The sequence below is a fragment of the Phycisphaerae bacterium genome (assembly GCA_018003015.1).
In the GTDB taxonomy this organism is placed as follows: domain Bacteria; phylum Planctomycetota; class Phycisphaerae; order UBA1845; family PWPN01; genus JAGNEZ01.
On sequence record JAGNEZ010000007.1, the window covers coordinates 115,344 to 166,694 of the forward strand.

General features: G+C 63.7%; 42 protein-coding genes and 1 pseudogene (1 of these 43 cut by a window edge). 22 read left to right on the forward strand and 21 right to left on the reverse strand.

Going from position 1 to position 51,351, the window contains the following annotated elements; translation table 11 throughout:
- Both KA354_05145 and KA354_05150 read left to right on the forward strand, forming a co-directional pair.
- Positions 1–895, forward strand: the 3' portion of a protein-coding gene (locus KA354_05145) for a rod shape-determining protein (protein MBP7934018.1). It extends 155 nt beyond the left edge of the window; 895 of the gene's 1,050 nt are visible here — the last part of the coding sequence; its start codon lies off the left edge, out of view; its stop codon occupies positions 893–895.
- Positions 896–1,033: 138 nt separating this feature from the next.
- Complete coding sequence (locus KA354_05150; protein ID MBP7934019.1) at positions 1,034–1,954, forward strand: rod shape-determining protein MreC; 921 nt, start codon at positions 1,034–1,036, stop codon at positions 1,952–1,954.
- Between the two features lie 15 nt (positions 1,955–1,969).
- Here KA354_05150 and KA354_05155 read toward each other — a convergent pair whose 3' ends face one another.
- Positions 1,970–3,202: an LL-diaminopimelate aminotransferase gene (locus KA354_05155; protein ID MBP7934020.1), complete on the reverse strand. Its 1,233-nt coding sequence runs from the start codon at positions 3,200–3,202 to the stop codon at positions 1,970–1,972.
- Positions 3,203–3,595: 393 nt separating this feature from the next.
- Here KA354_05155 and argB point away from each other — a divergent pair, with 393 nt between their 5' ends.
- The 3 genes from argB (at position 3,596) to KA354_05170 (ending at position 8,229) form a co-directional block, all read left to right on the forward strand.
- Positions 3,596–4,474, forward strand: coding sequence for an acetylglutamate kinase (gene argB, locus KA354_05160; protein MBP7934021.1), 879 nt, complete (start codon positions 3,596–3,598; stop codon positions 4,472–4,474).
- Positions 4,475–4,943: 469 nt separating this feature from the next.
- On the forward strand, positions 4,944–5,996 hold the full coding sequence (locus KA354_05165; GenBank protein ID MBP7934022.1) for a metallophosphoesterase family protein: 1,053 nt from the start codon (positions 4,944–4,946) through the stop codon (positions 5,994–5,996).
- A 1,042-nt stretch (positions 5,997–7,038) separates the two neighbouring features.
- Positions 7,039–8,229, forward strand: coding sequence for a cytochrome C (locus tag KA354_05170; GenBank protein ID MBP7934023.1), 1,191 nt, complete (start codon positions 7,039–7,041; stop codon positions 8,227–8,229).
- Between the two features lie 366 nt (positions 8,230–8,595).
- On the opposite strand, the gene KA354_05175 is transcribed toward KA354_05170, so the two are convergent.
- The 3 genes from KA354_05175 to mfd form a co-directional block, all read right to left on the reverse strand.
- Positions 8,596–10,002: an aldo/keto reductase gene (locus KA354_05175; protein MBP7934024.1), complete on the reverse strand. Its 1,407-nt coding sequence runs from the start codon at positions 10,000–10,002 to the stop codon at positions 8,596–8,598.
- Between the two features lie 112 nt (positions 10,003–10,114).
- Complete coding sequence (locus KA354_05180) at positions 10,115–11,434, reverse strand: peptidyl-prolyl cis-trans isomerase (protein MBP7934025.1); 1,320 nt, start codon at positions 11,432–11,434, stop codon at positions 10,115–10,117.
- Positions 11,435–11,442: 8 nt separating this feature from the next.
- Positions 11,443–14,859, reverse strand: coding sequence for a transcription-repair coupling factor (mfd, locus tag KA354_05185; protein MBP7934026.1), 3,417 nt, complete (start codon positions 14,857–14,859; stop codon positions 11,443–11,445).
- A 606-nt stretch (positions 14,860–15,465) separates the two neighbouring features.
- Between mfd and KA354_05190 the strand changes: the two genes are divergently transcribed.
- The 4 genes from KA354_05190 (at position 15,466) to KA354_05205 (ending at position 19,582) form a co-directional block, all read left to right on the forward strand.
- Positions 15,466–16,410: a prepilin-type N-terminal cleavage/methylation domain-containing protein gene (locus tag KA354_05190; GenBank protein MBP7934027.1), complete on the forward strand. Its 945-nt coding sequence runs from the start codon at positions 15,466–15,468 to the stop codon at positions 16,408–16,410.
- A gap of 486 nt (positions 16,411–16,896) precedes the next feature.
- Positions 16,897–17,829, forward strand: a complete 933-nt coding sequence (locus KA354_05195) for a prepilin-type N-terminal cleavage/methylation domain-containing protein (GenBank protein ID MBP7934028.1) — start codon at positions 16,897–16,899, stop codon at positions 17,827–17,829.
- Between the two features lie 297 nt (positions 17,830–18,126).
- On the forward strand, positions 18,127–18,375 hold the full coding sequence (xseB, locus tag KA354_05200) for an exodeoxyribonuclease VII small subunit (protein MBP7934029.1): 249 nt from the start codon (positions 18,127–18,129) through the stop codon (positions 18,373–18,375).
- A gap of 55 nt (positions 18,376–18,430) precedes the next feature.
- Positions 18,431–19,582, forward strand: coding sequence for an aminotransferase class V-fold PLP-dependent enzyme (locus tag KA354_05205; GenBank protein MBP7934030.1), 1,152 nt, complete (start codon positions 18,431–18,433; stop codon positions 19,580–19,582).
- 33 nt (positions 19,583–19,615) lie between these two features.
- Here the strand turns inward: KA354_05205 and KA354_05210 are convergent, their stop codons facing one another.
- From KA354_05210 to KA354_05280, 15 genes are all read right to left on the reverse strand, one after another.
- Positions 19,616–20,692: an MCE family protein gene (locus KA354_05210; protein MBP7934031.1), complete on the reverse strand. Its 1,077-nt coding sequence runs from the start codon at positions 20,690–20,692 to the stop codon at positions 19,616–19,618.
- The gene (locus KA354_05215; protein MBP7934032.1) at positions 20,689–21,492 is read right to left on the reverse strand and encodes an ABC transporter ATP-binding protein; all 804 of its coding nucleotides are present in this window, start codon (positions 21,490–21,492) and stop codon (positions 20,689–20,691) included. Before KA354_05215 ends, KA354_05210 begins: the two co-directional genes overlap by 4 nt.
- 51 nt (positions 21,493–21,543) lie before the next feature.
- Positions 21,544–22,362 carry an ABC transporter permease gene (locus tag KA354_05220; GenBank protein MBP7934033.1) on the reverse strand — a complete coding sequence of 273 codons (819 nt, stop codon included), beginning with the start codon at positions 22,360–22,362 and terminating at the stop codon, positions 21,544–21,546.
- Between the two features lie 226 nt (positions 22,363–22,588).
- On the reverse strand, positions 22,589–22,984 hold the full coding sequence (atpC, locus tag KA354_05225; protein ID MBP7934034.1) for an ATP synthase F1 subunit epsilon: 396 nt from the start codon (positions 22,982–22,984) through the stop codon (positions 22,589–22,591).
- A 12-nt stretch (positions 22,985–22,996) separates the two neighbouring features.
- Positions 22,997–24,463, reverse strand: a complete 1,467-nt coding sequence (gene atpD, locus KA354_05230; GenBank protein ID MBP7934035.1) for a F0F1 ATP synthase subunit beta — start codon at positions 24,461–24,463, stop codon at positions 22,997–22,999.
- Between the two features lie 93 nt (positions 24,464–24,556).
- Entirely contained in the window at positions 24,557–25,288 is a 732-nt protein-coding gene (locus tag KA354_05235) for an SGNH/GDSL hydrolase family protein (protein MBP7934036.1), read from the reverse strand.
- A gap of 54 nt (positions 25,289–25,342) precedes the next feature.
- A complete protein-coding gene (gene atpG, locus KA354_05240) occupies positions 25,343–26,263 on the reverse strand; it encodes an ATP synthase F1 subunit gamma (protein MBP7934037.1) in 921 nt (306 codons plus the stop codon).
- Positions 26,264–26,273: 10 nt separating this feature from the next.
- Positions 26,274–27,935 carry a F0F1 ATP synthase subunit alpha gene (gene atpA / locus KA354_05245; GenBank protein ID MBP7934038.1) on the reverse strand — a complete coding sequence of 554 codons (1,662 nt, stop codon included), beginning with the start codon at positions 27,933–27,935 and terminating at the stop codon, positions 26,274–26,276.
- A gap of 10 nt (positions 27,936–27,945) precedes the next feature.
- Positions 27,946–28,551: an ATP synthase F1 subunit delta gene (gene atpH / locus KA354_05250; protein MBP7934039.1), complete on the reverse strand. Its 606-nt coding sequence runs from the start codon at positions 28,549–28,551 to the stop codon at positions 27,946–27,948.
- A 24-nt stretch (positions 28,552–28,575) separates the two neighbouring features.
- A complete protein-coding gene (gene atpF, locus KA354_05255) occupies positions 28,576–29,175 on the reverse strand; it encodes a F0F1 ATP synthase subunit B (protein ID MBP7934040.1) in 600 nt (199 codons plus the stop codon).
- 14 nt (positions 29,176–29,189) lie between these two features.
- Entirely contained in the window at positions 29,190–29,447 is a 258-nt protein-coding gene (atpE, locus tag KA354_05260; protein MBP7934041.1) for an ATP synthase F0 subunit C, read from the reverse strand.
- A 53-nt stretch (positions 29,448–29,500) separates the two neighbouring features.
- Positions 29,501–30,364, reverse strand: a complete 864-nt coding sequence (locus KA354_05265) for a F0F1 ATP synthase subunit A (GenBank protein ID MBP7934042.1) — start codon at positions 30,362–30,364, stop codon at positions 29,501–29,503.
- Positions 30,361–30,762, reverse strand: a complete 402-nt coding sequence (locus KA354_05270; GenBank protein ID MBP7934043.1) for a hypothetical protein — start codon at positions 30,760–30,762, stop codon at positions 30,361–30,363. Before KA354_05270 ends, KA354_05265 begins: the two co-directional genes overlap by 4 nt.
- Positions 30,759–31,040, reverse strand: coding sequence for an AtpZ/AtpI family protein (locus KA354_05275; protein MBP7934044.1), 282 nt, complete (start codon positions 31,038–31,040; stop codon positions 30,759–30,761). Before KA354_05275 ends, KA354_05270 begins: the two co-directional genes overlap by 4 nt.
- A gap of 284 nt (positions 31,041–31,324) precedes the next feature.
- Positions 31,325–32,053 carry a cobalamin-dependent protein gene (locus KA354_05280; GenBank protein ID MBP7934045.1) on the reverse strand — a complete coding sequence of 243 codons (729 nt, stop codon included), beginning with the start codon at positions 32,051–32,053 and terminating at the stop codon, positions 31,325–31,327.
- 725 nt (positions 32,054–32,778) lie between these two features.
- Here KA354_05280 and KA354_05285 point away from each other — a divergent pair.
- The 10 genes and pseudogenes from KA354_05285 (at position 32,779) to KA354_05330 (ending at position 45,353) form a co-directional block, all read left to right on the forward strand.
- On the forward strand, positions 32,779–34,479 hold the full coding sequence (locus KA354_05285) for a hypothetical protein (GenBank protein ID MBP7934046.1): 1,701 nt from the start codon (positions 32,779–32,781) through the stop codon (positions 34,477–34,479).
- Positions 34,480–34,636: 157 nt separating this feature from the next.
- Positions 34,637–35,758 (forward strand): DUF362 domain-containing protein, encoded by a 1,122-nt coding sequence (locus KA354_05290; GenBank protein MBP7934047.1) that lies wholly within the window; start codon positions 34,637–34,639, stop codon positions 35,756–35,758.
- A gap of 168 nt (positions 35,759–35,926) precedes the next feature.
- Positions 35,927–37,267 (forward strand): annotated as a pseudogene (locus KA354_05295) (4Fe-4S binding protein).
- A gap of 763 nt (positions 37,268–38,030) precedes the next feature.
- On the forward strand, positions 38,031–39,806 hold the full coding sequence (locus KA354_05300) for a hypothetical protein (GenBank protein ID MBP7934048.1): 1,776 nt from the start codon (positions 38,031–38,033) through the stop codon (positions 39,804–39,806).
- A gap of 98 nt (positions 39,807–39,904) precedes the next feature.
- Positions 39,905–40,894 (forward strand): 2-dehydropantoate 2-reductase, encoded by a 990-nt coding sequence (locus tag KA354_05305; GenBank protein MBP7934049.1) that lies wholly within the window; start codon positions 39,905–39,907, stop codon positions 40,892–40,894.
- A complete protein-coding gene (gene truD, locus KA354_05310; protein ID MBP7934050.1) occupies positions 40,891–42,222 on the forward strand; it encodes a tRNA pseudouridine(13) synthase TruD in 1,332 nt (443 codons plus the stop codon). The genes KA354_05305 and truD overlap by 4 nt, the downstream gene beginning before the upstream one ends.
- A 113-nt stretch (positions 42,223–42,335) precedes the next feature.
- Complete coding sequence (locus KA354_05315; protein MBP7934051.1) at positions 42,336–42,845, forward strand: hypothetical protein; 510 nt, start codon at positions 42,336–42,338, stop codon at positions 42,843–42,845.
- Between the two features lie 114 nt (positions 42,846–42,959).
- A complete protein-coding gene (locus KA354_05320) occupies positions 42,960–43,628 on the forward strand; it encodes an HAD-IA family hydrolase (protein MBP7934052.1) in 669 nt (222 codons plus the stop codon).
- Positions 43,629–43,967: 339 nt separating this feature from the next.
- Entirely contained in the window at positions 43,968–44,693 is a 726-nt protein-coding gene (locus KA354_05325) for a hypothetical protein (GenBank protein MBP7934053.1), read from the forward strand.
- 72 nt (positions 44,694–44,765) lie between these two features.
- Positions 44,766–45,353 (forward strand): hypothetical protein, encoded by a 588-nt coding sequence (locus tag KA354_05330; protein ID MBP7934054.1) that lies wholly within the window; start codon positions 44,766–44,768, stop codon positions 45,351–45,353.
- A gap of 176 nt (positions 45,354–45,529) precedes the next feature.
- Here KA354_05330 and KA354_05335 read toward each other — a convergent pair whose 3' ends face one another.
- A complete protein-coding gene (locus KA354_05335) occupies positions 45,530–46,423 on the reverse strand; it encodes a hypothetical protein (GenBank protein MBP7934055.1) in 894 nt (297 codons plus the stop codon).
- Positions 46,424–46,693: 270 nt separating this feature from the next.
- A complete protein-coding gene (locus KA354_05340; protein MBP7934056.1) occupies positions 46,694–47,287 on the reverse strand; it encodes a hypothetical protein in 594 nt (197 codons plus the stop codon).
- A 304-nt stretch (positions 47,288–47,591) separates the two neighbouring features.
- Between KA354_05340 and KA354_05345 the strand changes: the two genes are divergently transcribed.
- From KA354_05345 to KA354_05355, 3 genes are all read left to right on the forward strand, one after another.
- On the forward strand, positions 47,592–48,197 hold the full coding sequence (locus KA354_05345) for a sigma-70 family RNA polymerase sigma factor (protein MBP7934057.1): 606 nt from the start codon (positions 47,592–47,594) through the stop codon (positions 48,195–48,197).
- A gap of 65 nt (positions 48,198–48,262) precedes the next feature.
- A complete protein-coding gene (locus KA354_05350; GenBank protein ID MBP7934058.1) occupies positions 48,263–49,120 on the forward strand; it encodes a zf-HC2 domain-containing protein in 858 nt (285 codons plus the stop codon).
- A gap of 505 nt (positions 49,121–49,625) precedes the next feature.
- Positions 49,626–51,176: a hypothetical protein gene (locus KA354_05355; GenBank protein MBP7934059.1), complete on the forward strand. Its 1,551-nt coding sequence runs from the start codon at positions 49,626–49,628 to the stop codon at positions 51,174–51,176.
- The last annotated feature ends 175 nt before the right edge of the window (positions 51,177–51,351 follow it).

Here is a 51,351-nt window from a genome sequence, read left to right on the forward strand (position 1 = left end):
CAATGCGGTGGGTCTGGTAGCCAAGGAGATGATTGGGAAGACTCCGGGCACGATCACGGCGATCCGGCCCTTGCAGGACGGAGTCATTGCCGACTTCGACATTACCGAGGCGATGCTGGGCTACTTCATCCGCAAGGTTCACGGCCGGCGTTCGTTCGTGATGCCGCGGGTGGTGATTGCGGTTCCATCGGGAATCACGGCGGTGGAGAAGCGAGCCGTTTACAACTCGGCCGAGCGGGCGGGCGCCCGTCGGGTCTACCTGGTGCCCGAACCCATGGCGGCGGCCATTGGCGCGGGGCTTCCGGTGGCCGAGCCGCGGGCGTCGATGATTGTCGATATCGGCGGTGGGACGACCGAGGTAGCGATCCTGTCGCTGGCGGACATCAGCACCTGCGAATCGATCCGGGTAGCCGGCGACGACATGGACGAGGCGATCATCAACTACATGCGGCGGACGTACAACCTGGCGATCGGCCCGCAGACGTCAGAGCGGATCAAGCTGGAGATCGGCTCGGTGGCCGAGCTGGAGAAGGAACTGACCATGCAGGTCAGCGGTCGCGACCTGATCAGCGGGTTGCCTCGGGAGACGACGATCACCAGCGAGGAGGTCCGTGAAGCCCTCAAGGAGCCGATCGGGCTGATCGTCGAGGCGGTTGTTCGGACGCTGGAGAAGGCCGAGCCGGAGTTGGCTGCCGACCTGATCACGGACGGCATCTGCCTGGCGGGTGGCGGCTCGCTGATTCGCGGTCTGGACTCGGTGCTCAATCAGACGACAGGCCTCAAGGTTCGCCTGGCGGAGGATCCTCTCGCCTGCGTGGCCCGGGGCACGAGTGTTTTCCTCGAGAATCTGAACGAATGGAAAGACACCATGGAGTCGACCGAGAACGACGTGTAGGTTGGACAGAAGCGGCCAGGGGTGCCCAGCGAGGGATGAGTTCGTTGTGGGACGCCTTGGTGAGGCGTGGTTTTTCCAGAGCGAGCATTTCACGTGCAGTACAGGCGGTTGAGGACACCTTCGAAGCCGACGATCTTCATGCTGCTGATGCTTCTCTCGGGTGTCAGTGTGTTTCTGCCCGCCGACGTTTTCGGGCCGGCGAGGGTTCTAACGCAGCTGGTCGCGGTTCCGCAATGGGCGGCGCAGCGGGCGACGCAGCATGTGGCCGAGCCCATCCAGGCCCTGGCCGCCAAACCGATGGCCGCGGAGGAACTGGTTCGTCTGCAGCGTCAGGATTTGGCGCTGGAGAACGAGAACGCGGTTCTGCGACAGCAGGTCTACGAGCTGCGGCTCACCGTTCAGGAGCTGACCGTGCTCCGCAAGCAGAGCCTGCAGCGTGAGGGTATCATTTTGCCCGCGCCGGTCGTAGCCCTGGATGCGGCTCCGGGGCGGGACTCGATGGTGCTGGGCAAAGGCAAGGTTCAGGGTGCCAAGCGAGAGGACTGGGTGGCCTCGCGGCTGCTCGTCCAGGTGGGGCAGCAGGATGGCGTGCAGGGCGAGGAGGCGGTGCTGGCCCGGGAGACGCTGATTGGCCGGATCGAGGAGACGAGTCCGCTGACCTCGCGGGTGGTGCTGCTGAGCGACCCGTACACCAACCGGGCCATGAAAGTGCGGATCATGCATTTCGACCACTCGTCGCAGCGTTACCTGCAGGTCACTTCGGGCGGGCGGATCGCCGAGTTCGTGCTCCGCGGGGCCGGCGCGGGCAGGATGGTGGTGCCCGACATCCGCAAAGACTTCACTGACGCCGGCGTAGTGGCGGTCGGCGACCTGGTGACCTCGGATCCGCAGGACCCCAAGCTGCCCCTTGGCATGGTGATCGGGGAGATCACCGAGCTACGGCACAACAAGGACAATCCGCTGCTGCATGATGCGATCGTGCAGCACCGTTACGATCCGAAGAACCTCAGTCAGGTCTATATCGTGGATCTCTCGCGCGGGTCGAAGGCATCGCGATGATCGAGCCGGTCCCACTCACCAGACGAACCGGTCACCCGCGAGGCGTTGCCTGAGAGCGGCCATCAGGGCGTCTTCGTCCGCTTCGGTCGGGGCCTGATAGGTGACCGAGAAGCGCAGGCAGGCCCCGGCATCGTCCCACGGAACGGTGCATATGGACCGCTCGCGGATCAGGAACTGGGACACGTCCTCGGCCGTCTTGAAGACTTGGCCGCCGTCTATACCTCTTGGTGCCTTCGTATAAAGGAAGTAGGTGCCTCCGGGCATATGGGCGTCGAAGCCGAGCTCCCGGAGCGTTGCGACGAGTTTGTTCAGCCGCCGCTCGTAGCGGGCCCGGACACGTTGCGGAATCGAGTCGTCGGCCAAGGCCGCGACGCCGGCTTTCTGGATGGCCATGAACTGTCCGCTGTCACAGTTGTCCTTGACATCGGCAAAGGCCCGGACGATCCGTTCGTTCCCGGCCACGAAGCCCAGTCGCCAGCCGATCATATCGAAGCCCTTGCTCATCGAGTGGACCTCGACGCCGACTTCCGTTGCTCCCTGGACGGCCAGGAAGCTGAGCGGCTTGCGGCCGTAGGTGAGCATGACGTGGGCGGCATCGTTGACGACCACGAGCTGGTAACGGTGGGCGAAGTCGATGACCTTGCGGAAGAAGGTCTCGTCGGCCAGGCCGCCGGTGGGGCTGTTGGGGTAGTTGAGGACCAGCATCTTGGCCCGGCGGAGGATATCGGCGGGAATGATGTCCAGGTCGGGCAGGAAGCTGTTTTCCGCCAGAAGCGGCAGGCTGAAAACGGCGCCGCCGTAGTAGCGGGTGTGGGTGCCGGCGATCGGGTAGCCAGGCACGGTCATCAGGGCAATGTCACCGGGATTGATGAAGACCGCGGGGAGCATGGCCAGGGCGGTCTTGCTGCCGATGCAGTGGTTGACCTCGGTGGCCGGATCGAGGGTCACGCCGAAGGCTCGTTTCATCCAGCCGGCGGCGGCGTCCTTGTACTGCTGGATGCCGTTGTCGGCATAGCCGCGGTTTTCGAGTTTGCCGGCCTCTTCGGCCAGGACCTGGCGGACGGATGGATCGGCCATCTGGTCGTTCTCGCCGATGCCGAAATCGAGCAGGGGGCGGTTGGGGAAGTCCTTGATGGCGGCCCGCTTGGCCCGCTTGATCTTCTCGAACTTGTAGATGGCCGTGCCTTTGCCGTACTGGGCGCCGCCGATACGATCCGCGAACAAGGCCTGGAAATACGGGTCGGTCATGATCTCCTCATTCCGATGAAACAGTAGCCCTTCCCAAGGCGAGTATGGTAACGAATTCAGCCGGCCGGTCCACACCTGGTGGACGGTGTTGTTCTTCCCCGGTGGGTGACAACCCGGGCATATCCTGCGGCGAAGAGTCTCCTCGGGGGGAGCTCGGACGACACAAGGGGGAGAGGGGCGGATCGCGATGGCGCTGTCGTCAGCGACCGGCCGATGGGTCCGCCCCCGGCGGCAGCCGATGCCGAAGCAGCCTCAGGGTGTGTCTGGTTCTCCTTCACCGCACCTCCGTCAGGTTCACCGGAGGGGGTCACGGACTGGTTGGTGGGGTCCCTTGACTTGCCGGGCGGGTGTTTCTACCTTCATCGCCCTGGATTGGCATCGAGGACACGAGACATGCAAGAAGCAATCGGGAAAGCATCGGTCCTGGTCGAGGCCCTGCCCTACATTCAGGGCTACCTGGACAAGATCATCGTGGTCAAGCTCGGCGGCTCGGTTATGGACGATCTGACCGCGGAACGGGAGTTACTGCGCGACGTGGTTTTCCTGCGTAGTGTCGGGATGCAGCCGATCATCGTCCACGGCGGCGGGAAGGAGATATCCAAGGCCATGGACGACGCAGGCCTCGAGCCCACCTTTGTTCAAGGTCTCCGCTACACGGACGACCGCACGCTGGCCATTGCTGAGCAGGTGCTCTGCGCCCGGATCAACAAGCGCTTGGTGGATGCCTTGATCAAGATGGGCGTGGACGCGATTGGCCTGCACAGCCTGACCACGTGCGTTCTGTTCGCCGAGCAGTTGTTCTTGCAGGGTGAGGAGAACCGCCGGATTGACGTGGGCTATGTCGGCAAGGTCGAGCAGGTCAACGCGAAGGTGCTCCGGCTTTTATGCCAAGCGGGTACCGTACCGGTCATCGCTCCGATTGCCCGGGATTTCGCGGGGGGCAAGCTCAACGTCAACGCGGACACGGCCGCCGGGCATGTGGCCGCCGCGGTCAAAGCCGAGAAGCTGGTCATGGTGTCGGACACCCACGGCATCCGGCGTGAGAAGGACAACCCCGACTCGTTCTGCCACTCGCTCAACAAGGCCGAGATCGGCGAACTGATGGCGGAGAAGATCATTGACAAAGGCATGATCCCGAAGGTCGAAGCGTGCCTGCGGGCGCTTGAGGCGGGGACGCGCAAAGCCCACATCATCGACGGGCGGATCCCTCACTCGCTGCTGCTGGAGATCTTCACCGACAAGGGCATCGGCACGCAAATCCTACAGTCGTGATATGTACGAGCGGGTCTTTGGGTGATCGTTCGCCGCTTCGCGTGGCGTTGTCCTGACGGGGTGGCTTAGCCGACCGCATCGAGGAGGGAGGGCTCAGGGTCCGGGGTGTGGGGCTGGGGGTGAGGGGGTGAGGGTCTGCGAGTCGTGAGCCCATTGCTCCGGACAGAGCCAGATGGCGTGGTAGGTTCGGGGTGGTCGACGATCCAGAAAACCGCGGTGGCGTGCGACTCCGATGGAAAGGGCGCCGTCGTACCGATCGAGGGTCAAGCGAGTTGGCCTGGCGGTTCATCAGCGAAAGGACAGGACAAAGATGCACGTAGATATCATCGTTAGGCCCACGCGAACGCTTCGATTGGCGCTCTCGACGGCCCTAACCGCCGTTCTCGGGTTTCCCCTCGTAGCCGTCGGGCAGTCGCCGGTCGGGCCCCCGGGGCCGCAGCCCGTTGCTCTTGGCCCGTATGTGCAGAACGTGGGCACCAGCAACGCGGTCATCTGCTGGGCCACCCTGAGCGGGGAAGTGATCCTCACACCGCCGGCGAAGAACGACACTTGCTTTCGGGAATACCAGGTGCACTCCGTCGTGCTGCGTGGTCTCACACCGGGAACCAGCTATTCCTACCGTGTGCCCGGAGATGCCGGAGCCGCCGGCGATTGCAGGTTTGCGACCGTCCCCAAGGGAGAGCACCCGTTCAGCTTCTGCGTGATCAGTGATACCCAGAATCGCGACAACAAAGCGCACCGGTCGATTGTCGAGCGTCTTCTTGCCGACAAACCTGACATGCTGTTCAACGTGGGTGATCTGGTGTCCGACGGCCGGAGCTTCGGCGATTGGGAGGAGTTCTTCCGAATACAGGGCCCTCTCCTGCGCAGCGTGCCCTGCTACGCCGTACTGGGCAATCACGAGCGCGACTCCTCCCTGTACTTCCAGTTTTTCGCTCTACCCGGCATTGAGCGGTACTACTCGTTCAACCGCGGGGCGGCGCACTTTGTCGTGCTGGACAGTCCCGGCGGGCGCATGCCGGACGACAACCAATCGGTCACCAAGGCCGATCAAGACCGCTTCAAGGAGCGCGGCAAACGGTACTGGCGGCAACAGATGGAGTGGTTCAAGAATGACCTGGCCGGGCACGGAGACGCGAAGTACGTTTTTGTTTTTCTTCACTACCCGATCTACAGCCTGATGGCTTCGCGAAAGGCATCGACCGATGAGTTGCGCGAGCGATTCGGCACGGTGTTCCAGGACCACTGTGTCACTGCGGTCTTCAGCGGTCACGATCACCACTATCACCGTGAGGTTGCAGGAGGCGTGCATTTCATGGACGGTGGGGCAGGAGGCGGGTCGGCGCGTCCCGTCGATGCTCCGATTCGGCCCGAGACCGTTAGGTATGCAGCCGTCGAGTCATTCACCCGGGTTGAGATCGGCCCTGATCGCGCGAAGGTCCGCGTCACCGATGTTGCGGGCCAGGTCGTGGACGAGTTCTCCTTATCACCCCGGCCGCATTCAGCGACCAAGCCGGAGTGAGGGTGGTTGGGACTTGGCACGATGATGCGACGATGAAGAGAGTATCCTTGATTCGCCGTGAGCGCGCTTCGCGGACTTCGGTTGATCTCAGAAGGCCGCAAAGGGCGGGCAGGACTGATGGTGATGAACCAAAGGAGATGCGGTAGTTGGGGGATCATTGGGATTCTCATCGCGTTGATTAGGGATTACGCCGACTTGGGCTTCTGAACCTGGGCGGGGCAGCCCGCAACCTACCACTCGAAGCATGAGCCCGGTTCACGGGCAGTGAGCCAGGGTCACAGATTGGAGGGATGGCGGGTCGACTGTCCTGTCGGTGGTGAGCCGCATTCGCCCCGCACGCGGCGGGTGCACACGGGCCGTTTGAGGCGGTGTGAGGAGTCGCATTCAGCGGTCAGCCTTCAGCAAGAAAATGAGGAACACCGCCAAGAAGTATTAGAATGGATAAAGAGTATGGAGCGGGGTCGCCGCGCCGCTGCATATCGAACCTGGTCCGTTATCCGTGCTCCTGACCCACCGACCACCGGACGGTGAACAACGACATGCCGGCGTTCGAAATAAATGGACCCATCCCGTTATCCGAGCCCGGACAGGTTTGCCGCCCTCAATCCGCGCCCCAGCCATGCGGCGCCTGATAGGCCGGGGGAGACACCTACTCTTGGACGACAAACGAGAAACCTGACGCAGTTCAGGCACTGACGGCTTGGTTTGGCCCTTCCCAGAGCGGGAAATACCTTGAAATGGGCTGAGTCGCTGGGGTAACATAGTGGCGCTGCTCGCGGAGGACACGCCTCTGGTTCTGCCGGCGTCTCCGTCGAGCGCAATCATATCCAGACGGCGCGCTTGTCCCGTACGAACCATGCACCCCTCGGGCAGCGTGAACGTCTACTTTTCGGCAGCGGCGATCCGTTCAGTGCACGCCCGGCGCAGGGCTGTCTCACGGACCGCTGGAAGGAGGTGGTCGCACATCCGTAGCAGCAAGACAACGTCCTGAGCCCAAGAGGTGTGGTCTGTTTCAGAAAGCACATTCTTCGGAGGAGCAAACATGTCTCGAAAAGGGGTTAGATATTGGGCGACCGCTGTTATTCTTGGGGTGACGGCGACGGCGGCCGTCGCGGGAGGAGACCCGCCTCCCGATGATCAGCTGGCACCGCTTGGCAAACTGCTGTTCTTCGACAAGAACCTCTCGACCCCGCCGGGGCAATCCTGCGCTGCATGCCATGCGCCCGAAGTCGGCTTTACCGGACCGGATTCGGACATCAACTTCAAGACGGCGGTGTACCCCGGTGCGGTGCACACACGGTTTGGGAACCGCAAGCCGCCCTCGGCCGCATATGGTGGGCCCAGCCCGGTGATGTACTACGATGAGCCCGAAGGCCTGTGGATTGGCGGCATGTTCTGGGATGGCCGGGCCACGGGCTGGACGCTCGGCGACCCGCTGGCGGAACAGGCTCAGGGGCCGTTCCTGAATGCCCTGGAGCAGAATAATCCAAATGCGAGACTGGTGTGCTCCAAAGTCGCCAAGTCAGCTTATGCGGGATTGTTCAAGAAAGTCTGGGGAGCCGGGTCCCTGGACTGGAAGAAGGACGTCGACGGCACGTACGAGCGGATTGCCAGATCGATCGCGGCTTACGAGCGGTCTGCGGAGGTAAGTCCCTTCAGTTCCAAGTATGACTATTACCTCGCGGGACAAGCCAAACTCACGGATCAGGAAGCGTGGGGCCTGGAGCTCTTCGAGGGCAAGGGCATGTGCTCGGCCTGCCACATCAGCCAGCCCGGCTCGAACGGCGAGCCCCCCTTGTTTACCGATTTCACCTACGACAATTTGGGCATTCCCAAGAACCCGGACAACCCCTTCTATCAGATGCCCCGCAAGTGGAACCCTGACGGCAAAAAGTGGGTCGATCCCGGCTTGGGCGGTTTCCTGAAGAGCGCGGGCTACGAGCCGGAGGTCTATCAACCCGAATGGGGCAAACACAAGGTCCCGACCCTTCGCAATGTAGACCTGAGGCCTTATCCGGAATTCGTCAAGGCCTTCGGGCACAACGGCTACTTCAAGTCCCTCGAGGAGATCACCCACTTCTACAACACGAGGGATGTGGAACCGTGGCCGGCCCCCGAAGTACCAGACACCATCAACAAGGATGAACTGGGCAACCTGGGCCTGAGTGCCGAGGAGGAAGCGGCGATTGTAGCGTTCATGAAGACACTGTCGGACGGGTATGTTGTTCCGTAGCAGCAGCGATGCTGCAGCATGTCCAGGCGGGGGGTGCAGGTCGGTATTGCACAGGCCTGCACCCCTCCTGCTTTGACGGAATCCGTTCTCGCTCCTCTTTGCCAGCGCGGTCAACCGGTCGGTACGCAGGCGGTATTGACGCGAGGCGAAGCGGTGTTTCTGACCCCTCTGGTGATGTGGAGAAGCGGTCAGAGGTAAGTGGTCAGTGTTCAGCATTCAGCAAGACAATGGGGAATACCGTAAAGAAGCAATAGTATATACAAAGAGTATAAAGGGGGTAGCCGCGCCGCTGCATATCGAACCTGGTCCGTTATCCGTCCCCGAAATAAACGGACCCGTCCCGTTATCTGCGCCGTTATCTGCGATCTACGCGCGCACGCCGGTCATGTCTGCGGACAGCTCGTGCAGGAGTTCGACGATTCGCACGTCCGACGGGCAGACTTCGGCGCACCGTCCGCAGTTGCGGCACACCCTGGCCGGGTCGTAGCCCGCCCGGGCATACAGCTCGCGAGCCAGCTGCTGCTCGCTGTACTGGTGGGTGTAGGCGTGATAGCGGATCATGTTCGTCACGGCGATGTGCTCGGGACACACCGTCGTGCAGTCGCCGCACAAGTGGCAGGCCCCGGCCATCTCGTACTTGACGAGGGTCCGCAGTTCGCGTTGGGCGTCGGCGGTCAGCTTCAAGGAAGCCAGAGGGAGGTCCTTCTCCATCTCCTCGTTGCTCTTGATCTGCATGATGACCGCATCGATGAGCCCGTCGGTCAGATTCAGCATCCAGAGCTTGGCTCGCTCCCACTCGTTGTAGCTCTTGCCGCCGACGAGGCTCTCGAACTTCTTCTCCCGCCCATCCACCGGGCGGTTCTTGATGCCTGAGGTTTTCATCGCGATGAGGCCGACGTCCTGCTTCTTGAGAGAAGTGAGTTCGGGCTTGAGGGCATCGAAACTCTCGGGATTGACTCCGGGCATGATCACGTCGATCTTCCAGGGTCCCTTGGCATTGGCCTCGACCGCCGCGGCCAGCACCTCTTTCTGATGATTGTGGGTGCTGAAGCCAAAGTGCTTCGCCTTCCCGGCCTTGTGGGCGTTCTCGTAGGCTTCCCACACTTCCAGGCAGTCGAAGATCCAGGGGATCTCGATACCGTGCATGAAATAGGCATCGACGTCTTTCACGCCCAGGCGGCCGAGTGAATCATCGAGCTGCTCGCGGTAGAGCTTAGCCATGCGTTTGCCCGCCGGGCGCAGATCCGGCTTGTCGCCCCCCTGTTTCTGCTTCTCGACGGCTTTCTTGTGCAGGGCGAGCAGGTCGCCCTCGCCGTTGCCCAGATAGTCTTTCATTGCAGCGCGGTACAACTTGGCCACTTCGTCATCAATCTTAGAGTAACCCGCCACGTCAGTCGCCTTGCTGGTCAGCCAGAGCTTGTCGCGCTGCTTCTGCAGGAACGGCTTGAGTTCCAGCTCGAAGTTGCCGTACCCTCGGGCAGCATCGATGTAATTGACGCCTCGGGCGAGGAGTCGCCGCCAGAGGGTCTCGTTGCCGCCCCAGCCCTGCACGATGCGACTGACCATGAAGTTGGTCCGACCCATGCGCGCGTAGGCCATGTCGACGTTCCTGCCGCGCCAGATCAGGTCTTTGGCGTCGACCTGGACCTCGGGAGCCCCCTGCTTCTGGTCGGCACCGAGGACGGCGGGCCCGGCCACTGCGGCCGCGCCCACGCTTACCGCAGTGCTCTTGAGGAAATGACGGCGATCCAGCCTGTTCTGATCATGGGACATGCTTGAGTTCCTTAATTGGTGCCTCGGGCTGCGCTGACCACAGCGTGCTACATAACGGGGGAGTATAGGAATTCTCCGGCCGTCCGTCCAAGAGCGGGCCCGGCGGTCCGACCTAGCGGGTCCTGGAGAGTGAGGACGGGCGAGGGACGGCGGCCAGGACGGCCTGGAAGAACTCGGGGCGTTTGCGGATCGTTGCCCGGCTGAGCAGTTGCTGGATGTAAGCCTGCTCGCGGCGGTTGTACTCCTCGTCCAGGAGTCGCTGGATGATCTGTTCCTGGGCCTGCTCGAAGGGTCGGCGGGCCGCGGGGGTCATCTGGCCGCACTTGACGATGAAGAAGCCGTCCTCGATCTCGACGATGTCGCTCACCTGCTGGTTCTGGAGGCCGAAGAGCACATCGAGCAGTTTGGCCTTTGAGCTGGCGAATGCTCCGGGACTGACCTCGCCCCATCCCCCGCCGAGCTTGCCTCGGGGGCCCTTACAGTACTTCTTGGCGACGGTCTCGAACTGGACGCCGTTGTTCAGTTCCTGGCGGGCCTGTTGGATGTGGGCCCGGGCGCGTTGGCGGGCGGTGGCTAGTTCCTCCGGCCTGGCGGAAGTGATCGGCTTGTCGAGCATCTCGGCGACGGGGACCTCGATGAGGAACAGTTCCGCCTTGGCCGTGCTGCTGAACTCATCGGGATGGGTCTCGTAGTACCTGGTCAACTCGCGTCGGGTCGGTTCCTGGATCATCGGCCGGAACCGCTCGTGAAGGAAGAAGCGGACCATGGCCTGCCGGCGGGCCCGCTCCTTGATCTGATCCATGGTCAGGTCCAGGGCCTTGAGATAGACCTCGTACCGGGCGACCACGCCTCCATACCGTCGCGTGATGACATCCTTGACCATGCGGTCGACTTCCTTGTCGAGAGCGTCCTTGAACTTGTCGTCGGAGAAGGTCTTCTTGGCCTCCTGGTAGACAAGGAGCATGCTGACCTGATAGTCCACCTGGGTGCCGACCGCCCGGAAGAGGTGGTTGCGGTAGGCCACGAGGCTCAGCGTATCGGCCTTGGCGCGGAGGTCATCATAGATGGGCTCGAGCACTTCGGGAACGCTGATGGTATCGCCGTTGACGAAGAGGACCGGGCAGCCGACCGGGCCGTGCTCGAAGTCGATGTCGGCGGGCTGGGTCACGGCCCCGGCGGTAAGGTTTTCGGAGGGACCGGCCGGTGTTCCCACATCATCCAGACGTTTGACGTCGGGATGATATCGGTGGTTGTGGGCCGCGGCGTGATCAGCCCGTTTGGGGCCGCTGTCGGGTTTGCTGCATCCGTGCCACGGTCCCAGCGAGAGGGTCAGCAGGGTCAGGATCGGCAGCGACAGCTGGCCTTTGGGCAGCCTGTTCCCGCGGCCTGCCGTTGATAAAGCCGATCTCCGCGCTGCCGGTTCTGGAGCCATGGATGCCCTCATATGCCGACGGCCATTCTAGTTGCCGGGGCGCCCTCCTTCAACAGCCGGCGGAGTATGGCCAGCATGGTGGGAGGCTCGAAGTAGGCCGGTGACAGGCGCCAATGGATGGTGTGGGCGTCGGCCATGCGGGGGGAACCGGGACTGCCGGCGAAGACCGGTTCGACCAGGGCCAACTCATCGACGGTGAAGATCAAGTCCGGCGGCTGCTGGTTGATGGAGCGGATCTTAAGGGGTTGAGCCAGGATGCGGATCTCGGCCAGGTCCAGCAGGGTCTGCACGGTGGGCGGGTACGGGCCGAAGGCGTCCTTGATGTCCTTATCGAGCTGGTCCAGTTCGGCCCGCGTCCGGCAGCGCACGAGGCGGCGGTAGATTTCCATCCGCTGGCGTTCGGAATCGATGTAGCTTCTGGGGATGTGGGCGGGCACATCCAGTTCGAGGTGGACCGGGCGGAATGCCTCGGCCGGCTCGTCCTTGAGCTTCCGGACGGCCGAATCGAGCAGCTGGCAGTAGAGCTCGTAGCCGACGGCGGCGATGTGTCCGCTCTGCTCCGATCCAAGGATGTTTCCCGCCCCGCGGATCTCCAGATCGCGCATGGCGATTCTGAAGCCCGCCCCGAGATCGGAGAACTCCTCGATAGCCTTGAGCCGGCGGGCGGCCGTGGAAGTGAGCGTCTTGCCCCGCGAGAGCATCAGGTAGCAGTAGGCCCGGTGCTTGTAGCGTCCCACCCGGCCGCGGAGCTGGTGCAGTTCCGACAGTCCGAATCGGTCGGCCTGGTCGATCAGGATGGTGTTGCAGTTGGGGATATCCAGCCCTGACTCGATGATCGTCGTGCAGACCAGGACGTCGGCTTTGTGCTGGATGAAGTCCACCATGACCCGCTCCAATTCGTGTTCGTGCATCTGTCCGTGGCCGATGAGGGTGCGGGCCTCGGGGACGATCTGTCTGACCATGTCGGCGAAGACGTGGATATCGTAGACCAGGTTATGGACGAAGAAGACCTGCCCGTCGCGGCTGAGCTCCCGCATGATGGCGTTGCGGATGAGGTTCTCGTCCCAGTGTCCCACCTGGGTCACGATGCTGCGGCGATCCAGGGGTGGAGTTTCCAGCGAACAGATGTCGCGGATGCCCAGCAACGACATGTGCAGTGTGCGCGGGATTGGCGTGGCGCTCATGGTCAGAACGTCCACCGTTTCGCGGAAGCTCTTGAGTCGTTCCTTGTGTTCGACGCCGAAGCGCTGCTCCTCGTCGATCACCAGGAGGCCGAGGTCCTTGAATCCAACGTCCTTGCTCAGCAGGCGGTGGGTCCCGATGAGGATGTCCACCTGCCCCTTCCGCGTGCGGGTGATGGTGTCGAGTTGCTGCTTGCGGTTCTTGAATCGCGAGAGGCTTTCGATCACGAAGGGGTAATCGGCGAACCGCTCGCGGAACGTCCGCTCGTGCTGCTCGGCCAGGACGGTGGTTGGCACCAGGACGGCGACCTGCTTGCCGTACTCGACGGCCTTGAACGCCGCGCGGATGGCCAGCTCGGTCTTGCCATAGCCGACGTCGCCGCACAGCAGTCGATCCATGGGCATGCTCTTGCGCATGTCCCGCTTGATGTCGGTCATCGCGGAGAGCTGGTCCTCGGTTTCGGTGTAGATGAAGCTGCCCTCGAACTCGCGCTGCCAGGGAGTGTCCTCGGGGAAGGAGATCCCGGGCTGGCTGGCGCGCACCGCCTGGATCCTGAGCAGCTCGGCGGCGAGATCGGAGACGGCTTCTTCGACCCGTTCCTTGGTCTTGGCCCAGCGTGTCCCGCCGAGCTTGCTGAGCTGCGGGCTGGCCGCTCCCGCCCCGATGTACTTCTGGACCAAGTCGATCTGGCTGACCGGCACGTGCATGCGGGCCGCGTCGGCGAACTCGAGGGTCAGGAACTCCTCGCTCTTGTTCGAGTCGCCCTTGCGCATGACCCGCAGGCCGAGGAATCGGGCGATGCCGTGAACCACGTGAACGACGTAGTCACCCGGTTGCAGATCGAGCCAGGATTCGATCGGCCGGGCCGCATGCGTCTTGCGGATCCGCCGCCGCTGCTGATAACGATGGAAGACCTCGTGGTGTCCGACCACGGCCAGGCATCCGGCGGGCCAGTCGAATCCCCGGTGCATGAGTCCGTTTCGCGTTTTGAGCCGAGCCGGCACGTCACCCAGGGTGGACGTCCACAGTTCAACGAATCGCTGTCGTTCCGGCTCGTTGTCGCAATAGAGCAGGACATCCCGTTCGCGGGCCAGCCGGTCGAGTTCAAACAGTGCCTCGGTGGCCTTGGTCTCGAAGCGGGCCAGGCTCTGCACGCCGAAAGCGAACCGCTCGGGCAACTCGCCTCCCCCGAGGGCGTAGAGATGCAGCTGAACGAACGAGCCGGCCCGGTGGAACACGCGGTCGACCGGCATGATCTGGCGAGGCGAGCCCAGCCGATTCCAGAAGATCCTTCCGAGCTCCTGAATCTCGATCGGTTCGGCAAAGGCGACGATCGCGTCACGCGGCAGGTAGGAGAGAAAGCTGGTGATGGTCGCTTCGTCGGGGGGCCGCTTCGGAGACCGCGCCCGCCGGCCGCTCCCGGCCAGCCCCACGGTGCCGGCCACGCGAATCCGCTGGCACGAACGATTGGATCGCTGCGTGCTCACGTCGAAGGAACGGATCGACTCGATCTTGTCGTCGAAGAAGTCAACCCGGTAGGGATCGGTCTCGCCCGGCGGGTAGATATCCAGGATATCACCGCGGAGGGCGAAGTCGCCGGGCGACTCGACCTGATCCAGGCGAGCATAACCATGATCCACGAGCCAATCGACCAGGAGCTGGGGTGTCTGTTGCTGCCCGGCACCGATAGTCAACATGTCCGCCTCGAGGGTAACCGGGGTAGGCACGGCCTGCATGAGGGCCTGGATGGGGGCGACGATCAACAAGGGATCGGGCTTGCGATCCGTTGGTCGGCCGGGTACAAGTTCGGGGGTTTCCAGGTCGAGCATTCGGGAGCACAGGGCCAGGCGTTCCGCGTGGATCTCATCGCTGGCTGCCCCTTCACCGGGCACGGTCTCGAAGGCGCTGAGCAGTTCGGGCGTGTGCCCGCAGAAGAGTTCGATATCGTCGCGGGCCTCATCGGCCTGCTCCAGGTGGGCGGTAACGAACAGGAGCGGTCGATCGAGTGCTCGGGCAGCGGCTCCGGCCAGAGTGGGCGCGAACGAACCCCATAGCCCGTCCGCGGAGACCGCCCCTTGCGCCGACTCGTCAGTCTGACCATCGCCGCCCTGAGCGGCGAGCTGCGGCGGAGGGCTCAACTCCCGGATCCGGGCCACCAAGGCACGAAAAGTGCCGTCGCCGGTGATCCGATCGACGACATTGAGCACGATGCTATCATATCGGCGAATCCGCCCCCCCACCATGGGCGGGGTTCCCCCGATTGCCGCGGCCGGTCAAGCCGGCAGGCCACCCGAGACCGCTGGTCCGGCCGATTGGTGGAGGGCAGGTCCTTGATTACGGATTGATCTCGATTTCGGCTCCAGCCGGCTGTTGGCCTTTCCGAGAAACATGGTGTATAATAGATGTGGATGGTTCCAACGAGTGCGTCTGAGGGTATCATCCACACGCCCACGACGGGCCGTATTTCAAGAAGCCATTTTCCTTCCATCATCCCAGACGCCCCCGGTGGCCATCCGGCGATGTGTTCTCTCGATCAGGTTGTGCAGTTCAAAGGTTGGCGGTGAACGCGCGGTTCGCCGGTGGTGTACGCCGGCATCAGCCGCGCTGACTGAAGGTCCCCGCGCACGGCAGCTGGTCCCTGCCGCCGCGGGCGCGGGCCGGAGGAGTCCGGGCGAACCGATGCAAGGAGCGTGAGTCGGCGAGGGTTGCTCAGCGGCCGCCGGACACGGCGGTGCTGGCTCAACAGCTATCATATAGTTCTCTCATTCCGCTCTTGCCCGACCATCCTCCCGTGCCCGGCGCCGCAGTCCACGGCCCGCACAACTGTGCAATCGCACGGGAGGTATGCCATGAGACCGAGCGTCATGGAACGGAGACGGTCTGCCTTCACGCTGATCGAGCTCCTGGTTGTGGTCGCGATCATCGCCCTGCTGATCTCGATCTTGCTGCCGTCGCTCAGCCGAGCGAGGGAACTGGCTCGCCGGGCGGTTTGTGCGGCGAACCTGTCGGGGATGGGAAAGAGCTACCACACCTACGCCAACGACAACTCCGATCAGTGGCCGATCGCGGCTCACAAGCGGGCCGGCGTCTTGGCTGGGGAAACACCGACGCCCACGGTGACCTATGTGGGCCAGATTGGCACGAAGCGAGGCACCACCGGCGTCCCTGGCGCGGGCGAGACCACGGACGCCGACACTCTTGTTTCCACGACCCGAACCCAATGGACGCTCATCCGTCTGGGCTTTGCCGCGGCGAAGCTGTTTGTCTGTCCGTCGTGCGGTGATCAGCCGAATCAGGAGGAGAACCCGCAGGATTTCTGGGATTTCGGCCACGGCAACTCCGCGGGGCCGACGCTGGACAGTGCCGTGGGCTGGCGGCAATGCAGCTATGGCACACAGGTGCCCTACGGCGACCGAGCTCGGCCGCGGACGGACTGTGATGCGAGCATGGTCCTGGCCGCCGATAGAGGGCCGTTCAGTGCCTTTCTGGAGGCCAAGGAGGGAACGGTGGTTGCGAACCCGGCGGCAACGAGCAGTGACTCGGCCGACAAATGGGCGACCTGGAACTCCTCCAATCACGGTGGGCTTGGCTCTGGCGAGGGCCAAGTGGTCCTGTACGCCGACAGCCACGCCGAGTTCTCCCCAAAGCCTTGTGTTGGCGTCAGTTATGACAACATCTTCACCCGATGGGCGAAGCCTGCCGGGGGGATGTCGGACCGTGTGCAGGGGGTAGGGCCCTCGAAGAGCATCGGTGAGATACCCCATGGGCAGACCGACTCACTGGTTTATCCATAAATCGGTGTAAGTCCGGTATTGACAAAGCGGTTGGCGGGTGCTTTAATCCTAGATGGATGGTTGTGTGGAGCGCGTTTGCGGCACCACTCTGTTGATGCGACAGAAGTTGCCATCATTCATTTTCCATCCCAAGCGCCCTCCCATGACCAACCACAGGAATACGGTTTTGTTGGCCTATTGGGCCGAAGACAACGTGTAAGTGCGGATTCGCGGCGATGGTCGTCGCGGAGTCCGTTGTGGTTGTGGGTCCCCGCGTGTCATGAGCTGAGGCGCTCGGCGCGGGAGCAGGTTCTGCAGCTGTCTGGGAGGTTTTCGAGGCTTGTTCGAGCGAAAGCACACAGCGGCCGCTTGACATGGCGGCAACTTGTGGCCAGTCCTTATTCATCGTCCTCTGTCAGGGCTTTCGCTTGACGCTCCGGCTTCGCAGACCAAGCACAAACAGACTGCGGGAAACTGCGCATCAGTGCGAAAGCACGGGAGGTCATTATGAGACCCAACACTCAAGGTAGGAGCAGGCCGGCGTTCACGCTGATCGAGCTCCTGGTGGTGGTCGCGATCATCGCCCTGCTGATCTCGATCCTGTTGCCGTCGCTGGCGCGAGCCCGCGAACTGTCGAAGCGGTCGGTGTGCGCCGCGAACCTGAAGGGCATGGGCACGGGCCTGTACACCTACGCCAACGAGAACGCCGACGACATGCCTCGGGCGAACAGCACCCAGGTGGCCTCGAGCGGTGTGGGCGTGGTCAACTACGTGGCCAAGATCGGCACCAAGCGTGGTCAGCTGGCCAACCCCATGATTGGCGAGACGGGCACGAATGACGCGGCTGTCTCCACGGTTCGGAATCTATGGACGATGATCCGTCTGAACATTTCATCGCCCAAGTCGTTCATCTGTCCGTCGTCGAGCGACCAGCCGAACGATGAAGAGAACCCGCAGAACTACTGGGACTTCGGCAAGGGTGACGTGACCGGAACGGCGACTGCCGCCCAGGCGAAAGAGGGCTGGAACCAGTGCAGCTACGGCTATCAGGTTCCCTACGGCGACCGTGGCCGTCCGCGAACCGACTGCGACCAGAGAATGGCCATTGCGGCCGACAAGGGGCCTTTCGGCGCGGTTCTGGATGGACAGGTTGGCACCGACCCCGGCAAGCCCAACCTGACGACGACCGATTCGCCTGACAAGTGGTCGCCCTGGAACTCGCCGAACCACGGCGGTTCTGGTGCTGGTGAAGGCCAAGTCGTGCTGTACGCGGATGCTCACGCCCAGTTCGAGCCGAAGCCCACGGTGGGTGTGGCGTACGACAACATTTACACCCAGTGGGGCACGCAGAACGGCACCCTGACGGATCGCGTGCAGGGCAACAAGCCCACGAGCACCGAGATTCCGTGGGGCCAGACCGACTCGCTGATCTATCCGTAAGTGGGCTAGCGGCGTCGGCCTGACAGCCAGGTCCATCGCGAATGCGATGGCACGGTTTGATGAATACGGGCGGCACGTTCCGTGTCGCCCGTTTCTTTTTTGTTCTTGCTTGACAGCCTTCCCCGGCGCGGCATAATGAGCGGTACAAGAGGTTCGCTCGGCGCGGGCGAGGCGGGTGGCGGCGCGTTCCGCCGTCCGACCGGAATGCTGAGAATAGCCTGGTCGCACCCCACAAGGATGGGCAATCCCCCCCTTGCCCGTCTCACCGCGACCAGGCTTTTTTTGTATGGAGCAGCGATGCCGAGTTCCAGCAGCAAGCAGCCCAGCTTCGAGGACGCACTGAATCAGCTCGAGGCCATTGTCTCGGCCATCGAGGAGGGCAAGATCGGTCTGCAGAACTCGATTACCGAGTACGAGAAGGGTATGAGACTGATCCGTCATTGTCGCGCGATCCTGGCCGAGGCCGAGGCCCGCATCCAACAGCTCCAGGTGGCCGAGGACGGCCGGGTCTCGGCGGGGCCACTCGAGTCCCCCTCCGCTGACTGACGCGCCTGCCGATGCTGGCTCGACCCGACCACGGGCCTACAATACCCCGTCTGCCATGGATTGGGTCTATCTGGACAACAACGCGACCACCATGATCGACCCGCGCGTCCTTGAGGCGATGCGGCCGTTCCTAGCCGAGCAGTATGCGAACCCATCCAGCACCCACCACTTCGGACAGCAAGCCCGTTATGCGGTCGAGGTGGCGCGGGAGTGCATCGCCGGGCTGCTGGGGCTGGCCGGTGGTCAGATCATCTTCACCAGTGGCGGGACCGAGGCGAATGATCTAGCCGTCCGGGGCATGCTCGCCTCCCGGCCGTCCAAGCGTCACCTGGTGACCACGGCCGTCGAGCACGCTTCGATTCTCCGCCTGGCCCAGCAGATCGAGAAAGAGGGGTATCGCGTAACCTATGTTGGCGTTGACCGCCTCGGCCGGCTCGATCCGGCCGAGTTCGAAGCCGCCCTTGGCGAGGACACGGCCCTGGCGAGCGTCATGCACGCCAACAACGAAACGGGGGTCGTGTTTCCGGTTGAGCGGCTGGGGGAGATTGCCGCGTCGAAGGGTATTCCTCTCCACGTGGACGCGATCCAGACGGTGGGCAAGGTCGCGACGGAGCTGGGGAAGTGGCCCGTATCGTTGGTCACCTTGGCGGCGCACAAGTTTCACGGCCCCAAGGGGGTTGGGGTGTTGTACATTCGACGAGGCGTGCGGCCGCGTCCGCGGCTGATCGGCGGTCATCAGGAGAGTGACTTGCGTGCCGGCACGGAGAACGTCCCGGCCATCGTCGGCATGGCGGAAGCCCTGCGGCTGGCCGTTGAGCATCTCGAAGAGGAGAATGGGCGGGTGCGGGTACTCCGCGACCGGCTCGAGACCAGCATTCTCCAGCGGATTCCCCTGGCTCACGGCCTGGGCCACCGGGAGGACCGCCTGCCCAACACGACCGCCATTGGCTTTGAGGCCCTGGAGGCGGAGGCCATTCTGATGCTGCTCAGCAATCAGCGCATCTGCGCCTCCAGCGGCTCGGCGTGCGGCAGTGGTTCGCTGAGCCCCTCCCATGTACTAACGGCCATGGGATTGGACGAGCGGGTCGTTCACGGCGCGGTGCGATTCAGCCTGTCGCGCTTTAACACGGATCAGGAGATCGACCGGGTGGTGGAGGTTGTTCCGAGCATCATCGAGCGACTGAGGAGGGTGATGGGAGGGGCATAGCGGCCGGTTCCGGCGGACATCCCACGGCGACCTCTACCTGCCCACGCTCAAGAGTCCCTGTTTCTGCCACTGTTTCACGAGCACCTGCAGTTCGGAGGCGGCCTCGCCCAGTCGCCGAATGGTGAGCATGAGCTCGTCGTAGAATTTGGGATCTCGGAGGAGCATACCGGCGGTGCCCTGGCCCTCCGCCAGGTCGCGGCTGGCGGAGATGAGGTAATCCAGAAGTCGCGACACCTGGTCCGTCGCGCTCACGAGTCTGCGGCCCAGCTCGTCGATGTACTTCTGGGTCGTATCGGCGGTGGTATTCAACTTGCCCATGACGCTCTTGGCGCTGACCGTGAGCTGCTGGGCCTCCTGGGCAAAACTGCGCAGGCCGGCCACCGCGAGCTTGGCGTCCTCGCTGGCCGCCTTGAAGTTGGCGACCGTCTCCTTGACATTGCTCTGCACGGCGGGATCGCCGAGCACGAGATCGAAATGCCAAAGCACGTTATGCAGGCGTTCGACGGTGGTGAAGAGGTTAGCGGCGAGTTTCTGGGGGGTATCGGAGGACTTTTCGACCTGCTCGATCGAGCGTTGCTCGAGGAGGTCGGTGATCGCATTGGCGGCTGGTGTCAGGGCCTCGGCGAGGACGCCGATCTGGTAGGTTGTCTTCTTCATCGTGTCCAGCAAGGCCGGATCGATCACATCGCCCAGCGGGGTGGTGACCATGCCGGCGATCTCGGCGGTGCCGTCCGTCGGCAGCAAAGTGAGCGTCTTGGCGGCGGGGATGATGTTCACGGTGGCCTGGCCCATGAGCGGGGTGGTGACCATGGCGACGGAGCCGCTGGGAACCTGGAACCTGGGGTCCATTTCCAGCACGGTCAGCACGCCTTTGTGGGGCTGCCGGGGATCGACTAGGCCCACCTTCAGCACGCTCCCGACCCAGACGCCGGCCAGGGTGACGTCGGTACCCTCGCGGACGCCGGTGATCCGATCGAACTTGGCGTTGATCGTATATCGCTTGCCCAGGACGCCGCGGTACTCGCCGAACATCACGATCAGCACGGCCAGGCAACACAGGCCGGCCAACACGAACAGCCCGGTCAACACATTCCGTTTGTGATCGGTCATGAAGCGGTACCTCCTTGAGGAGCTTCAGTCTGGTCAAGGTGGCTCAACTGGAGATCGGCATCGCCGGTGACGAACGCCTGCACCCGCGGATCGGTGGACCGGCGGAAGTCGTCGGCCGTCCCATCGGCGATGAACTGTCCCTGGTGGAGCATGAGCACGCGGTCGGCCACCTTGAATGCGCTGACCATGTCGTGGGTGACGACCACGCTGGTGACGGCCAGCTCGTTCTTGAGCTTGATGATCAGGTCATTGATGGTGTCCGAGCGGATGGGGTCCAGACCGGTCGTAGGCTCGTCGTAGACGATGATATCGGGATCCATGGCGATAGCCCGGGCGAGGGCGACTCGTTTTCGCTGTCCGCCGGAGAGCTCCGCGGGCATCTTCGACTGGATGCCGTCCAGACCGACCAGGGCCAGCTTACGGGCCACGATCCCGGCGATTTCGGCGTCGGTTTTGTTCGTGTGCTCCTGCAGGGGGAAAGCCACGTTCTGTCCGGCGGTGAACGAGTCGAACAGGGCCCCCATCTGGAACAGGTACCCGAAGCGTCTCCGGACCGGTACCCATTCCTTCTCGCGGAGCTTATCGACGCGGCGGCCGTCGACGTAGACCTGGCCCTTGTCCGGATGGAGGAGGCCCAGCATGTGCTTGAGCAGCACGCTCTTGCCGGTGCCGGACTCACCGATGACGACGGTAGTCTTGCCCCGCTCCAGACAGAGGTCGATCTCGTGGAGGACGTGCAGGCGTCCGAAGCTCTTGGATACGCCGCGTAGTTCAACGATGGGTGGTTGTGGGTCGCTCATGGCTGTCGTGACGCCGGGACAACGCTGATGCCGGGCGGCCATCGGTCTCGCTCAGAAGATCAGTTTGAATCCCCAGATCGCCTCGTAGAGCCCCTTGAGAAGCAAGGCGATGAAGAAGTCCAGGATCAGGATGACCACGAAACCCGCCACGAACGACTCGGTGCAGGCCTTGCCCACGCCGCGCGCCCCCTGCTCGCAGTTGAAGCCCTTGTAGCAGGAGACCAGTCCGATCGTGGCCCCGAAAAACAGGCTCTTGAACAGGCCGCTGCCGATATCCCAGGTCTCGACCGCCACCTGCATGTAGTGCCAGTACGCCCAATTGGCGATCCGGAAGATGGGCACGCTGATCAGCCATCCGCCGAGCACGCCCACCAGGTTGCAGTAGATGGTCAGCACCGGGGTGAGGAGCACGCAGGCGAGGAAGCGGGGCACGACCAGGACTCGGATTGGGTCGGAGCCCATAGAGCGGAGGGCGTCGATCTGCTCGGTGACCCGCATGGTACCGAGTTCGGCGGTCAGGGCTCCTCCGACCCGGCCCAGGATCATCACCCCGGCCAGAACCGGGCCCAGCTCGCGGACGACGGAGAGGCTCACGATCACGCCCATGCGGTTCTCGAGACCGGCGGCCTTGAACTGCTCGATGGCCTGGATGGCCAGGACCATGCCCACGAACACGCCGGTGATGAGGATGACCGGCACGCTCAGGGCTCCGATGGAGAACAGGTGCGGGAGCAGGCGCTGCAGGTCGCGCCGGCGCACAGGGCAACGGACGGCATGCCCCACGGCCCGGGCGGCGAAATGGGCGAAGTCACCCAGCGACTCGAGGAAGTCGAGGGTCGCACGGCCCAGTCGGCCGATCGCACCTTCCATCAGGACATCGTTCGCCACGGTTGAACCTCATGCCGACCCGATCTACGCCGAGATTATCCCGCCTTTGACAGCGGGCGGCAAGTCAGGCTTTCCGCTGGGGATGGGGTGGCGTGCCTGACTCCGTGGCTGGGCGGAGTCTGGAGAGAACAGCAGAGTGCGATGGGTGGGGAGCCGGAGGTTTCGGGGGAATCCTGGCGAGGCCCCGTGACGCGGCGGGGCCACGAGGTCATGGGAGCATTCGAAGCTGGGCTCGGGCACTGGCTTCGGCCTCGGCTTTGTGGCGGAGGCTGACTTCGTCCTTAGCGACCATCTTGCTGGCCTCGGCCAACTGGGCCTCGGCCGCGGCCCGATTGATCTCCTCGGGCCGGATGGTTCGGGGGGTCAACACCGTGACTTGATTCTCGAAAACCTGGCAGAAGCCGCCGTCGACGAACCAGCGTTCCTCGACCTCGGCGGTCCTGGCCTGCAGCCGCCCGGCTCCGAGCTTGCACACCAACGGAGCGTGGTTGCGAAGGATGCCGAGCTGGCCGTCGTGGGCGGGGATAACCACCGACTCGACCGCGGCCTCGAAGACCGGCCCTTCCGGGGTGATGATGCTGCAGTGCAGAACCAGATCGGCCATAGCGACGTGCTCCTACTCCTTGGCCAGTTTCTCGGCCTTGGCGGCGGCGTCCTCGATGTTGCCCACGTACATGAAGGCCTGCTCCGGAAGGTGATCCCACTTGCCTTCGCACAGTTCGGCGAAGCTGCGGATGGTGTCCTCCTTGCGGGTGTAGTTGCCGGGGAAGCCGGTGAACGGCTCGGCGACGAAGAACGGCTGGGAGAAGAATCGCTCGATCTTGCGGGCCCGGCCGACGATCAGCTTGTCGTCCTCGGACAGCTCGTCGACGCCGAGGATGGCGATGATGTCCTGCAAGTCGCGATAGCGTTGCAGGATGCTCTGGACCTGCCGGGCGACCTTGTAGTGTTCCTCGCCGATATACTGGGGATCGAGGATCCGGCTGGACGAAGCCAAGGGGTCGATGGCCGGGTAGATGCCCTTCTCACTGATACCGCGAGCGAGCACGATGAACGCATCGAGGTGGGTGAACGTGGTGGCCGGGGCAGGGTCGGTCAGGTCGTCGGCGGGCACGTAGATGGCCTGCACGCTGGTCACGGCGCCGTACTTGGTGGAAGTGATTCGCTCCTGGAGCTCGCCCATTTCGGTGCCCAGTGTCGGCTGGTAGCCGACGGCCGACGGCATGCGTCCCAGGAGAGCCGACACCTCGGAGCCGGCCTGTGAAAAGCGGAACACGTTGTCGACGAACAACATCGTGTCGGCGCCCGACTGGTCGCGGAACCACTCGGCCAGGGTGAGGGCGGTGAGGGCTGCTCGAAGGCGTGCCCCGGGCGGCTCGTTCATCTGGCCGAAGACCATCGCGGTGTGGTCCATGACCTGCTTGACGTTGCCCTGAGCGTCCTTGAAGGTTGCCTCCTGCATTTCCAGCCAGAGGTCGTTCCCTTCACGGGTTCGCTCGCCCACGCCGGCAAACACGGAGTAACCGGAGTGCTCACGGGCGATGCGGGCGATCATTTCCTGCACGATAACGGTCTTACCCAGCCCGGCGCCGCCGAACAGGCCGATTTTTCCGCCGCGGACGAATGGGGCGAGGAGATCGATCACCTTGATGCCGGTCTCCATGATTTCCGACTTGGGGGTCAGGTCGGCGAACTCGGGAGGCTCATGGTGAATGGGGCGGTTTTCCTTGGCCGCGATCGGGCCGCGCATATCCACCGGCGCGCCCACGACGTTGATGACCCGGCCAAGCGTTTCCATGCCCACCGGCACGGTGACCGGTGCGCCCAGGTCACGGATGGGAGCTCCGCGTGTCAGGCCGTCGGTCGAGCCCAGGGCCACCGCGCGGATGTGCCCGCCGCCCAGGTGTGAAGCCACCTCGCACCATAGCGTGCTTTTCTCGACGGTCCCGAGGACCTTTCGCTCGATGTCGACTTGCAGGGCGTTGTACACCTCGGGCAGGTTGTGCTCGTCAAACGCGGCGTCCAAGGTGGAACCGATGACCTGTGTCACTCGACCGATGTTCTGGGTATGGGTTTCTACCATTCTTGTCGCTCTTTCAGCACTCGTGTGTCCCGCACCGGCATCCCGCCGGCCCTGTTCGGTGCAGCCCGGGCGCCGGGGCCCCTGCCGCGATTGTCACTCCAGCACGCCTGCCAGGCTTGTCGCCTCGATTTTCTCGTCTGGCACGCCCAAGGCCCGGAGGATGCCGACGGCCATCAGCGTGTCGCCCGGGGGTCTCATGTGCACGCCGTCGGTGGTCAGGAAGCCCTTGTTCTCCCTGGTCGCCACCTGCTTGTAGTGATGATCGATCGCCTTCAGGAACAAGGCGTGGAGATCCACAAAGCCGCACTTGTTTCGCCTGGCAATTTCCTTTTCGGCGGTGATGTACAACCGGAGTCGCTGGTTGGCGACCGAGCCGGCGGCTTCCTCGATGACCGTTGGCGACACCAGGAAGACCTTGATGCCTGCCGCCTGGGCCATCTTCACCATGTTCTCGACGTTGGCGGTGAAGGCTTCCAGCACCCTGGGATCGTGGGGTTTGTCCATGCGGTGCCACACGTCGTTGACCCCGACGCTGATGGTCACGATGGCCGGCTTGCGAGCCACGACGTCCTTCTCGAAGCGGGCGACCATGTCCTCGGCCTTCTGACCGCCGATCCCGACGTTGACGACCTTGGGCATCTTCATGTCGGGGTACTGCTGGGCCAGGACGGCATCGATGGCCCGCAGGTAGCCGCCCGCCTGGGTAATGCTGTCGCCCATGGCCATGATCTGATCGCCGGGCCTGAACTGCAACTCCCTGGGTTGACATTCCGGCGAGCCGATCATACTCAGAACCATCGCGAACAATCCGACTTTGTGTGCCATCTTGAACTACCTCGTCTCGCGCCCACCTGCCGATGCGTCGCCAGGGGAGCGACCTCACGCCAGGGCGTTGGCTCCTCCCATGATATCGAGCAGCTCCATGGTGATCTGGCTCTGCCGAGCCCGGTTGTACTGCTGCCCGAGGCTGCGGATCATATCGCCGGCGGCCTCGGTCGCCGACTTCATGGCCACCATGCGAGCCACCTGCTCACTGACCGCGGCGTCCATGAAGCACTGGAAGAGTCGGGCCTTGACCATGAGGGGCAGCAGATCGGCGAGCAATTCCTTGGCCGGCGGACTGAACTCGAACACCCCGGAGGCGGGCTGGTGGCCACTTTCCCGGCGCCCGCCCGCGGGGGCGCTGTGCGATTGACCGGGGGTCTTGTCCGGCTCGGCCTGCCGAAGTGGCAGCAGCTGGATCGTCTCCGGCCGCTGGCGAGCGGTTGACTCGAAGCGGGAGTAGGTTACGTGGACCGAATCGACTTCCGTGCGGGCATACGCCTCGATCATCGCGTTGGCGATCGGTTCCGCCTGGGCGAACTGGGGCTTGTCCTCGATGTCGGTCCTGGTCGCGGCCATGGCATAGCCCAGGAACCTGAAGTAGGCGATGCCTTTCTTGCCGACTGCGTGGATGTCGACCGCGGTTCCCTGGCCCGCGCACTGCTTGAGGTGCTGGAGGGCGCTGCGCAGCAGGCCGGCGTTGTAGCCGCCGCACAAGCCCCGGTTGCTGGTCAGGACCATGAGTACCGATCGCCCTGCCTTGGTGTTTACGGTCAGGAGCGGGTGCTCGACATCTCCGCAGTGCTCGGAAAGCTGCTCCATCAACCGGGTGATTCGCTCGGTGTAGGGCTTGCAGGCTGTGGCCCGGTTATAGGCCGCCTGAAAGCGGGCGGTGGCGATGAGCTGCATCGTCCGCGTGATCTTGCGGATGTTTTGAACGGCCTTGCGCCGCTTCACGATGCCACGTGCCTTGGCCATGCTCGACCTCTTATGCGACCGCCACGTAACTCTTCTTGAAGTTGCCGATGATCGTCTTAAGCTTGCCGGTGAGATCGGGGCTCATATCTCCGGTTTGGATGATCTCATTGCGGATCTCCGGGAACTCGTCGCGGACGTGGGCCAGCAGTTTCGCCTCGAATTCGGAGACCCGGCTGATGGGCAAGTCATCGCAGAAGCCCTGGGTTCCTGCAAAGATGCTCAATACCTGATCGGCCACCTGGTATGGGCCGTACTGGCCCTGCTTGAGCAGTTCGACCATGGCCTTGCCGCGGTTGAGCTGCCGCTGAGTAGCGGAGTCGAGTTCGGTGCCCAGCTGGGCGAACGCCTCCAGATCGCGGAAGGCGGCCAAGTCGAGCCGGAGCGAACCGGCGACCTTCTTCATGGCCTTGATCTGGGCCTTGCCACCCACGCGCGACACGCTGATACCGACGTTGATCGCGGGCCGGACGCCGGAGAAGAACAGGTCGGGTTCCAGGTAGATCTGGCCGTCGGTGATGGAGATCACGTTGGTGGGGATATAGGCGGACACTTCGCCTTCCAGCGTTTCGATCACGGGTAGAGCGGTGAGCGAGCCGCCTGACGTGGGGATCCGTCGGACTTCGTGGTCCGCGGCGTTCATCGCCTCGAGGTCCTTCTTGGCCTCGTGGGATCCGGGCACGCCGACGTAGACCTTGCCGTTCGCGCCCTGGGCGGTTTCCGGCCCAGCGGACTTGGGCACGATGATGTAGCGACTGGCCAGCTTGGCCGAGCGTTCGAGCAAGCGGCTGTGGAGATAGAACACGTCCCCGGGGTAGGCTTCGCGGCCGGGTGGGCGGCGGAGGAGCAGTGACAGCTGGCGATAGGCGGCGGCCTGCTTGGACAGATCGTCATAGACCACCAGGGTATGCTTTCCCTGCTCATACATGAAGTACTCGGCCATGGCGCAGCCGGCGTATGGGGCAATGTACTGCAGCGGGGCGGGATCGGAACTACCGGCGGCCACGACGATAGTGTAGTCGAGGGCGCCGTGTTCGCGGAGGGCCTCGACGACGCCGGCGATGGTGGACTCCTTCTGGCCCACCGCGACATAGACGCAGATCACGCCGGTGGCCTTCTGGTTGAGGATGGCGTCGATGCCGATGGCGGTCTTGCCGGTCTTGCGGTCGCCGATGATCAGCTCGCGCTGGCCGCGGCCGATCGGGATCATGCTGTCGATGGCCTTGATACCGGTCTGGAGCGGCTGGTCGACCGGCTGGCGTTCGGCGATACCGGGAGCGGGAGTCTCGAGCGGGCGACGATGCGGCGACTCGATGACGCCGCGGTTATCCAGCGGCCGACCCAGCGGGTCGACCACGCGGCCGACCATAGCTTCGCCCACCGGGACGGACAGCAGTTGCCCGGTGCCGCGGACGATGTCGCCTTCCTTGATTCCGAGATAGTCGCCGAGGATGACCGCGCCGATCGAGTTCTCTTCCAGGTTGAATACCACGCCGGTAACGCCGTTGGAGAACTCGAGCATCTCCATGGTCATTGCGTCCCTCAGGCCGTAGATCTGGGCGATGCCGTCGCCGACGGACAACACCCGGCCGACCTGGGCCACCTCCAAATCCGCCTTGTACTGGGCGATTTCCTGCTTGATGACCGAGGTGATCTCATCCACTCTGAACTTCATGATCGTTGTCCTATGCCTGGCTCTCGACTTCGTATCCGCGGCCGGTGTGAATCGCCTCGCTGATCCGGCCGGCCAACCCGCGGCGAATCGTCTGGATGCGGGAGAGGACGCTGCCATCCACGCGCAGGTCGCCCACCTGGATGACAAGACCGCCGATCAGTTCTGGACGGACCTCTTCGACCAGGATGGCCGACTTGCCGATCCATCCGCTGACCACCGACTTGATCGCGGTCCGGAGTTCGTGCCACAAGGGTACGGCCGTCTCGACCTTGACCTCGCGTTCATCTTGCTGGAACTCGAGTCGCAGCTGCACGCAGCGGTTGAGGGCCCGGACCAGATCGCAGCGGTGGCGGGCGTTGAGCACCTGCAGGGTGTTGAGCAGGAGGTCGTTGAGCCGTCCGCGGAAGAGCTTCTCGAGCGTCACCCGGCGGGGCTCGCCGCGCACCGAGTGGGAGCTCATGAAGTGATTAAACTCCGCGTCACGGTCCATGCCCGCGACGAGTTCCTGCAGTTCATCCGCGATCTGCTGCCAGACCTCCCGGCCGCCGGCCAGATCCAGCAACGCCGCCGCGTAGCGGTCTGCGACGGCCAGCGTTTCAGCATTCAGCTCCGCCATGGGAACCCCACGGGTCAGATGATCCTAGTTTACACTGCTCTGGCGCTGGCCCAGATCGCGCAGGGCGTCCATGACCAGCCGCTGATGTTCCTCGGGCGACATCTGGCGATTGAGGGCCGAGACCGCCAACGAGGCTGCCAGGTTGGCGGTTTCCTCGTACAAGGCCTTGAGGGCCGTGTCCCGGCCGATCTCGATCTCTCGCCTGGCCCGCTGGAGCATGTTCTCACAGGATTCGTGGGCCTCGTCCTCGATCCGGCGCCGGACCACTTCCGCGTCGCGCCGCCCTTCCTCGACGATGGCGGACGCCTCTTCCCGAGCCTTACGCAGCTTCTCCTCGTACTCGTGCATGTGGGTTTCGGCTGCTTTCCGGGCCTCCTCCGCGGCGTCCAGCGACTCGCGGATGAACCGCTCGCGCTTCTGAAGGCCGTCGAGAATGGCGCCGTAAGCCGTCCGGCTCAGGATCACCACCAGCAGGACGAACACCAGGATGGTGAACGCCGACTGCCACAGATCCAGCGAGACCGGATTGGCCTCACCACCCTCGGCCGACGAAGCCAGCACCACGCCGGGCAGGGCGTTCAACGCGGCCACCGCCATCGCCATCGACGGAATCCACTTCCGCATGACTGGCTCTCCGGTTAGGCCTTGAGGCACAGGAAGCAAATGATCAGTCCGAAGAAGGTGAAGCCTTCGATCAGGGCGGCGCCCACGATCATGGTCGTGAACACGCGGCCGGCGACATCAGGCTGCCGGGCCTGGGCTTCGACCGTGCTGCCGACGAGGCGGCCGATACCGATCGCCGGTCCCAGCGTCGCCAGGCCGGCGCCCAAGGCCGCGCCGAAGACTTGTATTCCACCGCTCGCAGCGGCCTCCGCCAACATGGGGAGAGCTACCATCACAGATACCTCCAACAAACCACACAATGCACACCCACTCAGATCATCCGGCCCTAGTGCTCAGGACTAACGGCCGAGCCGATAAACATGCAGGTCAAAAACGTGAAGATATACGCCTGGAGAACCGCAACCAGCAATTCCAGGCAATTCAAGGCGGTGCACGCGGCGATGCCGACGATCGCCAGGCCGCCGTCAGCGACACCCTTGATAGCCGGGATCATCATCAGAATCGCGGCCAGCAGCACGTGGCCCCCCATCATGTTCGCAAAGAGACGCATGCACAGGGCGAACGGACGAACCAGCGGGGCGACAATGACTTCCAGGATGAAGAAGACCGGGAACATGACCATCCCCAGAATGCCGGGGATGTGGGGCACCATTGAGTAGAGGTACTTCACCGGGGCCAAGGCGGCGGCGGTCCCGCCAGGCCGGCCGTCGTGCCGAAGGTGACGATACTGCTCCATCAGCCCGGCCGCATGGGTCACCACGAAAGAGACCGCCGCGAGGGCCGCAGTCACCGAGATGTTCGCGGTGGCCGTCCCGAACAAGTGGGAATTGCCGGTGGCCAGGCCGCCGATAGCGCTCAACGGGATCAGGCCCAGGAGATTGTTGATCAGCAGGAAGAAGAACAAGGTCCAGATGAACGGCAGGAACCGGTCGGTGTGGTCGTGAAGCAGCGGCCGGGCCACGCCTTCGCGGACCCACTCCAGACTGGTCTCGAAGAGATTGCGGAATCCCGTGGGTACCAGGGGATAATCGCGGGCCATGCGCGGGAAGATCACCAGCATGATCACGGCGGTGATCAGCATCATGAACATGTGGTTGGTGAACGCGACCGGCCCGATCTCAAAGAGCTCATGGGAAATGACGTGCTCCACGGGATTGGCCGCGGCCAGCATGGTACACACTGTCGTCATGTCGATGCACACCCGCCGGTTGTTCCCGGGTCACGATTCACCAGCCAGAGCGTCCAGCCGGTCTCGACCACCAGGAGCGAGAAGTAGAACACTGCCACAAAGGCGGCTAGCGGCACCGCCCGCCAAGGCCCCAGGCTCATGGCCGCCAACGTCACCGACGCCACGATCAGGAGTCGGATTGCCGTGGCCGCCGCGACCGCATGCGGCAGCCAGCACCTGGCCCGGCGATCGGCCCAGGCGACGGGTACAAGCCCTATCCAGCACGCCAGGAGATTGAGTCCAGCGGCAAAGACAATCAGTGTGGTTCCCCACCCCAAGGTCCAATGGGCGCCCACGAAGGCAGCACCGCCTCCGATGGCCAAGACCACGGCGGCCGAAATCAACACGAGTCTGATCAAGACCGCTGCTCCGGGCTATCGTTCTTCTTGGGCTTACCGCGGCTCGAAAGCCTGGGCCGGCTCAGGTCGTTCATCATTCGCATGCCTTCCTTGGCCAGCCAGTAGATCCCGCCGGTTACCCCGATCGCCGCTCCAATCAACACGCCCCACGGGCCACAATGCCATCGTTCGTCGGCCTTGTACCCGAAGTACACGAACACGGCAACTACCCCGGCAAACTCGAAGCCAAGACCGGTCCACTTCAGGTGTCCTTGACCGCCCGAGTCGTTATTCTCCATGTCGTGCTCGCGCGGGAGTTTAGATCGCTGTCGTCCGCTCGTCAAGTCGGCAGAACGAGCGGACGAACTTAAGGAATTCGGACTTACCGGGCGGGCCATGTGGGAGCCCCGCAACCACGTCCGGATAGCGCTCCACACATCCGGCGGTATTGCGGGGCTCCTGGCGGCTTCGATCGTCCTTGTCCTCTCCTCGGAAGTGGCCGTCCATCTGGCTGGCAGACGGCTCGGCACACCCGCTCGAAGGACTCCTTTCCGTCAAGACGAATGATCGTCCGACACCCGAATCAGGCCTCGGCCTGAGCCAAGAGGGGTGGACGACGACGACGACGACGCTTCTTGGGGGCTCCGGGGATCCGGACCTCGGGGACTCGTGGCTTGGCAGTGACCGCGAGGTGCAACGCATCGACGGCCGTCTCCGCGTAGATGTCGGCGTTTACTTCCTTCCACAGACCTTCGGCCCGCTCAAACACCCCACCAGAGATCATGATGTTCATTGTGGGGTTGACACCCACCTCGCGGATCAGATCGATCAGCCGACGGACTTCCGGCACACCGGAGGGCTGAGTTCCGAAGACCAGGAGGATGTCGGGACGCAGTTGTCCGGTCAGACTCATGATTTCGTCGTTGGGCACCCCGCCACCGACGAAGAAAACATCCCAGCCGTCGGCTTCGAACAGGTCGGCGCACATCTGGGCACCAAGCTCCTCGGGTTCGCCGTTCGCGCAGGTAATGACAATCCGTTTGCCAATCGGAGCTTCCTTAGACAAATAGGCTTGGAGTTGATCGGCCACGAGGCGATTGATGCGTGTGGCCATGTGTTCCGTCGCCTGATTGATGCGATCCTGGCGGTAGAGTGCGTCCACGTGCTGCATGGCGGGCCAGATCACTTTCTTGTAGACGCCGCGTGGTTCGAGACCCGAGTTCAGCGCTTCCGCGAGGACATCTCTGCACTCTTGACGACGGCCAGCCAGTAACGGGGAGAGGAACCTCTCGAGCAACCGATCCGATTTCATCTTCGGCTCCCGCAGGCGGGCGGCACCGACAGGGAGCCTGCGCCGTGCACAAGCCTCCGCCCTTGCCGTCCCATTCCACCGCATCATGCTTGGAAAGGAGTCTTCCCGCCTGGAAGTGATCAAACCCGCCGGTTGCTCCGCCCCGGCTATCCCTTGGTCCCACCAGCTGGCTGCGTGATCGCTGCCAGCATTCTTATCCTTCTCATTTATCCTTTTATAAAGCTTCGTCTGTCAATCTGGGAAATCTGGTTACTCTGGCGAAAATGATATCGGCGCTGTCGAAAAAAAAACTTGAGGGTGTCTCATGCTTTTTTCCCTATCTGCCGCTCGGCGCGGCCGGCAAACGATGATGTCCGATAAGGTCTCGTGCGGATGTGGTCTCTCGCTTGGTTTGTGCTTCGGCGGCGGCATCAGCCATCAGTGTCTGTATACTGCGGGCCAGGCGATTCCGAATCCACTCCAGTGCAAGCTGGTCGGGCGCGACCCTACTTGAGGTTGGGCCTCGTCGCATGTGCCGTTGCCACGGTCCCCTTTTCTCTCCGCGGCGTCCGATACGTCGTTGTGTCTTTACCCGTAACGACTTAGCGTCGCTACTTTGACTTCCCCTGACGCGACGTGATAATGGGGAGCCGGTATCGCCTCACACCGTGAACCGGGTCTGGACGGCAGCCAGCGAGCGAAAACCCTGGGGATGTCCTTGATGGCGTAGAGATGGCGTAGAGATCATGCCGACCTTCCTGAAACGAAAGTACATGCGTGGCCGGCCTTCGCTGCTGGAGCGGGCCCTTGGGGCAGGCACGTTGGCGACACTGGCGATCATCGTGATTTCGTTTCTGCTGACGGGTGGCTGGTTTGGCGGCGGGGTTGCCCAACAGGCCTTGGTTGCGGGTGCAAAGGCCGTTCTCGGTGTGCCGACCGAACCTCTTTTCACCGTCAAGCCGGGCAATCAGAAGACCGCGTCCCCTCCCCTTGGGGTGCGGGTGGGCGAGACTCTTCTCCCCGAGCGTGTAGGCGAGTTCAAACGAGTGCCCACGATCCTCGGCGACAGCACGCGAGGCTGCGAGGCCATTTCACTGGCCACCTCCGACTGGCGCAAGGGGAACGATCCAGAGGTCTCCGGCAAACCGGGCGTCGATGGGGGTACGGCCAAGACTCCATCCCAGGAGGAAATGGCCTTAACCGAATCCGCAGCGGCGAGCGGCGGGCTCTGGCTGTATCGCGGAAGTTACGCGGGCGGACGAGGGCAGGATGACGACGTGGCGGCGTTCATCGTCGACATGGGAGTTCCCGACAGGGCTCGGGAGTGGTGCCGAAGCAGGAAGCCCGCGGACGGTTCAGTCCTGTCACTGGGTCGGGAGGGCTGGAAGAGCGCTGACGGCCGGAGAATCGGCTTCTGGGCCGGCAGGTACTGCACCGAACTCGCGTCGGCAGCATCCGCGATCCAGGCCAGGGAACTGAGCGACATCGCGGCCGCTCTAGCCGGCCGGCAGCTTGTCTACGGCGGCGAGCACTTCGCCCCGGAGACCGCAGCCGGGGCTGGCAGCCAGAGCCAGCCGGCCGTGGCCGCGTCCCAGTCTGCCGGGCAGAGGCCGCCCGGCCGGGCCAGGTTCGCCGACCCGGGCGATCCGACGATCACCTTTCCGACGCGGTTCGAACGCTACACCGACAATCTGTACGAGAAGATTAACGGGCGCGAGGGACAGTACCGCTCGTTCAACTTTGTGGAGCTTCGCTTCGCTCAGTACGTGGACACCCGCGGCCAGCAGGCGTTCGACACTTACCTGTATGACATGGCGGAGCCGGTGAACGCCATGGGCATCTACATGGTTGAACGGAGCCCGGATGCCAAGCCGATTCCGCTCGGCCGTGAAGGATACGTCTCCGGCAGCTCGGCTTACTTCTGGAAGGGCCAGTACTACATCAATGTGCTCGGTCCTGCGGAAGGCAACGCCCATGCCTCCGACATTGCCCTGCGGATTGCCCGGGCCATCGCCGAGACCATCGCCGACGACGGCCAGCCGATGTGGGCGAACAAACTGCTGCCCACGCAGGATCGGCTGTCCGACTCGCTCACCTACGAGGCCACCAGTGCCCTGGGATACGACTTCCTCGGACGGCTGTTCAAAGCCAACTACAGGACTGGGGAGACGACGTACCAGGCCTTCCTGATCAAGGCGGACAGCCCGCAGGCCGCGGCCGATCTGTTCAAGAAGCTTGCGGAGGCAACGGCCAAATATGACCAGGTCGTCGCCCGCCAGCCGTCGGCCGGTGGCGAGACCTTCGTGGGTCAGTCGCTCGACGTGTTCAGCGTGTGTTTCCACAAGGGTGTGTACCTGGGCGGGATCCTGGAGTGCGAGGACCAGGCTCTGGCCGCGAAGAAAGCGGCGGAGCTGCGGGACGGGCTTTCCGCGGAAGGCGAGAGATGAGGAGGAACGGTCGGCGATCAGCGGTCGGTCAGAGGGCGAGACTGCGGTGCGTTTTTGGCAGAGGGAGAGACGGAACGAAGGCGTGATAAGTCGTTGTGATGCATGCTGAGGAGGGAACTCCCGCTGAGCAGCGACAGTTTGTCAGTCGAGTCATTCGATGGGTCGTGAACACGGACAATCGGGAGGCGGGGCTGGGGTGGCGACCTGGACGCGCCGGGATCTGCTGATTCGCGGGGGGCAGGCGGTCCTGCTGGCCGGGGCGGCTGGGGCAGCGGCTTACCATCTGCACGATCCGCGAGGAGACGCGGAGCTGCAGCCACCCCAGGCCATCACGCTCAAGGACTACTTCGCCCCGGTGGGTTTTTCCCCGGCGGCTCCGCGGATCTCCGCGGCGTATGGCAAGGCGGAGTTGCTGGGCAGCATCGATCATGTGCGCACGATGGTGCAGGCGGCGGTGGGCGGGCTCGATGCCAAGGGGCTGGCCCGGTTTATCAGTCGGGGCGACGTGGTGCTCATCAAGCCCAATGTCGGTTTTGACCGCGGGCCGCTGATGGGGGCCACGACCAATCCGCTGGTCGTACAGGCGGTCATTCAGCTCTGCCGTGAGGCCGGGGCAGGTCGTGTTCTGGTGGCCGACAACCCGATTGAGAACCCCCCCGCCTGCTTTGTCAAGAGTGGGATCCAGGCCGCGGCCCAGGCCGCTGGGGCCACGGTTCTCATTCACGCCGGGGCCTACGATGCCCCGGTGCAGGTCCGAGCCGGCACGCCGGATCCGGAGAAGCACGAGTCGTTGGGGACCTGGCCGATTTTCTGGAGACCCTTGCAGCAGGCCGACAAGGTGATCGGCATCTCTCCGATCAAGGATCACAATCTATGCCATGCATCGATGTCGATGAAGAACTGGTACGGCCTGCTCGGCGGGCGGCGTAACCAGTTCCACCAGGCAATTCACAACATCGTCAGTGATCTGGGCTTCATGATGAAGCCGACGCTGGTAGTGGTCGACGGCACGCGGGTGATGATGCGGAATGGCCCGACCGGCGGTCGGCTGGACGACGTCAAGGTCGGGGGCGTGGCCGGGAATCCGGCGGTCGTGGCCAGTGTCGACCAGCTGGGCTGCGACTCGTGGTGCGTGGAGAACCTCCTGGGCCGCCAGGCCGGGGCCATCAAGTACCTGGAACTGGCCTGGCAGAAGTTCGGCCAGGACCCGACCCGGCTGGCCGCGCCACACTGGCACGTGTACCGAGACCAGGGGAAGATCGCCAGCGTGACCGTGTGAAAAAGCCCGGAGTGATGAGGAATCATGCTGAGAGAAGAGTGGTCAGCGGTCAGCAGTTAGCGATTGGTGGAGGCGCCCGCCTGCCCCCACCATGACGGGGAAAGGGGAGCGCCCTGACCATTCTGAAACTCTGTCTGTTTCGACGATTTGGTTTTTCGACGTTTTCCCATGCGTATTACCACCGTTCGCATCATCGTGCAGGCGATCGTGATGGCCCTGTTTCTGACGTTCGTGTTGACCACGACGTTCACCCGCCTGGATCACTTACCCGCGTTGAAGTTCTGGCTGAGCAAGTTCCTGGAGGTTGATCCGCTGGTGGCGATCGCGACCGGTCTGGCGACCCACACGCTGTACAAGGGACTTGGCTGGTCGCTCATTCTCCTGGTGCCCACGCTGTTTCTGGGTCGTTTCTTCTGCAACTGGATCTGTCCCTACGGCACCATCCACCACTGTGTCGGCTGGCTGTTCAACGGCCGAAACGCCAAGCAGAAGATCGAATCCAACCGCTACCGAAGACTGTTCCAGGTCAAGTATCTTATTCTGACCGCGATGCTGGTGGCAGCCGCACTCGGCACGCTGCAGATCGGCCTGCTTGATCCGATCTGCCTGCTGCACCGGTCCTTCACCGCGTCGCTGCTGCCGGCCATGAACCTGCCGGAACCGCTGGCCAAGCACTTCGGCGACGCCAAGTTCCACCAGTTCAGCTGGGCCGTCGGCTTTCTTCTCCTGCTGCTGGTGGGCATGAACCTGGCGATCCCGCGCTTTTTCTGCCGGGTGCTCTGTCCCCTCGGGGCGACGCTGGGCATCCTGAGCCGTTTTTCGCTCTGGCGGATCGAGCGCGATCCGGCCCGGTGTACAGACTGCGACATGTGCCTGCAAAACTGCGAGGGAGCCTGTGATCCGCAGACTCATCTGCGCAAGAGCGAGTGCTTCGTGTGTTTCAACTGCATCGAGGACTGCCCGCACGATGCCCTGCGTTTCGCCTTCCTGCCGACCAGGAAGCACGAGGTTGCCGGACCCGCCGTCCCCGGTCGCCGGGCGGCGCTGGCCGCTCTTGTGGGCCTGTTGTTCTACCCCTTCAACCGCCTTTCGGGCAAGACCACCAAGGACTTCTCCGCCAAGGTGATTCGACCGCCGGGCTCGGTGGAGGAGATCGAGTTTCTCAAGCGCTGCATCAAGTGCGACCAGTGCATCCGGGTCTGCCCGACGAACGTGCTCCAGCCGGGCTTTTTCGAGGCTGGGCTGGAGGGTCTGTGGGCGCCGGTGATGAACTTCCGCATGGGCTTCTGCCAGCTGAACTGCACCGCCTGCGGCCAGGTCTGCCCAACCGGAGCGATCCAGCAATTGAGCCTGGAGCAGAAGCTGGGTCTCAAGCCTCACGAACAGCAGGGACCGGTCAAACTGGGGACCGCCCATTACGACCTTGGCCGATGCCTGCCGTGGTCGAAGAACATCCCGTGCGTGGTCTGCGAGGAGGTTTGTCCGACCTCTCCCAAGGCCATTCACTCGGAGTACGGCCGGCTGTTGATCCGGGACGGCAGGAAGCAGGTTCGCTCCGCCACCCCGACCACGGTGACGCTGGCCCAGGAGCCACCGCCGGGGCAGCCGGTCGGCGAGCCTTGTGTCTTCCGGCCGGGCGAGTATCGCGGCGACCAGACCACGACCTACCACGTGCAGATCCTTCGCCCCGACGGGACGACCGAGGCCCATCGGATCATCAACAATGACGCGGACACGCTGCAGATCGGCGAGGCCGATCCGGCCACGGGCGAGAGCATCAATGGAGCCCGATTCAGCAGGGTCCCCGTTCCGGGCCAGCTGGTCGGCATCCATCTCGAGTTCAAGCTGCCCAAGATCGATACCCGTTTGTGCATTGGTTGCGGGCTGTGCGAGTACCACTGTCCGGTGGCCGGTGACCACCGCGCAGTCTATGTGACCGCTGAAGGCGAGACGCGATCCCAGAGCTACATGCAGGAGAACCGCAACCGGTCGCTGCTGTTGAACAAGACATGATCCGGTTGTTGGCCCGCCCTGGCCGCTTGACGGGGCGGCAAGGCTCACATGATCAGATTCGGGTTGTTACCCTGGGGGGGTGCGTGTCGAGTCTATGGTCAGCCGAGCCATCCGGTAATCGGCGGACCAAGCCCGGCTGGGAACGTGTACCGCGAACCTTATCGGCCCGGCGGTGGTACCAGAATATGTGGTCGGACGCCGCTTGACATACAATCGTATCGTACGGTAGGTACGGAAGTCGGCAGTTGAAAGGACTCGAATGCGTACGATCGCCCACGTGACACATGAAGCCGTGCACAAGGTCGGGGGCATCGGAGCCGTCCTTGAAGGACTCTTGACCAGCGCCCCCTACCAAGCCGCCGAACAGCGCACCATCCTGATCGGTCCGCTCTTCGTGACCGAGGACGGCGCAAAAGGCCGCTTGGGCCCGGACGGGGAGGTCCTGTACAGCAGCATCGATCACCTGCCGGCGCACCCGGTCGGCGAGGCCCTGGATCGCGTGCGACGCGAGTTCCATGTGCAGATGGTCTATGGCCATCGACGGTTCTCCAACCCCCACACCGGCGCCAAGGTATCACCCGAGATTCTGCTCATCGATGTGGCCCGCATGGATCTGACCAAGGTCAATCAGTTCAAGGCTGGCCTCTGGCACGCGTTCGGAATCGACTCGACCCGTTACGAGTCCTCATGGGAATACGACCTGTACGTGAAGCTCGGTCCGCCGGCGATCGCCGCCCTGCACGCCCTCGGCGCGGTCGGCGGCAACAACGAGTGCGTCATTCTCGCTCACGAGTTCATGGGCATGCCCACCGCGCTGGCGGCAATCATGGACCCGAGCCGGGCGTTCCGCACCGTTTTCCATGCTCACGAAGTCTCGGCCATGCGCCGGATCGTCGAGAGCCATCCCGGCCACGACGTCTCCTTCTACAATGTGCTCTCAACGGCCATCGAGCGGGAACGCTATGTCAGCGACGTTTTCGGAAGCCAGGACGGGTACTACCGTCACGCCCTGGTCAGTGCCAGCCGGCACTGCGACAAGATCTTTGCGGTCGGCGACGAAGTGGTGAAGGAATTGCGGTTCATCGGTGCGCCCTTCGCCAGGGCCGCGATCGACACCGCCTACAACGGCATTCCCTCGCAGCAGATCGGCCTGGCCGAGAAGCGAGTTAGTCATGAGCGGATGAAGGCGTATGCCCAGACGCTGCTCGGCGATCGGCCGGACTACATCTTCAGCCACGTGACCCGCACGGCGCCGAGCAAGGGGCTGTGGCGTGATCTTCGCGTTCTTGAACGCCTGGAGCCCCTGTTCCGCGCGAGAGGGAAGACGGCCGTCATGTTCGTGCTCTCCACCGAGGTGCCGGCGCGGCGGCCGCAGGATGTTCTCTCGATGGAGCGATGGTGGCGCTGGCCGGTTGCGCATCGCGAGGTTGATCCCGACTTGTCGCACGGCGAAGCCCTCTTCTACCAGGGCGTCCAGGAGTTTAACGCCCGGGCTCGCGCCATCAAGGTGGTTTTCGTCAACCAGTTTGGCTGGTCGCAGGCCGTGTGTGGCTCGCGCATGCCGGCCAACATGGACATGCTCGATATTCGCCGGGGCACGGACCTGGAGTTCGGCCAGTCGATTTACGAGCCGTTCGGCATCGCCCAGCTCGAACCGCTGACCTACGGCGGCATCTGTGTGCCCTCGAACGTCTGCGGTTGCGTGGGCTTCGTCGAGGAAGCCACGGCCGGTGGGGATCATCCCAACGTCATCATCGCCGACTACTGCCACTTCGACGGCCAGCCCCGGGATGAAGCCGGGTGGTTGTCCATCACCCGCGAGGAACGTGATGCCCACGAAGGGTGCGTGGCCGAGCGGATTGCGGCGGAGATTATGCAGCGGCTGCCCGAGAATGAGCAGCAGGTCGAGCAGCTCATGACCAGCGGCTACGAGCTGGCCCGGCAGATGAGCTGGGACGTCGTGGCCGAGCAATACGTGCTCCCGGGCATTGAGTCGATATGCCGGCGCAAGGGTCTGAAGGTACATGCGGCCTAACAGGCTGCCAGGGGCCGATGGACGCCACGATTCTCACGTCACCTCCGGGCGCCCACCGCCCTCTCCGCTTCCCGTTCTCGCCCTGAAAGAGAATCGCCTTGACCGGCGTCGTGCACGCCTCGGCGTTGCAGCATGCCGCGGCGGGGCTTACGATACTCGGCATGAGAATCGCGGTCATCGGTTCGGGAGCCGTCGGGTGTTTCTATGGTGCCCGGCTGGCGCGATGCGGGCATGATGTCCGCTTTCTCATGCGCCGCGATCTGGCCGCCGTGCGTCAGCGCGGTCTCAGCATCAGGAGCCCGCAAGGAGGCTTTCACCTCCAGGCAGCCGCGTTTGGCGATTCCGCCGAGATCGGACCGGTCGATCTGGTGCTCTGCGCCCTGAAGGCCACAGCCCTGGACGTGGCCGAGGGCCTGATCCTCCCGTGCGTCGGGCCGGCAACACGGATCCTGGTGATGATCAACGGCTTCAACATCGAGGAGCGGTTCGCCGGCTGGTTCGGACGAGAACGCATCTTCGGCGGGCTGGCTTTCGTGTGCATCAACCGCGGCGAACCGGGCATCGTGAACCACATCGACTACGGCCGGGTCATGTTCGGCCACCTGCTCGACGACCTCCCGCTGGCCCGCGAAGTCGCCGGTCTGTTCGCCGAAGCAGGCATTGAGACGATCGTCGCCCCGTCGCTGCGGCAGGCCCGGTGGGAGAAACTGATGTGGAACATTCCCTTCAGTACGGTGGCGGTCAGCGCCGGGGGCGTCACCACGCGCGAGATCATGAACGATGAGAACCTGCGCCGGCTGACCATCCGACTGATCGTGGAGACCGGCACTGCGGGAAACGCCGACGGCTGCCGGATCGATGTCGATGGCCTAACGCGGAAGATGATTGACGACACCGGCTCGATGGGGCCCTACCGCCCGTCGATGCTGATCGACTACCAGACGAAGCAGCCGCTGGAGGTCGAGGCCATCCTGGGCGAGCCCGTCCGCCGGGCCAGGGAGCTGAATGTCCCGGTCCCGACGATCGAAACGCAGTACGCCCTGGTGTCGTTCCTCGATCGGCTGAACCGAGGTGAAATCCGGACATGACCGGCGATCGCCAGGCGACGGAGTTCCTGGCAGCCACATGGACCCCCTGGTCGATGACAGCCCGAGACATGCTCGATCTCAACCAACTACCGTATCTGACTTCCGACGTTCCCGGCATCGGCGGCACGCTGAGAACACGCCGCGAGGACTTCGTCGTCGACGAGGTGCCTCTTTACGAGCCTTGCGGCCAGGGAACGCACGTCTACTTCCGTATCCGCAAGATCGGCATCCCGACGCTGAAGGCGGTGCACGAAATTGCCCGTGCTCTCGGCGTACCTTCACGGGAGATCGGCTTTGCGGGGATGAAGGACGCCGACGCGGTCACAACCCAGACGCTGAGCATCGAGCACGTGGATCCGGGGCGCATTGAATCGCTGGCCGTGCCGCGCATCCAGATCCTGGGCGTGGCCCGTCACGGCAACAAGCTCAAGCGCGGGCACTTGGCCGGCAACCGGTTCACGATCAAGCTCCGCGGCGTGGACGGCGGGCGGATCGGTGACCTTCAGAAGTTGCTGGAGGTTCTCGGCCGGCGCGGCGTGCCCAACTACTTCGGCCCCCAGCGCTTCGGCGTTCGCGGCGACACGTGGCAGATCGGCCTGGCCATGCTCCGCGGTGATTACCCCGAGGTGGTGGCCTGCATGCTCGGCCGTCCGGGACCCCACGACCACGGGGAGGCTCAACGAGCTCGCGAGCTGTTCGACAAGGGCGACTACGCGGCGGCCGCCGATACCTGGCCGTACCTCTTCGCCAACGAACGCCGGGTGTGCCGGGCGATGGTCAAGGAGAACGGCAGGGCCCATCGGGCCTTCCGGGCGCTGGACCGCTCGATCCAGGAGTTGTTCCTGTGCGCGTACCAGTCCTACCTGTTCAACCAGATCGTGGCCAGGCGGCTCGGATCGCTCGACTGCCTGATGCTCGGCGATCTCGCCTGGCGTCATCCTCAAGGGGCGGTGTTCCGGATTGATGATGTCGGACGCGAGCAATCGCGCTGCGATGTGTTCGAGATCTCGCCCACCGGCCCGCTGTTCGGCCGGCGCATGAGCTCGCCCACAGGCACGCCCGGCGAGCAGGAAGCAGCACTCCTGGCGGAAACCGGACTTGCCCCCGAGGCCTGGCAGGAAGGCGAAGGCCGGAAGGTCACCGGTGGCCGTCGCCCCTTGCGTTTCCGACCGCACGAGGCGGCGGTCGAAGCCGGCCGGGACGAGGCCGGCGATTATCTGGAGCTTCGATTCAGACTCGAGTCCGGCTGTTACGCCACGGCCGTGTTGCGCGAGATCTGCAAGCATGATCCTGGAACATCAAGCGGCATGGAGGAGGAGAACGACTGATGTCTTCGACCTTCCCTGTCCTGCCGTCCACCGGCAAACGGCGGCCCTGCTCGCATGCTCCGCTGCTTTCCCTCTCATCAGCGAAACGCGGGAGGTCGTCGGGTAGACCTTGCGTGCGTCGCCGCCGCGGCCGGTGGGCATTTGTCGCTGCACTGCGGTCGTCTTTCGCCGCCGTCTTGATGGTCGCATCGGTTGCCGGCTGCCCGTCGCAGAACGAATCCGGCGCCGCGCGGCCGGCGATCGACGAAGCCAGGCTGCCGATCGAAAACGCCGGCGAGCCGGGGAGATACAGGGGAACGGAATTGGACCGCATGACCGCCCAGCGGGATCGACTGGCCGCGGAGAACGCCGACCTCAAGCGACAGCTGGCCTCGCAGCGCGAACTCGAGAGACCGCGGGACGGCGCCCTGGCCGAGGCTGAGGCAAAGGCCCGCCTGGAAACCGATGCCATTCGCAAGGAACTCGAGCAGGCCCTGGCCAACATCCGCCTGAGCCGCCAGCGGTGGGAGGACGACATTGCCTCCCGCCAAAGGACCATCGACATGCTCACCAGTGAGGTCGAGCGACTGCGACGCGAACTGCAGTCCGCCCGAGACAGCGAGCCCGCCAGCCGCCCTGAGTAGCCGGCACGGCCCACACCCATCGCACCCCCACCTTGATCATCTCAGCCGGACGACACGTTCAACTCCCGCGGCACGAGTTTGTCCCCCGACCAGTCCGCGGGTATGTTCGTGCACATGAATTCTGAGGTTCTCTTGCCGCGCGGCGTGATTTTCGACATGGATGGCGTCCTGCTGGACTCCGAGCCGTTCATCTGCAAGGCTGCGTGCATGATGTTCGCGGAGAGGGGCTTGACCGTCCAGCCCGATGATTTCAAGCCGTTTGTCGGAACAGGCGAGAACCGGTTCATCGGCGGCGTGGCCGAGAAGTACAACTTCCAGATCGATATTGAGGCGGTCAAGAAACGCACCTACGACATCTATCTCGAGATCATCAAGGGTCGGATCGAAGCCTTGCCGGGCGTGCATGCCTTCCTGGGTGCATGCCGCCGGGCCGGCAAGAAGCTCGCCCTGGCGACGAGCGCGGATGACGTCAAGGTCGAAGGCAACCTCCACGAGATCAAGCTTTCGATGAACACGTTTGACGCGGTCGTCACCGGCCTGAACATCGTGCACAAGAAGCCGCACCCGGAGATCTTCGTTACCGCAGCCCACAAGCTCGGGCTGAAGCCTCCTGAATGCCTGGTGGTCGAGGACGCGGTGAACGGCGTGGCGGCCGCCAAAGCTGCCGGCTCGCGATGCCTGGCCCTGACCACCAGCTTCACCCGCGAGCAACTCGCAGGGGCGGACTGGTTCGCTCCCAACCTGGCCGCGGCCCCAGCCGAAGTGCTTCGCTGGTCCGCGTGACCGTACTCCCGCATTGAGGAGCGATAGGAGCGCGACGGCGACGGCCAGCCATGCGCTGTCGCGGGCGACCGGATGGGTGGCCGTGGTCGACCTCCAGTCAGGCGTTTCCAGCGCCTCTCCGACGAGAAGCCTCCTCCACGAACCCTTCTGAACGACATAAATCCTTGCCATAAAAAGGATTAAACGGAAATGACATATGTATCAAACTAAAATAGTTAACTATCTCAAACTATTGATAGGCGTGTAGTGTCTATTCGGTTGGAGCCACGATCCAGACTCGCCAGCAGGTTGCCGGCGGATGCGATGCTCCGATGGTCCTCACGGAAGAGGAGACGACCCATGAGACTCATGAACCTGTGTATTGCGGGCGTGTTCGGGATGGCGGCGATGGTGCCGGCGGCCCTGGCGGCCTCGGCCGCCGCGTACTCCGTCGCAAGCCACGGGGGATCGGCCCAGGCCACGGCCAGTGCTACCGGAAACGCCCAGGCAACCTCCTATGCGGGGGCGACCCACGGTGGAACGGCGATCGCCAACTCCTCGGCTTCCGGCAACCGAAGGGGCTACGCAGCCAGCGACGCGGCCGCCGTGGCCGACCGTGGCACTGCGATCAGCGACTCCAAGGCCGATGCCCGAGGCAAGCATGGCGGCGACGCCATTGCGACCAGCCAGAGTGTATCCGGCGCTATCGGTGGCATGGCCCGGAGCACCAGTGAGGCCCAGGCGCGCGGCGCTCATGGTGGATCGGCACACAGCCAGTCGTACGCGACCGCGATGAGCCGGTGGGGCATCGCCACCAGTGACAGCCTCGCGGTCAGCAAGGGCAGTCACGGCGGGCGGGCTCAGAGCATCAGTGATTCACTTGCTGACACTCAAGGCGGATCGGCCGACAGCCGCGTGGTCACCCGCAGCGGAGCCCAGTACCACGGCTCGGCCTATGCCAACGGCGTCGGAGTGAGTGTCAGTGGGTACCGTCGGCACTCCGAAGTACGTGCGAAGGCCGTCAGCCAGTCAGATCGATTGGGCCGGGGCCAGGCCCGCGTTGTGAGTGTCGAGGTAAAACGCTGACCGGTCGAAGGAACGTGTAACCGACCTGAGCCTGACGATCGAAGAAAGCAACGAACCGTATGGAGGTGTAACATGAGACCGCTCAACAGATATGCTATCGGAGTGCTGATCGGAGCGATGGGTGCGGTCAACGCGATGGCCGGTCAGGCCGCAACCCGTGCGGCGGCGAGCAGCGGACGAGGCGACAAGGCGGGTACCGCTGCGGCGACCGCCGACTACCAGGGTGACGGCAATGGGCCGGCCCTGACCAAGACCCAGGCCATCACCGGCGACGTCAACTTCGCCCGAGGTTTAGCCGTCGGCGCGGACCAGGACGGGATCGACCTGTCCTTCAGCCACGCGATTGCGGGCCGTCTGGGCTTGGCTTATGCGGGCACCTTGAACATCAGCATCGGTCGTGACGGCAAAGTCAGCACCAGCTACGGTGGTGTCCTGTCCGAGGGCGGCAAGGCCCGCTCAGTCGAGGCCGGTGGCTCAGCAAGTTCGGACCGTCACGGTGGAGGCTCTGCCCAGGCCGGTGCGACCGGCCACACCGCCGGAGGTGGCGAAGTCAAGGCCTACACTCACTCGAACACCATCGGCGGCCCGCGTCCCATCATCTACCGGTCGGGACCTGCTCAACGGTATGTAGCCGTCCGATCCGATCACTGGCGACGATAACCGCAGAGCGAGGGTGCATGCGGTGAAGGGCACGTCGGCTGACAACCGACGTGTCCTTCTGCTTTGCACTCCAAGCGACCGAGAGCGTCCCGTCGCGGATGGTAAGCTCAATCCGCAGAGCGAGCCCGATGGCGGCGGGTTCTCCTTGGCCGTGGGGTGGGCAATGTCCGGCGATTCTATTCTGTCCTGCTCGGCTGCGTCGGCGGCGGTGACTTGCCCGTCTTCGCCGCCGGATGAGAGAAGCGGATCTTCACGCCCAATGTACCGCTTTGTGCGGTTTCGATGAGTAAGCGCCCTTGGACGGCAATTGCCCGTCCAAACGGTGTCTTGACAGGTGTTCTCTCGATTTCAGCCACGACGCGGTCCAGGACCTCGCCGGCTGCGGCCGTCTGAGCGCCGGGGTTCGTCGTCCCCTGGCTACGAAGCAGCCGCATCAACTCACTCTGCATCACACGGTGGCGAACCAAGGCGGGGGCAATCTCGGCCCAGTCGGGATGCCTGGCCACGGTTGGCAAGGTTTCAACCAGGCGATTCACGTTGGTGACGAGGGCACCCGGCCGTTCCCATTCCTCCGCCAGAGCTAAGGCCCAGCAGGCGAGCTGGCCGTTGTCCGGCCCCTGTGGCGTGATCTCCGGGTAGAGAACGCGCGTCGCCGCTTTGGCCTCGTCGGAGGGCGCGACCACCCGCACCTCCCACTTGCCGACGACGCCTCGGTCCGTTCTCAGTTTCAGCTTCAACGTGCCCGGCTCGCGAAACACAGGCTCAAGCCGCAAACGAGGAAGCGTCCCGCCGAGGTCCACGGGATGCTCAAGATCGATCCAGATGAGGTGCACGGAAGTATCGCCGTTGTTGATCCGCGGCGACGAGCGACTGAGCGAGACCGGCTGGCGACCTTCGATCTCGAGAATCAACTCCTTGGGCAGATCCCGGGGCGGCTTGTCCAGAACAAGGGCGACGCAACCCCCGACCACTACCGACTCGCGATCCAGCGAAGCGTGCAACCCGGTCGGTTGAGAGGTTGCGGCCGCACAGCACAGGCCGCCGAATGCGGCCGCGAAATGCATGAGCATCACCTGTCTCCACCCATCGCCCGCCACTCACCCGTCAGCACCCACGGCTGCGGACGGCATGCTACCCACCTATAGGTGCGTATTCTCGCTCATCTCTGCAGTTGACACCAGTGGGGCGAATCGAGACAAGGCTGCCCGCCAAAACAGAACGCGGGCGGAGTATCCGCCCGCGTGATTTGGCGCTGATCAACAACTACCACCGTAAGCGGTTACGTCTTTCCGCCGGGGAGAGGACACGATTTGGCCGTGTCAGCCCGCCGCTCCGACGATTCACTGCTCCAGGGCAACACGCTTCAAACAACCGGCCATACCGCTTGGGCAGTGCTTGCTTCCGGGCTCAGTGACCCCTTTGACGACCGCGCAGTCCTTCTGGCCACCGGCGCAGTTCTTCTTGCCGTCACCGCAGCCGCACTTGCCCTCGCCGCAACCCCTGCAACCGACGCAGCCCTTGCAGTCGACGCAAGCGCACTTACCATCCCCACAGCCCTTCTTGCAGCCGCGGCATTCGCACTTGCCGTCGCCGCAACCCTTATCGCCGCAGTCACAAGCCGCCTTATCGCAACGAAGACCGCATTCCGCTTTCTCGTCACCGGCACGAGAGCACTGGGCATCGCCAACTTCCTTGACTCGTTGAGCGGGGGTGATATTCAGTCCTCTCAGCGCGTCCGCGCCGACCAGGAGATAGACCTTCCCCATGCTGTAGAGCGCCGGCAGGTACCCTCCGGAGGCGCCCTTAACCTTCGCGACATCCTTGACCTTGGCGATCCGGTTCTGGCTACAGGCGGAGGTCTTGGCGTGGCCACAGCCGGCCACGATGTCCTTCTTGACCGTCTCGGCCACGGCCGGACAGGTCTTCTGCACCACGGATACAGACTCGGTGCATTTGACCTGACTACGGCACCTCTGAGTTTCCGCTGCCCAAGCCACGGAGACGATGGCGAATGAGAAGGCAACAGCCCAACGTATGCATTTCATGCTCAAGCCCTTTCGTTTCATTGTTCAAGCGTACCTCGGACCAGGATCACCCGATCCATACCGACTGTTAGATGCGTCGCGGAGCGGGTTTCTTCGCGACGAGATCAGATTCCAGCCATACGCTCGCGGATGGTGTCCCGGTTGTGGGATACCCCCCGACCGCTTTGCCGGCAGGCCGGGAGGTGCTAATCTGTTGAAGGGGCAAATGAACGGGGCGTATCCCGGTTGGAGATTGGGCCTGCGACTCGGCCACAAGACCATGACCGAATCCCAGCTTGTCGAACGATGTCGTGAAGGAGACCGCGAGGCTCAGCGCGAATTGTACGCATTAACCAGTGACCGGGTTCACCGGCTGCTCATCCGAATGACCGGCAATCCGGATGATGCCCTCGACCTCACGCAGGATACCTACATCCGCGTTTTTGAGAGAATCCACCAGTTCGACGGACACTCGCGAATCGCGACCTGGGTCTACCGGGTGGCGGTGAACGAGGCCCTCCAATTCCTACGACGGCAAGGCCGTCAGCGGTTGCCCCAGTTCCGGGACAGCGAGTCCCCGACTGACGCTGCTCAGGCACCGGTCGTCGCGACCGATGTTCGGCTGGACGTGGGCCTGGCCCTCACCCAGCTGCCCGAATGGGAGCGCACGCTGGTCATCTTGAGGCACTTTGAGGGACTGAACTACGCCGAGATGGCACGCGTGCTGGAGAAACCCGAGGGCACGATTGCGTCAGGACTCAACCGGGCAAGGAAGATGCTCCGGGACATGCTGGGGCCGGGGCCTGGACATGAGGCATGAAGAGATCAGCCGTTGCATGCATCTAATGATATAGAGCACGTGAACGGCTCTCAGGGTGGAATGTGATGAACTGCACGATCGCTCGCGTATATATCGGTCCTTATCTGGACGGCGAGCTCGCCCCCACGACCCGAACGGATCTTGAGACACATGCCCGCACATGTCCGGCCTGCGCGGCCGAGCTCAAGGCTCAACGCACTCTGTTCGCCGAGTTGGAACGATACCGGGTTGCACTGCCGGAGCACCCCCCTGCCGCTCTTTGGACGGCCATCGCAGGTCGCCTGGACGCATCGCCGCCCAGAAAACGCTCCGCCGGGCTCCTTCGCCTCTGGCGACGTCCGCTCGCCGCAGCCGCCAGCCTAGCTCTGCTGATCGGTAGCGGGGTCTTTGTGGCCGCCTGGCTTCACTCCAGTGCCACCCCAGTCCAGGCCGAGGCCGTGGACTACGACCTGCTGCTGGACAACTTGTCCGCAGACGTCGATGTGGCCGTCGATCGGTTCCTCACGCACTACAGGGCGGAGGCCATCGGCGTTGAGCAGGCCGCCAAGCTGGCGCCCCGCCTGAGCTTCGCCCTTCCGCAGGAGTTGCCCGGCGGCTACCGGCTGTGCCAAGCCTATCGAATGCGGTTCGGACGCACGCCGGGCATCGCGGCCCGCTATCGCTCGAATGGCGATCCGCTGGTGGTGTTCTTCCACCCGCCGACAGCGCAGACCCCCATGGGCGTCCACTGCGATTCCCCTTGTGCGGCGAACTGCCTGAATACCCGTCGCGTCCAGCACGGCGGCTGGCGTCTTGTCCACTACACCGACCCCAGCACCTGCCACTGCGTGCTGAGCAAGTTGGACGTGCACGCCCAGTTGCCAGCCGTCCTGACCGCCATCGCCCCTCGTCTCAACGAATGCGACAAGGTCCGCGATCCCTGATTCCCACCGCACTGCCAAGCCGTCCTGGGCGTCCGGAAGGCCGGCGCCCGGCCGCCGGCGGCCACTGAGGGGACGCCGGGGCTGGGTTCGGCTGCCGGCAGCCACGCGGATCAGAGGCATTGGGACGCCGACTAGGCATACAGATGATGCATAACATCATTTAAAAAAAATGCTTACGACAAAAAGTGTTCAGGCTGCAGGCCTTGGCACGCCACGTGGAGGCAAGAGATGCGGAGTCTTGGGGAGCGCAGGGGATGGAAGGGTAGAGCCCCCGACCATCCCGAGGCAATCACATCACGAAATGCTGGAAGCGGACGGCGGGGAGGCCGTCCGCTTTCGTTCAATGACCTGAAGGCCTGCCGTAATGGCTCCCCAGACCCTATTCCCTCTTCCGCTCGATCCGATGCGCAGACATAATGCAGGCTGCGGCTCCGGCGCCCCGAGATTCTGGCGTAGACTGGAAACTACCGGAGGGACGACCAGACTACGCCACTGAGGTGTGCGAGTGAGCGATAGTACCCTCCGGATCATCGTTGAGCGCGACCGCGAACCGCCTGGCACCCAGACAGGGCCCCTCCCGTGGCCCGGCATGATGGCGTTTCTGACCGCGTGGCTGTTGCCAGCCACCACCGCCCAGCGCACGCGTACTCTGCCGCTGCTCCACGCCTACGGCGTTCATCTGCTGGCAGGCGTGGCAACCTTTCTCCTCATCGTCGCGCTGGTGGGGATCGACGAAAAACACGACGTCACCACGGTCCTGGCAAACGACATTCTTCGCGAGTTCCACCGTGACTGGCAGGAAGCACTCCTGATCACGATGCTGGTTATCTTCCTAGTGGAGGGTGGCTTTCTGGCCCTGGCTCTCATCGTGCTGCCTTGGGGTGCAGGCGATGAACCGCTCCGTTCAAGTTGGGCGCACGCCCTGCGGCACACCTGGCTGCACAGCACGCATGCTCTGCCCGCAGTCCTGGTCATCGGCCTTCTGATCATCGGCTACGACCACATGCGCCGCGAGCACAACAGCAGGCCTCAGACCATTCCCGTTCCCACCTTCACCATGCCACCTGCTGCTCCGCCCCCCCCTCTCAACCCGACGACCCAGCAGTCCAACGACTACCAGAAGGCCTATGCCGACTGGCGAAAGCAGGTCAATGATGCCAGCAGGCAATACAATGAGGCGTGGCGCGTATACCACCGAAGCAGGCCGTTCCTGATTCGATACGGCGAGGTTTTTGTCGTCCAGATCGGCTTCCTTGTGGGAGTCTGGATCCTCTGGGCGTTGTTCCGAGCGGTCGGCGCCGCCCGGCCAATCGCGCCCATCCAGAGGCCGCCCACGTGTGAGTTCTGCGGGTACAATCTAGTCGCCACGCCGTCCGACAGCCGCTGCCCGGAATGTGGAGAGCTTGTGGCAGCGTCGTTGGGGCCGAGCGTCCGGCCCGGCTCGGCCTGGGAAGGACGGCAAGACGTCGGCATCCTGCGGGCGTGGTGGGAAACGGAATCACAGCCGATTCTGAATCCCAGCCGGTTCGGCCGCACGGTGAGGGTGTGCTCGCCGAGTACAGCCCATCGTCTGTTCCTGGTCGGTCATCTACCCGTCGTGTTTGTGGCCACGGGAGCAGCCACCGTTCTCACCAACCTGGCCTTGTCGTCGGGCTCCCTGTGGGAGGAGGACGACGGCGTCATCCTCTGGGGAGTCGCCCCCATGCTCGGCATCACGAGCGCCGCCGTCTTTCTGGCCCTGGTGATGCTGGCGGCCGCGTTCGTAGGCCTGATCCACACGCTGCACCAAAAGCGCAACCTGCTCCCCGCCACAGCCAAGATCGGCTCCTATCTCGCCGGTTACCTCACCCTTTGGGTCTGCTTTGCGTCCGCGTGGTGCATTCTGACCGGCATGCTGATTAGGGCGAGGGTTTTTACCGTCTGGCGACGACCATACGGCATCCCCGAGGAGTTCCTGGCCTTCTGCTTCTGGGCCGGGCCCACGCTGGCAGGGTTTCTCGTCTACGTGGCCTTGCTGTGGAAAGCGACTTCCTCGACGCGGCACGCCAACAAGTAATCCCCGCTGCAGCAGCTGCGGCTTTCGACCCGTCAGTGTGGTCCCCCGGCTAGCCGCCCCGCTCCAGGCTTAGCAGCCGGGCCTGCTCTTCCGCGGCCGCCTGCTGCTCGGCGATCTTCTTCCGCTCCAGATCGTCCTTCGGATCCAAACGAGGTTCCCAACCGAAGGACCTGAA

Excerpts from the sequence above, each read along its gene's own strand:
- KA354_05205 (MBP7934030.1), top strand. The coding sequence starts at position 18,431 with ATGGATTGGGTCTATCTGGACAACAACGCGACCACCATGATCGACCCG.
- xseB (MBP7934029.1), top strand. The coding sequence starts at position 18,127 with ATGCCGAGTTCCAGCAGCAAGCAGCCCAGCTTCGAGGACGCACTGAAT.
- mfd (MBP7934026.1), bottom strand. The coding sequence starts at position 14,859 with ATGGTGGGGGGGCGGATTCGCCGATATGATAGCATCGTGCTCAATGTC.
- KA354_05180 (MBP7934025.1), bottom strand. The coding sequence starts at position 11,434 with ATGGCTCCAGAACCGGCAGCGCGGAGATCGGCTTTATCAACGGCAGGC.
- KA354_05190 (MBP7934027.1), top strand. The coding sequence starts at position 15,466 with ATGAGACCGAGCGTCATGGAACGGAGACGGTCTGCCTTCACGCTGATC.
- KA354_05275 (MBP7934044.1), bottom strand. The coding sequence starts at position 31,040 with ATGGAGAATAACGACTCGGGCGGTCAAGGACACCTGAAGTGGACCGGT.
- KA354_05235 (MBP7934036.1), bottom strand. The coding sequence starts at position 25,288 with ATGGCACACAAAGTCGGATTGTTCGCGATGGTTCTGAGTATGATCGGC.
- KA354_05170 (MBP7934023.1), top strand. The coding sequence starts at position 7,039 with ATGTCTCGAAAAGGGGTTAGATATTGGGCGACCGCTGTTATTCTTGGG.
- atpD (MBP7934035.1), bottom strand. The coding sequence starts at position 24,463 with ATGGTAGAAACCCATACCCAGAACATCGGTCGAGTGACACAGGTCATC.
- truD (MBP7934050.1), top strand. The coding sequence starts at position 40,891 with ATGACCGGCGATCGCCAGGCGACGGAGTTCCTGGCAGCCACATGGACC.
- KA354_05350 (MBP7934058.1), top strand. The coding sequence starts at position 48,263 with ATGAACTGCACGATCGCTCGCGTATATATCGGTCCTTATCTGGACGGC.
- KA354_05210 (MBP7934031.1), bottom strand. The coding sequence starts at position 20,692 with ATGACCGATCACAAACGGAATGTGTTGACCGGGCTGTTCGTGTTGGCC.
- atpE (MBP7934041.1), bottom strand. The coding sequence starts at position 29,447 with ATGGTAGCTCTCCCCATGTTGGCGGAGGCCGCTGCGAGCGGTGGAATA.
- KA354_05155 (MBP7934020.1), bottom strand. The coding sequence starts at position 3,202 with ATGACCGACCCGTATTTCCAGGCCTTGTTCGCGGATCGTATCGGCGGC.
- KA354_05290 (MBP7934047.1), top strand. The coding sequence starts at position 34,637 with ATGGGTCGTGAACACGGACAATCGGGAGGCGGGGCTGGGGTGGCGACC.
- KA354_05265 (MBP7934042.1), bottom strand. The coding sequence starts at position 30,364 with ATGACGACAGTGTGTACCATGCTGGCCGCGGCCAATCCCGTGGAGCAC.
- KA354_05325 (MBP7934053.1), top strand. The coding sequence starts at position 43,968 with ATGAGACTCATGAACCTGTGTATTGCGGGCGTGTTCGGGATGGCGGCG.
- KA354_05220 (MBP7934033.1), bottom strand. The coding sequence starts at position 22,362 with ATGGAAGGTGCGATCGGCCGACTGGGCCGTGCGACCCTCGACTTCCTC.
- KA354_05335 (MBP7934055.1), bottom strand. The coding sequence starts at position 46,423 with ATGCTCATGCATTTCGCGGCCGCATTCGGCGGCCTGTGCTGTGCGGCC.
- KA354_05285 (MBP7934046.1), top strand. The coding sequence starts at position 32,779 with ATGCCGACCTTCCTGAAACGAAAGTACATGCGTGGCCGGCCTTCGCTG.
- argB (MBP7934021.1), top strand. The coding sequence starts at position 3,596 with ATGCAAGAAGCAATCGGGAAAGCATCGGTCCTGGTCGAGGCCCTGCCC.
- atpA (MBP7934038.1), bottom strand. The coding sequence starts at position 27,935 with ATGAAGTTCAGAGTGGATGAGATCACCTCGGTCATCAAGCAGGAAATC.
- KA354_05150 (MBP7934019.1), top strand. The coding sequence starts at position 1,034 with ATGCTGCTGATGCTTCTCTCGGGTGTCAGTGTGTTTCTGCCCGCCGAC.
- atpG (MBP7934037.1), bottom strand. The coding sequence starts at position 26,263 with ATGGCCAAGGCACGTGGCATCGTGAAGCGGCGCAAGGCCGTTCAAAAC.
- atpC (MBP7934034.1), bottom strand. The coding sequence starts at position 22,984 with ATGGCCGATCTGGTTCTGCACTGCAGCATCATCACCCCGGAAGGGCCG.
- KA354_05175 (MBP7934024.1), bottom strand. The coding sequence starts at position 10,002 with ATGTCCCATGATCAGAACAGGCTGGATCGCCGTCATTTCCTCAAGAGC.
- atpF (MBP7934040.1), bottom strand. The coding sequence starts at position 29,175 with ATGCGGAAGTGGATTCCGTCGATGGCGATGGCGGTGGCCGCGTTGAAC.
- KA354_05215 (MBP7934032.1), bottom strand. The coding sequence starts at position 21,492 with ATGAGCGACCCACAACCACCCATCGTTGAACTACGCGGCGTATCCAAG.
- KA354_05195 (MBP7934028.1), top strand. The coding sequence starts at position 16,897 with ATGAGACCCAACACTCAAGGTAGGAGCAGGCCGGCGTTCACGCTGATC.
- KA354_05320 (MBP7934052.1), top strand. The coding sequence starts at position 42,960 with ATGAATTCTGAGGTTCTCTTGCCGCGCGGCGTGATTTTCGACATGGAT.
- KA354_05280 (MBP7934045.1), bottom strand. The coding sequence starts at position 32,053 with ATGAAATCGGATCGGTTGCTCGAGAGGTTCCTCTCCCCGTTACTGGCT.
- KA354_05300 (MBP7934048.1), top strand. The coding sequence starts at position 38,031 with ATGCGTACGATCGCCCACGTGACACATGAAGCCGTGCACAAGGTCGGG.
- KA354_05330 (MBP7934054.1), top strand. The coding sequence starts at position 44,766 with ATGAGACCGCTCAACAGATATGCTATCGGAGTGCTGATCGGAGCGATG.
- atpH (MBP7934039.1), bottom strand. The coding sequence starts at position 28,551 with ATGGCGGAGCTGAATGCTGAAACGCTGGCCGTCGCAGACCGCTACGCG.